The 57,671-nt window shown below is 64.2% G+C and carries 44 protein-coding genes and 5 tRNA genes (2 of these 49 only partly in view); 27 read left to right on the forward strand and 22 right to left on the reverse strand.

Going from position 1 to position 57,671, the window contains the following annotated elements:
• Positions 1-95, forward strand: partial view of a phosphoenolpyruvate synthase gene (gene ppsA / locus AC1DKY_RS11460; protein ID WP_441603226.1) — the end only. 2,278 nt of this gene lie to the left of the window's left edge; the window shows 95 of its 2,373 coding nt (coding positions 2,279-2,373); its start codon lies off the left edge, out of view; the stop codon is at positions 93-95.
• 63 nt (positions 96-158) lie between these two features.
• Here ppsA and AC1DKY_RS11465 read toward each other — a convergent pair whose 3' ends face one another.
• On the reverse strand, positions 159-584 hold the full coding sequence (locus AC1DKY_RS11465; RefSeq protein ID WP_441603225.1) for a nuclear transport factor 2 family protein: 426 nt from the start codon (positions 582-584) through the stop codon (positions 159-161).
• A 139-nt stretch (positions 585-723) separates the two neighbouring features.
• Here AC1DKY_RS11465 and lepB point away from each other — a divergent pair, with 139 nt between their 5' ends.
• From lepB to AC1DKY_RS11485, 4 genes are all read left to right on the forward strand, one after another.
• Entirely contained in the window at positions 724-1,398 is a 675-nt protein-coding gene (lepB, locus tag AC1DKY_RS11470; RefSeq protein WP_441603224.1) for a signal peptidase I, read from the forward strand.
• A gap of 100 nt (positions 1,399-1,498) precedes the next feature.
• Positions 1,499-1,588 (forward strand) — tRNA-Ser (locus AC1DKY_RS11475).
• A 336-nt stretch (positions 1,589-1,924) separates the two neighbouring features.
• Entirely contained in the window at positions 1,925-2,218 is a 294-nt protein-coding gene (locus AC1DKY_RS11480; protein WP_441603223.1) for an addiction module antidote protein, read from the forward strand.
• Between the two features lie 99 nt (positions 2,219-2,317).
• On the forward strand, positions 2,318-3,019 hold the full coding sequence (locus tag AC1DKY_RS11485; protein ID WP_441603222.1) for a PP2C family protein-serine/threonine phosphatase: 702 nt from the start codon (positions 2,318-2,320) through the stop codon (positions 3,017-3,019).
• Between the two features lie 15 nt (positions 3,020-3,034).
• Here AC1DKY_RS11485 and dnaQ read toward each other — a convergent pair whose 3' ends face one another.
• The 3 genes from dnaQ to AC1DKY_RS11500 are packed head-to-tail and all read right to left on the reverse strand — an operon-like array spanning position 3,035 to position 4,904.
• Positions 3,035-3,757: a DNA polymerase III subunit epsilon gene (gene dnaQ, locus AC1DKY_RS11490; RefSeq protein ID WP_441603221.1), complete on the reverse strand. Its 723-nt coding sequence runs from the start codon at positions 3,755-3,757 to the stop codon at positions 3,035-3,037.
• Complete coding sequence (gene rnhA, locus AC1DKY_RS11495; RefSeq protein ID WP_441603220.1) at positions 3,754-4,197, reverse strand: ribonuclease HI; 444 nt, start codon at positions 4,195-4,197, stop codon at positions 3,754-3,756. The genes dnaQ and rnhA overlap by 4 nt, the downstream gene beginning before the upstream one ends.
• A 23-nt stretch (positions 4,198-4,220) precedes the next feature.
• Positions 4,221-4,904, reverse strand: coding sequence for a class I SAM-dependent methyltransferase (locus AC1DKY_RS11500; protein WP_441603219.1), 684 nt, complete (start codon positions 4,902-4,904; stop codon positions 4,221-4,223).
• 222 nt (positions 4,905-5,126) lie between these two features.
• Here AC1DKY_RS11500 and gloB point away from each other — a divergent pair, with 222 nt between their 5' ends.
• On the forward strand, positions 5,127-5,891 hold the full coding sequence (gene gloB / locus AC1DKY_RS11505; protein WP_441603218.1) for a hydroxyacylglutathione hydrolase: 765 nt from the start codon (positions 5,127-5,129) through the stop codon (positions 5,889-5,891).
• Positions 5,888-7,144, forward strand: coding sequence for a LysM peptidoglycan-binding domain-containing protein (locus AC1DKY_RS11510; protein ID WP_441603217.1), 1,257 nt, complete (start codon positions 5,888-5,890; stop codon positions 7,142-7,144). The genes gloB and AC1DKY_RS11510 overlap by 4 nt, the downstream gene beginning before the upstream one ends.
• Before the next feature lie 95 nt (positions 7,145-7,239).
• Here AC1DKY_RS11510 and AC1DKY_RS11515 read toward each other — a convergent pair whose 3' ends face one another.
• From AC1DKY_RS11515 to AC1DKY_RS11560, 10 genes are all read right to left on the reverse strand, one after another.
• Entirely contained in the window at positions 7,240-9,144 is a 1,905-nt protein-coding gene (locus tag AC1DKY_RS11515) for a SurA N-terminal domain-containing protein (protein ID WP_441603216.1), read from the reverse strand.
• An 88-nt stretch (positions 9,145-9,232) separates the two neighbouring features.
• A tRNA-Asp gene (locus AC1DKY_RS11520) sits at positions 9,233-9,309 on the reverse strand.
• A 9-nt stretch (positions 9,310-9,318) separates the two neighbouring features.
• A tRNA-Val gene (locus AC1DKY_RS11525) sits at positions 9,319-9,393 on the reverse strand.
• Positions 9,394-9,413: 20 nt separating this feature from the next.
• Entirely contained in the window at positions 9,414-9,686 is a 273-nt protein-coding gene (locus tag AC1DKY_RS11530; RefSeq protein ID WP_019465590.1) for an HU family DNA-binding protein, read from the reverse strand.
• Positions 9,687-10,011: 325 nt separating this feature from the next.
• The gene (lon, locus tag AC1DKY_RS11535) at positions 10,012-12,528 is read right to left on the reverse strand and encodes an endopeptidase La (RefSeq protein ID WP_441603215.1); all 2,517 of its coding nucleotides are present in this window, start codon (positions 12,526-12,528) and stop codon (positions 10,012-10,014) included.
• Positions 12,529-12,698: 170 nt separating this feature from the next.
• Positions 12,699-13,994 (reverse strand): ATP-dependent Clp protease ATP-binding subunit ClpX, encoded by a 1,296-nt coding sequence (gene clpX / locus AC1DKY_RS11540; RefSeq protein WP_441603214.1) that lies wholly within the window; start codon positions 13,992-13,994, stop codon positions 12,699-12,701.
• Between the two features lie 106 nt (positions 13,995-14,100).
• Positions 14,101-14,730 (reverse strand): ATP-dependent Clp endopeptidase proteolytic subunit ClpP, encoded by a 630-nt coding sequence (gene clpP / locus AC1DKY_RS11545; RefSeq protein ID WP_441603213.1) that lies wholly within the window; start codon positions 14,728-14,730, stop codon positions 14,101-14,103.
• Between the two features lie 37 nt (positions 14,731-14,767).
• Positions 14,768-16,060: a trigger factor gene (tig, locus tag AC1DKY_RS11550; RefSeq protein WP_441603212.1), complete on the reverse strand. Its 1,293-nt coding sequence runs from the start codon at positions 16,058-16,060 to the stop codon at positions 14,768-14,770.
• Between the two features lie 84 nt (positions 16,061-16,144).
• Positions 16,145-16,229 (reverse strand) — tRNA-Leu (locus AC1DKY_RS11555).
• 221 nt (positions 16,230-16,450) lie between these two features.
• Positions 16,451-18,391, reverse strand: coding sequence for an SUMF1/EgtB/PvdO family nonheme iron enzyme (locus AC1DKY_RS11560; RefSeq protein ID WP_441603211.1), 1,941 nt, complete (start codon positions 18,389-18,391; stop codon positions 16,451-16,453).
• A 104-nt stretch (positions 18,392-18,495) separates the two neighbouring features.
• Here AC1DKY_RS11560 and rnd point away from each other — a divergent pair, with 104 nt between their 5' ends.
• Together rnd and AC1DKY_RS11570 are read left to right on the forward strand one after the other, a co-directional pair.
• Positions 18,496-19,614 carry a ribonuclease D gene (gene rnd, locus AC1DKY_RS11565; protein WP_441603210.1) on the forward strand — a complete coding sequence of 373 codons (1,119 nt, stop codon included), beginning with the start codon at positions 18,496-18,498 and terminating at the stop codon, positions 19,612-19,614.
• 58 nt (positions 19,615-19,672) lie between these two features.
• Positions 19,673-19,748: transfer RNA gene (locus AC1DKY_RS11570), tRNA-Ala, on the forward strand.
• Positions 19,749-19,940: 192 nt separating this feature from the next.
• Here the strand turns inward: AC1DKY_RS11570 and AC1DKY_RS11575 are convergent.
• Complete coding sequence (locus tag AC1DKY_RS11575; protein ID WP_441603209.1) at positions 19,941-20,129, reverse strand: hypothetical protein; 189 nt, start codon at positions 20,127-20,129, stop codon at positions 19,941-19,943.
• Positions 20,130-20,710: 581 nt separating this feature from the next.
• Between AC1DKY_RS11575 and AC1DKY_RS11580 the strand changes: the two genes are divergently transcribed.
• Both AC1DKY_RS11580 and AC1DKY_RS11585 read left to right on the forward strand, forming a co-directional pair.
• Complete coding sequence (locus tag AC1DKY_RS11580) at positions 20,711-20,932, forward strand: hypothetical protein (protein ID WP_441603208.1); 222 nt, start codon at positions 20,711-20,713, stop codon at positions 20,930-20,932.
• Between the two features lie 280 nt (positions 20,933-21,212).
• Positions 21,213-21,422 (forward strand): cold-shock protein, encoded by a 210-nt coding sequence (locus AC1DKY_RS11585; RefSeq protein ID WP_121879590.1) that lies wholly within the window; start codon positions 21,213-21,215, stop codon positions 21,420-21,422.
• Between the two features lie 142 nt (positions 21,423-21,564).
• Here AC1DKY_RS11585 and AC1DKY_RS11590 read toward each other — a convergent pair whose 3' ends face one another.
• The 3 genes from AC1DKY_RS11590 to AC1DKY_RS11600 all read right to left on the reverse strand — a co-directional run bounded on the left by AC1DKY_RS11590 (position 21,565) and on the right by AC1DKY_RS11600 (position 23,354).
• Positions 21,565-21,687, reverse strand: a complete 123-nt coding sequence (locus AC1DKY_RS11590; RefSeq protein WP_441603207.1) for a hypothetical protein — start codon at positions 21,685-21,687, stop codon at positions 21,565-21,567.
• Positions 21,688-21,796: 109 nt separating this feature from the next.
• Positions 21,797-22,141, reverse strand: coding sequence for a YkgJ family cysteine cluster protein (locus AC1DKY_RS11595; protein WP_441603206.1), 345 nt, complete (start codon positions 22,139-22,141; stop codon positions 21,797-21,799).
• A 325-nt stretch (positions 22,142-22,466) separates the two neighbouring features.
• On the reverse strand, positions 22,467-23,354 hold the full coding sequence (locus tag AC1DKY_RS11600; RefSeq protein WP_441603205.1) for an EamA family transporter: 888 nt from the start codon (positions 23,352-23,354) through the stop codon (positions 22,467-22,469).
• 287 nt (positions 23,355-23,641) lie between these two features.
• Between AC1DKY_RS11600 and AC1DKY_RS11605 the strand changes: the two genes are divergently transcribed.
• The gene (locus tag AC1DKY_RS11605) at positions 23,642-24,316 is read left to right on the forward strand and encodes a DUF2076 family protein (protein ID WP_441603204.1); all 675 of its coding nucleotides are present in this window, start codon (positions 23,642-23,644) and stop codon (positions 24,314-24,316) included.
• Between the two features lie 59 nt (positions 24,317-24,375).
• Here the strand turns inward: AC1DKY_RS11605 and AC1DKY_RS11610 are convergent, their stop codons facing one another.
• Both AC1DKY_RS11610 and AC1DKY_RS11615 read right to left on the reverse strand, forming a co-directional pair.
• Positions 24,376-25,095 (reverse strand): tetratricopeptide repeat protein, encoded by a 720-nt coding sequence (locus tag AC1DKY_RS11610; RefSeq protein ID WP_441603203.1) that lies wholly within the window; start codon positions 25,093-25,095, stop codon positions 24,376-24,378.
• A gap of 255 nt (positions 25,096-25,350) precedes the next feature.
• Positions 25,351-25,545 carry a hypothetical protein gene (locus AC1DKY_RS11615; protein WP_441603202.1) on the reverse strand — a complete coding sequence of 65 codons (195 nt, stop codon included), beginning with the start codon at positions 25,543-25,545 and terminating at the stop codon, positions 25,351-25,353.
• 484 nt (positions 25,546-26,029) lie between these two features.
• Between AC1DKY_RS11615 and tviB the strand changes: the two genes are divergently transcribed.
• The 5 genes from tviB (at position 26,030) to AC1DKY_RS11640 (ending at position 32,449) form a co-directional block, all read left to right on the forward strand.
• Positions 26,030-27,307 carry a Vi polysaccharide biosynthesis UDP-N-acetylglucosamine C-6 dehydrogenase TviB gene (gene tviB / locus AC1DKY_RS11620; RefSeq protein WP_441603201.1) on the forward strand — a complete coding sequence of 426 codons (1,278 nt, stop codon included), beginning with the start codon at positions 26,030-26,032 and terminating at the stop codon, positions 27,305-27,307.
• Positions 27,308-27,318: 11 nt separating this feature from the next.
• Complete coding sequence (locus AC1DKY_RS11625; protein ID WP_441603200.1) at positions 27,319-28,329, forward strand: NAD-dependent epimerase; 1,011 nt, start codon at positions 27,319-27,321, stop codon at positions 28,327-28,329.
• Positions 28,330-28,431: 102 nt separating this feature from the next.
• Entirely contained in the window at positions 28,432-30,090 is a 1,659-nt protein-coding gene (locus tag AC1DKY_RS11630) for a GMC oxidoreductase (protein ID WP_441603199.1), read from the forward strand.
• Between the two features lie 16 nt (positions 30,091-30,106).
• Positions 30,107-30,862 (forward strand): 4'-phosphopantetheinyl transferase family protein, encoded by a 756-nt coding sequence (locus AC1DKY_RS11635; RefSeq protein ID WP_441603198.1) that lies wholly within the window; start codon positions 30,107-30,109, stop codon positions 30,860-30,862.
• A 186-nt stretch (positions 30,863-31,048) separates the two neighbouring features.
• Entirely contained in the window at positions 31,049-32,449 is a 1,401-nt protein-coding gene (locus tag AC1DKY_RS11640) for a TIGR03013 family XrtA/PEP-CTERM system glycosyltransferase (protein WP_441603197.1), read from the forward strand.
• Between the two features lie 106 nt (positions 32,450-32,555).
• Here the strand turns inward: AC1DKY_RS11640 and AC1DKY_RS11645 are convergent, their stop codons facing one another.
• The gene (locus tag AC1DKY_RS11645; RefSeq protein ID WP_441603196.1) at positions 32,556-33,401 is read right to left on the reverse strand and encodes a J domain-containing protein; all 846 of its coding nucleotides are present in this window, start codon (positions 33,399-33,401) and stop codon (positions 32,556-32,558) included.
• Positions 33,402-33,451: 50 nt separating this feature from the next.
• Between AC1DKY_RS11645 and AC1DKY_RS11650 the strand changes: the two genes are divergently transcribed.
• The 10 genes from AC1DKY_RS11650 (at position 33,452) to AC1DKY_RS11695 (ending at position 56,536) form a co-directional block, all read left to right on the forward strand.
• Entirely contained in the window at positions 33,452-34,303 is an 852-nt protein-coding gene (locus AC1DKY_RS11650; RefSeq protein ID WP_441603195.1) for a hypothetical protein, read from the forward strand.
• A 380-nt stretch (positions 34,304-34,683) separates the two neighbouring features.
• Positions 34,684-35,601, forward strand: coding sequence for a cupin-like domain-containing protein (locus AC1DKY_RS11655; RefSeq protein WP_441603194.1), 918 nt, complete (start codon positions 34,684-34,686; stop codon positions 35,599-35,601).
• Between the two features lie 35 nt (positions 35,602-35,636).
• On the forward strand, positions 35,637-42,887 hold the full coding sequence (locus AC1DKY_RS11660; protein ID WP_441603193.1) for a hybrid non-ribosomal peptide synthetase/type I polyketide synthase: 7,251 nt from the start codon (positions 35,637-35,639) through the stop codon (positions 42,885-42,887).
• Positions 42,884-49,327 (forward strand): amino acid adenylation domain-containing protein, encoded by a 6,444-nt coding sequence (locus AC1DKY_RS11665; protein WP_441603192.1) that lies wholly within the window; start codon positions 42,884-42,886, stop codon positions 49,325-49,327. Before AC1DKY_RS11660 ends, AC1DKY_RS11665 begins: the two co-directional genes overlap by 4 nt.
• Before the next feature lie 30 nt (positions 49,328-49,357).
• On the forward strand, positions 49,358-50,488 hold the full coding sequence (locus AC1DKY_RS11670) for a glycosyltransferase family 2 protein (protein WP_441603191.1): 1,131 nt from the start codon (positions 49,358-49,360) through the stop codon (positions 50,486-50,488).
• Positions 50,482-51,588: a polysaccharide deacetylase family protein gene (locus AC1DKY_RS11675; RefSeq protein WP_441603190.1), complete on the forward strand. Its 1,107-nt coding sequence runs from the start codon at positions 50,482-50,484 to the stop codon at positions 51,586-51,588. The genes AC1DKY_RS11670 and AC1DKY_RS11675 overlap by 7 nt, the downstream gene beginning before the upstream one ends.
• On the forward strand, positions 51,576-52,841 hold the full coding sequence (locus AC1DKY_RS11680; RefSeq protein WP_441603189.1) for an O-antigen ligase family protein: 1,266 nt from the start codon (positions 51,576-51,578) through the stop codon (positions 52,839-52,841). The genes AC1DKY_RS11675 and AC1DKY_RS11680 overlap by 13 nt, the downstream gene beginning before the upstream one ends.
• 46 nt (positions 52,842-52,887) lie before the next feature.
• Positions 52,888-54,246 (forward strand): phenylacetate--CoA ligase family protein, encoded by a 1,359-nt coding sequence (locus AC1DKY_RS11685; protein ID WP_441603188.1) that lies wholly within the window; start codon positions 52,888-52,890, stop codon positions 54,244-54,246.
• The gene (gene pelF / locus AC1DKY_RS11690) at positions 54,243-55,358 is read left to right on the forward strand and encodes a GT4 family glycosyltransferase PelF (RefSeq protein ID WP_441603187.1); all 1,116 of its coding nucleotides are present in this window, start codon (positions 54,243-54,245) and stop codon (positions 55,356-55,358) included. Before AC1DKY_RS11685 ends, pelF begins: the two co-directional genes overlap by 4 nt.
• Positions 55,355-56,536, forward strand: coding sequence for a glycosyltransferase family 4 protein (locus AC1DKY_RS11695; RefSeq protein WP_441603186.1), 1,182 nt, complete (start codon positions 55,355-55,357; stop codon positions 56,534-56,536). The genes pelF and AC1DKY_RS11695 overlap by 4 nt, the downstream gene beginning before the upstream one ends.
• Positions 56,537-57,315: 779 nt before the next feature.
• On the opposite strand, the gene AC1DKY_RS11700 is transcribed toward AC1DKY_RS11695, so the two are convergent.
• Positions 57,316-57,671 carry the end of an NAD-dependent epimerase/dehydratase family protein gene (locus tag AC1DKY_RS11700; protein ID WP_441603185.1) on the reverse strand. 1,744 nt of this gene lie beyond the right edge of the window, so only the last 356 of its 2,100 coding nucleotides appear in the window; its start codon lies off the right edge, out of view; its stop codon occupies positions 57,316-57,318.

Raw genomic sequence — 57,671 nt, forward strand, 5'->3', positions numbered from 1 at the left:
AATGGCTGATGGACCAGGGCATCGAGTCGGTCTCGCTCAACCCGGACACGGTGGTGGATACCTGGCTACGCCTGGCCAAGCGCAAGGCCGCGTAATTCTGCCTAGGCATGGGTGACTCGAAGGGCGGTGGCGACACCGCCCTTCTTTTTTGCGCGGCATCAAGGCATACAGGCCCGCCCACCCGTATCGAACGTGCTCTCGTCGGATTGAATCAGCCCCTGCTGCACGGTGAGAAACGTGGCAATCGGCATGGCGAGTGCCGAACTTCCCTGCCCGCTCCTGGCGACGAAACGCACCGCCACATGATCTCCCTCCACCACCACCTGGTCGATCTCGTCGCGAATATCGGGAAACGCCGCAAACAACTCGCGATACGTGCGCAGCACTTCGGTCGGCCCGTTGCGAACGGCACAGAAATCGGAAGAGGCCAGCCTGGCATCGTTCGCATATAGCTGGGCCATCGCCGCTGCATCGTGTCGATTGAAGGCGTCGAACATCGCCTGCACAACGGCTCGCGGCGATGGCGCTGCGTGTGCCGAACCAACCAGGCCAGCCGCCAGAAGTACCAGGCTTGCTGAATTCATATCGCTCTCCCAAGTGTCCTCGTGGGAAAAGCTTCGCTCCCGGCGGCCGGGCGCGCATGTCTTTGCTTGCTCTCTTCAGGCATGAAACTAAAGGTACGCGGCGCGGTCCACACAGAAACGCGAGCGGAGGGGCACGTCCATGCAACGACTGACCAGGCTACTGGCAAGCAACAAGGGCTTCCTCACCTTCATGCTTTGCATGTTCATGTTCCGCAGCGCCGTCGCCGACTGGAACGTGGTGCCCACCGGCTCCATGCAGCCGACCATCGAAATCGGCGACCGCATCGTGGTCGACAAGGCAGCCTACGATCTGCGCGTACCGTTCACCCATGTGTCGCTGATCCACCGCGCCGACCCGCAACGCGGGGATATCGTGGTGCTGGACTCCAGCGCCGCTGGCGAGCGCCTGGTCAAACGCGTGATCGGCGTCCCTGGCGACCAGATCGCCTTGCTGCAGAACCACCTCTATGTGAACGGCAAGGCTGCGGACTACCGCTACACCCAGGTCACCGGCATCCGCGACGACCGCGAAGACCCCGCGCTGTACGCCATGGAAAACACCGGACAGCTCAGCCACGCCGTGCGCTGGTCGATCGCCGCCCAGGGGCACACCCACGATTTCGGCCCGGTAACCGTGCCACCAGGCCACTACCTGCTGCTTGGCGACAACCGCGACAACAGCGCCGACTCGCGCTATTTCGGTTTCTTCCCGCGCAATGAGATCACCGGCCGAGCCACCCGCGTCGCCCTCTCACTGGATCCGGGCAACCACTATTTGCCACGCGGCGACCGCTGGGGCACCGCACTGCGCTAGCCGATTGCGCTCATGCGAGTAGAAATCGCCCTACCCCCATTGCCAGCCATCCCCACACCACGTAAAATCGCCGGCTCGCGTGGACCACACGCACATCTTTGGAGAGGTGGCAGAGTGGTCGAATGTACCTGACTCGAAATCAGGCGTACGTGTAAGCGTACCGTGGGTTCGAATCCCACCCTCTCCGCCAGGCACAAAAAAACGCCCCCTTCGTGGGGCGTTTTTTTGTGCCTGGCGGAGAGGGTGGACTCGATGAGAACCCACCGGTTCGACAAATTTGCCAGGAGCAAATTTGGACAGCCGCAGGCTGGCCCCGTAGCGCGCAGCGCGGAGGGGTGGATGGACCCAACAATCCCACCCCTCCCGCGACCAAAAACGCGCAACGAAGCAGGCCCTGTTCTTACATCAGCTCAATCGCTCACCTGTAGCCCGCCGGCTACATTCAGCTCATCATGGTCTACAAAGACTCCGGCGATCGCACAGCCGCCGGCTCTCGCAAGCAACTTGCAAAACAGGCGACCCGACCATGAAGAAGACGGAAACCTTCCCCTATGACGTGGTTGACTACCTAACCACGTCCGAAGACTGCGCCGCTTATCTCGACGCCTGCATCGAAGAGAGCAACGGCGATGCCGCGTTTATTGCTGGTGCTCTAGGCAACATCGCCCGCGCCAAAGGCATGAGCCAGGTGGCCAGAGATGCTGGTCTATCTCGCGAAAGCCTGTACAAGGCGCTCTCGGGCGAGCGCAGCCCGGACTTCGCCACCATTTTGAAAGTGCTACGCGCCGTTGGCATCAAGCTCCATGCTGCGGTCGCCTGACACGAACACACCACACGAACTCGCTAGAACCCAGAAGCTTCTTTACGCATCCCTCCCCAATCCGTCATGCTCGCCTCGCACCGCCACACCAGGCACCTCATGATCGAATTCGGACACGGAACCCACGTCGGCCTGCGCCGCGCGCGGAACGAAGACACTTACTACGCCGACGCATCGCTCGGCCTTTTTCTCGTGGCCGACGGCATGGGCGGGCACCAGCACGGCGAAGTGGCTGCCGCTTTGGTGCGCGACGCCGTGGCCGACCTGGTCATGCGTGGCCACAATCTGGTCGAAGCCGTGCGCGCGGCGGACGAACGACTGATCCAGCACAGCCGAAGCTTTCGCGATCCGCTGCCGATGGGCACGACGATCGCTGCCATCCGCCTGCACGCGGACAGCTACGAAGTGGTGTGGGTGGGCGATAGCCGCGTGTATCTCTGGCAGAAAACGCTACGCCAGGTGAGCCACGATCATTCGCTGGTGCAGGAGCTGGTGGCCGCAGGCACGCTCGACGCCTCGCAGGCAGCGCGTCATCCCCATCGCAACGTGATTACCCAGGCACTGGGCATCACCGCGGCCGAGCAGCTGCACATCGGCATGGCGCGCGGAAAGCTGGAACACGGCATGTGCTTCCTGCTGTGCAGCGACGGGCTGACTGAAGAAGTGAGCGACGCCGTCATTGCGAACATCGTCTCGCGCCAGGATCTGTCTGCCCAGGAAAGCGCGGAGCATCTGCTGCTCGCCGCACTCGATGGCGGCGGCAGCGACAACGTCACCGTGATACTCGCCCGCGTCAACTGATCGCGGGCACGGCGCTCACTGGATGGTGATCGCGTCGACGCGACGCCATACCGAGGTTCCACCAGCACTCTTGTCCAGGGAATCGAGACGCTTTTCGTGCACGGCGATTTCGTCCGTACTGGCACGCAGCACGCGCGGACGACGATCCAGCACCACCGGCGTCAGAGTCACCGTCGTGCCCTGCTCCTGCGCGCCAACGAAGCCCAGATCCAGCACGACCTGGCCCGAGGTCATCGCCAGATAGACGTCCGCCAGCAGCTGGGCGTCGATCAGGCCGCCGTGCAGGTCACGTGCCGAATTGTCCACGCCCAGTCGTTTGCACAGCGCATCGAGGCTGTTGCGCTGCCCGGGATAGCGCTCGCGCGCCATCATCAGCGTATCGAGGATGCTGCTGCGGTCCTCGAGTCGTCCGAACGACGGCCCCAGGCGCGCCAGTTCGGCATTGATGAAGCCCACGTCGAAGGTGGCGTTGTGGATGATCAGCTCGGCGCCATCGATGAAGGCGAGGAATTCCTCCACCACGTCCGCGAAACGCGGCTTGTCGAGCAGGAACTCGTCCTCGATGCCGGTGACCTGCCGCGCGCCTTCGTCGATGGCGCGATCGGGATTGAGATAAGTCTGGTAGTACTTGCCGGTGGGACGACGCTCGATCATCTCCACGCAGGCGATTTCGATCAGGCGATGGCCCTGACGGACTTCAAGACCGGTGGTCTCGGTATCCAGAACGATCTGCCTCATGGCTTGCTCCTGTACTGTTCGGCCTGTTCGCGCGCAGCCACATCCACGCGCTCGTTTTCGACATGGCCGTTATGACCCTTGACCCAATGCCAACGCACCTGATGGATCTGCGTGGCGTTGGACAGGCGCTCCCACAAGTCCTGGTTCTTCACCGGTTTCTTGTCGGCGGTTTTCCAACCGTTCGCGCGCCACTTGGGCACCCATTCCTCGATGCCTTGCATCACGTAGCGCGAGTCGGTGGTCAAGGCGACCTTGCACGGTCGCGTCAACGCCTCGAGCGCCCCGATGGCCGCCATGAGTTCCATGCGATTATTGGTGGTGGCCGGATCACCACCTGAGACCATGCGTTCGGTGCCCTTGGCGCGCAGCAGCGCCGCCCAACCGCCAGGTCCGGGATTGCCGAGGCAGGCGCCATCGGTAAAAGCTTGCACTTCAGTCATTGTCACCATCAATTTGCGAATAGTCAGGATGCCGCATTGCGTCGGGCACCCGGTGCCAGTCCCACGTTGACCGTGGCCGGCAATGTTTTGGGTTTCAGTCGAATCGGCGTCGCCATGCGCCGACGCTTGCGCGCGATAAGCAGATAGCCACCGCCCAGCACATGGGTGGCATCGAGCCCCGCATGACTGCTCGGCCACAGTCGTCCGACGCGCTCGATACGTTCGATATCCAGCTCACGGCGACGCACCCAGCGCTCAAGCAACAAGGGCGAGTGCATGCTGGGCGCATGCCCGCGGGTACGCCACATCATCCAGGGCAGCCACGCGCTGAAAGGATGCAAGCCAGTCAGCGCAAGCACGCCGCCGGGCGCCAGCACGCGCGAGGCCTCTTCCAGCATGTCCTGCGGCGTGGTCGAGACCTCGAGCGCATGGCGCAGCAGTACCAGATGGAAGGCATCGTCGACAAACGGCAGCGGCTCGTCCGCGCGCGCCGTGAGGTCGCCAGCATATTGCCCACCTGCCACGCTGAGCCGCGTCCAGTTGCCCAGCAGCGGCAGCACCGGAGGCCTGTCGTCCGCCGAGACGCTGATCAGCAGCGCGTGGGTGCCGCTGCAGCGTTGCAGCCCGGGCGCCAGCGCCACGCTCTCCTCGGCCAGCAGGTTACGCAACGGGGCACTGCTGTAGATGTCTTGGTCACGCTGAGACATGGGTGGCCGGCCGGTCATATCGATGCGCACAGTGTACCGGCAGCCCGGCGACAACGTGTCCTGGTCGACAGAGATACCAGGGCTGAGGCCGCAAGTCTGAACCTCCCCACCAGCAGTTAACGTCTCACTAACGAGCGAGCCAAATCGGGGCTTTATAGTCGGCCACTCGCGCAAGCCAGGAGGGCCTGCGTCAGTCGATACGAAACCGCGGAGGACCACTCCTTGCACGTCGTACCGTTACCGGCGCTTGCCGATAATTACATTTGGGTGCTGCACGACGACGCCGGCCAGGCCATCGTCGTGGATCCAGGCGATGCCCTGCCGGTCGAGGCGGCGCTCATGCAGCGCGGCCTGAAGCTTTGCACCATCCTGCTGACGCATCATCACCATGATCATATCGGCGGCGTCGATGCGCTGCTTGCGCGGCACGATGTGCCGGTCTATGCACCGCGCGACGAACGCATCACCTGCGCCACGCATCGCGTGAACGACGGCGACGTGGTGACGCTGGCCACACCGTCAGCACGTTTTGAAGTGATCGCCGTACCCGGGCACACCACCACCCATGTCGCCTATACCGGCGAAGGCGTCCTGCTGTGCGGCGACACGCTTTTCAGCATGGGCTGCGGGCGATTGTTCGAGGGTACGCCCGAGCAGATGCTCGCGTCGCTGGATCGATTGGCGGCGCTGCCGGCCAACACGCTGGTGTGTTGCGCCCACGAATACACCGCCGCCAACGCGCGCTTTGCGCAAACCATCGAGCCGCACAACCCCGCACTTGCAGCGCGCCAGCAGGAAGTGGCCGCACTGCGAGCGCACGACCAACCCAGTCTGCCTGTCTTGCTTGCCACGGAGCATGCGACCAACCCCTTCCTCCGCACGGACCACGATGCCGTGATCGCATGGAGCCAACGCCATGGCGTGGCCGGCGATCGCGTGGCGCGTTTTGCGGCGTTGCGGGCCAACAAGGACGTGTTTACCGGATGAAGATCAGCCGCCGCCTGCGTCCCCTGCCCCTCGCCACGTCGGTCTTCCTGGCGGCGTGCGCTACCGGCCCCGCGCAGAAGGCGCCGCCGACTCCCGCTCCAACGCCGGCACCGCAAACCGGATCCTCGCACGGCACCACCATTCGCCCGGCGCCGGCGCCTGCCGCAGCGAACGTGGTGGATGATGGAAATATCTGGCAGAACCTGCGCAACAGTTTCGCCATGGCCGACTGCGATGCCGACCCGAACATCGTCGCGTGGGCTCGCCGTTACACCAGCAACCCGCAGCGCTTCGAAGATCAGATCGCGGCCGCCGCTCCGCGCCTGGCCTATGTGCAACAGGTGGCGGCGCGACACAACGTGGCCGGCGAATTTGCCCTGATTCCCTGGGTCGAAAGCCAATATCGCCCGATCTCCGGCGGCAAAGGCATGCCCTCGGGCATGTGGCAGATCATGCCGTCCACGGCCAATGCCATGGGCATACGCGTCGACCGGAACTTCGACGGCCGCCTCGATGTACCCGCAGCCACCGACGCCATCATGGCGCTGCTAAGCCGCTATCACGACGACCTCGGCGACTGGCGACTGGTGGACTATGCGTTCAATGCAGGCGAGTTCGGCATCAAGCGCGTAGTGAGCCAACATGGCGCGCCGCCTGACGAACCGGTGATCCCGAAGATGCCGGTGAAGCCGGTGACGCGCGAGCATCTGGTCAAGCTGCTCGCCATCGCCTGCGTCATCCGCGAACCCGATCGCTTCAACGTCAGCCTGCCGACGCTGCCCTCCGAGCAGCGGCTGGTCAAGGTAGACATCGACAACTCCATGCCGATCGCTCGCGCTGCCAGCCATGCCGGCATGTCGACCGATGATCTGAAAGACATGAATGCGGCGTTTCGCAATGGCGTGGTCGACACCAACGCCTCGCCCTATCTGATGCTGCCGAGCAACAAGGTGCAGCAGTTCCGCAATTCGCTGTCGGCACAGAGCAACGCAAATGCCCAGACCGTGCCGGGCACGGCGACGCTTCCGCCCCTGGGCGCGGCACTGAGCGCGGCCGATCAGGATGACGACAGCACCGCAGCATCGGGCAAGGCCAATTCAACCAAACGCACCCACACGGTGAAATCCGGCGAGAGCCTGTGGTCCATCGCGCGTCGCTACTCGGTGGACATCAAGCAGCTGGAACTGTGGAACCACTTGCAAGGCGCGGTGGTAAAGCCCGGACAGGTGCTGAAGATCAGCGCACCGGGTTGAAGCCGGGCTCGTTGACGGCGCCCGCATCACGCGCCGTCACCTCATAAAAAAAGGGCGACCATGGGTCGCCCTTGTTCTGTCTGCCGGCAACTCGCTTACATGCGATCGGCGGCAATCTTGATCTCGGTCTTCGCCTTCAGCGCGTCGATGTAGGCCTGCGTGGCGAGGATGCCGTAAGCCTGGCCCATCTGCTGACGCAGCGTGCTGCGCTGTTCGGCGGAGATCTTGCTCAGGTCGCCGTCCTGGATCTTGTCCACGCCCACCAGCGCATAGCTGCCATCGTGCAGCGCGACGCGGGCGAACTGCGCCTTGCCGGCGGCCGGATGCGGCAGCAGGAAGGCCTGCTCCAGCACTTCCGGAGCCACGCCCTGCTGCATGCGGATCGCCTCCGGTACTGTCTGTACGGTCGCACCGGCCGATGCCGCGACTGCCTGCATGTCTTCGCCCTTCTGCACGCGGGCCAGCAAGGCGTCGGCGCGCTTCTGCTCTTCAGCAGCCGTACGCTCGTCGAGGATCTTCTGGCGCACCTGGTCACGCACGTCGGCCAGCGGGCGGGCTGCGGCCGGCAGGTGCTTGTCCACGCGCACCACCACGGCGTGATCCGAGCCCAGATCGATCAGGCTCGAATTGTTGCCCTGGAGCAGCACGTCATCGGAGAACGCGGCCTGGACCAGCTTGGGATCGGCCGTGATGCCCTGGCCGCCCTTGCGGGAGAACAGCTCGGTGGTCTTCACCGGCATGTTCAGCGCCTGCGCGGCGGGGTCCAGCGTCGAGGGGTTCTGGTACGTCTGGTCGGTGAGCTTGCCGGCCAGTTCGTTGTACTGGCGGTCGCGCTCGGTGCTCAGGTAATCCTTGGCGATCTGATCGCGCACTTCGGCGAACGGCTTGGCATCGCCGCTGCGCACATCGCGCAGCCACAGCACGTGGTAACCCTCGTCGGACAACACCGGCTTGGAGATCTGGCCCTTTTGCAAGGCGAACAGCGCGGAGTCGAACGAGGCGTTGGTCACGCCCTTCTCCAGCCAGCCCAGGTCGCCGCCCGAGCGCTTGGAACCCAGGTCGTCGGAGTCCTGTTCGGCCAGCTTGGCGAAGTTGTCCGTGGTCGCTTCGGCGGCAATCTTTTCCGCCTTGGCCAACGCGGCCTTCTGCTGATCCGGCGTGGCGTTCTTGGGCACGTTCACCAGGATGTGCGAGACCAGGCGCTGCTCGGGCTGCACGAAGCGCTGCTTCTGATCTTCGTAACGCTTCTTGAGCTCGTCTTCGCTGGGCTGGGCATCGATCTTCAGATCGGCGCCATTGACCTCGATGTACTTCAGCGAGACCTGCTCCGGACTCATGAAGTCGGCCTGGTGCTCTTTGTAATAGGCATCGAGCTGGGCGTCAGTCACTTCCGTGTCGGTCAGCGTGGGACGCGGCAGCGCGAACCAGCGCAGGTCGCGACGCTGGTACAGCAGGCCCAGGTAACGGTCCATGTCGGCGTCGGTGACGATGGTGCTGGCGATGATGGCGCGCGGCAAGATGCCCGGCTCAAGCGATGCGCGCTGGCTGTTCTCGAACATCGCCGGCGTCATGTTCTGCGCAGCGAGAATGGCGCGATAGGTCGCCGGATCAAACTGGCCGTTGACCAGGAAAGCCTGCTGGCTGGAAATGCGGTCACGCAGCTCGACGGCAGAAACCCGCAGGCCGAGTGCGTCGTTGGTCTGGCGCAGCAGCTGTTCGTTGATCAGCTGATCGAGGATCAGGCGTTTGGTTTCGGGCTTTTCGAACTCGGCCGCATCGAACTGGTCGCCCGCGCGAGCCATGGCGTCCCGGCGCGCTTCGTTGACGCGGTCCTGGTAATCGCGCTGGCTGATTTCGTGCTTTCCGACCATCGCGACATACGTGTCGTTCCGCGATGAGAAATACGATTCGATGCCGAAGAACGAGATGGCGAAAACGCAAATACCCAGAATGACGATGGACGGCCATCCGTGAAGCTTGGTACGCAATGCCTGCAGCATGGAGATGTTCCCGGGCTCTCGTTGTTCGGCGCACAAAGTGCGGGGTACGCAAATGGCAAGGGCGCCACACGGGCGCCCTTGCGAACTGTGGCGGAGCGGACGGGACTCGAACCCGCGACCTCCGGCGTGACAGGCCAGCATTCTAACCGACTGAACTACCGCTCCACTTATTACTGGTGGGTGCTGTAGGGATCGAACCTACGACCCTCGCCTTGTAAGGGCGACGCTCTACCGCTGAGCTAAGCACCCGAAACTAAGCAAGTAGCCGCTTAGTTTAGGGCATCCTTGAGGGTCTTGCCAGCCTTGAATGCCGGAACCTTCGAGGCCTTGATCTTGATCGTCTCATTGGTGCGCGGGTTGCGACCGGTACGGGCAGCGCGCTTGCGCACGGTGAAGGTACCAAAGCCGACCACCGACACATCGTCACCCTTCTTCAGCGCCTTCTGCACGGTCTCGAAGAACGCTTCGAGAGCACGGCCGGCGTCAGCCTTGGTGAGTTCGGCCTTCTCGGCAATGGCATTGATCAGATCGGTTTTATTCATTGAGACACTCCCTTAAACGGTTATGCAGCCCGCATGGTCATTCTGGGACCAGGCGACGTCACCTCATGGCAGACACCGGGACATCACCAAGCAATCCCGCATCACTGCGCACCATGCTTGGCGTCAGGCTGCGGTGTCGCCTTTATACCAGTGGCCCCAAGGGTCCGCAATGACAAGCAATACCAAGGGTTCGCGCGGTTCAGCATGGTCCGCGAACGCTTGCAAAGTGTGTGCTGAAACGCTAAGCGACAGCGGCACAGCGGGCTGTGATCCAGGCACAAAAACGGGCGGTTTCCCGCCCGTCTTTGGTGATGCTTGTCACGGATCAATGAGGCCGCGTGTAAGCCTCCTGGTCCTGCGCCTCCTCGTGCGGCGTGTCCACCTTCGGCTTGTCACCGTCGGTGGCCTGACGCGGATGCAGAGGGCGCTCCAGCGCGATGTCCAGCACCTCGTCGATCCAGCGCACCGGATGGATGTCCAGCGAGGACGTGATGTTGTCCGGAATGTCGGCAAGATCTTTCTTGTTTTCTTCCGGAATGATCACGGTGGTGATGCCGCCGCGATGCGCCGCCAGCAGCTTCTCCTTGAGGCCACCGATCGGCAGCACGCGGCCGCGCAGGGTGATCTCGCCGGTCATCGCGACTTCGGAACGCACCGGCACCTTGGTCAATACCGAGACCAGCGCCGTGCACATGGCAATGCCAGCACTCGGGCCGTCCTTCGGCGTCGCACCCTCGGGCACATGGATATGGATGTCGTATTTCTCGTGGAAATCCGGCTCGATACCCAGGCGATCGGCGCGCGCGCGCACCACCGACAAGGCCGCCTGGATCGACTCTTTCATGACGTCGCCCAGCTGGCCCGTATGCACCAGACGGCCTTTGCCCGGCATCACCGAGGCCTCGATGCTGAGCAGGTCGCCGCCCACCTGGGTCCAGGCCAGACCGGTGACCAGGCCCACTTCGTTCTGCAATTCCTTGCGGCCGAAGTCGAAGCGACGCACACCCAGATACTGCTCGAGATTGGCCGACGTGACCGCGACCCGACCCGGCGCCTTGGCCTTGGTTTTGGCCGTCTTTACGGCCGCAACCGGCTTCACCGCGGCGCCCTTGGCGGCGGACTTCTTGAGCTGACCCAGCGTCAGCTCCTTCACCACCTTGCGGCAGATCTTGGAGATCTCGCGCTCGAGGTTGCGCACGCCCGATTCGCGCGTGTAGTAACGCACGATGTCGCGCACCGCTTCCTCGTCGATGCTCAACTCTTCGGCCTTCAGGCCGTTGGCCTTGAGCTGCTTGGGCAGCAGGTATTTCTGCGCGATGCCGAGCTTCTCATCCTCGGTGTACCCCGGGATGCGGATGACTTCCATGCGGTCCAGCAGCGGGCCGGGGATGTTGAGCGAGTTGGCCGTGGCGATCCACATCACCTCGGACAGGTCCAGATCGACCTCGAGGTAATGGTCGTTGAAGGCGTGGTTCTGCTCGGGATCGAGCACTTCCAGCAGCGCCGAGGACGGATCGCCGCGGAAGTCCATCGACATCTTGTCGATTTCGTCGAGCACGAACAGCGGGTTCTTCGAACTCACCTTGTTCAAATTTTGCACAATGCGGCCCGGCATCGAGCCGATGTAGGTGCGACGGTGGCCGCGGATCTCGGCCTCGTCGCGCACGCCACCCAGGCTCATGCGGACAAATTTGCGATTGGTCGCCTTGGCGATCGACTGACCCAGCGAGGTCTTGCCCACGCCCGGCGGACCGACCAGGCACAGGATCGGGCCCTTCATCGCGTTCACGCGCTGCTGCACGGCGAGGTACTCGAGGATGCGCTCCTTGACCTTCTCCAGGCCAAAGTGGTCGGCATCGAGCACTTCCTGCGCCAGCTGCAGATCCTTGCGGACCTTGCTGCGCTTTTTCCACGGCACGCCCACCAGCCAGTCGAGGTAGTTGCGCACCACGGTGGCTTCGGCCGACATCGGCGACATCTGGCGCAGCTTACCGAACTCCGCGCGCGCCTTGGCGAGCACCGGCTTGGGCATGCCGGCGGCTTCGATCTTCTTTTGCAGCTCTTCGATTTCGTTCGGGCCTTCCTCGCTCTCGCCGAGCTCCTTCTGGATGGCCTTCATTTGTTCGTTGAGGTAGTACTCGCGCTGGCTCTTTTCCATCTGCGACTTGACGCGGCCGCGGATGCGCTTTTCCACCTGCTGCAAGTCCATTTCGCCGTCGACCAGGCCGATCAGCAATTCAAGGCGCTGCCCCACGTCGGAGGTTTCCAGCACCTTCTGCTTGTCGGCCATGCGCACGGACAAGTGCGCCGCGATCGAGTCGGCGACGCGCGAGGGATCATCGATGCCCGACAGCGTCGCCAGCACTTCCGGCGGCAGCTTGCGGCTCTGCTTGACCAGCTGTTCGAACAGCGAGATCAGCGTGCGCGATACCACGTCGAGCTCGCGTTCCTTGGAGCTGTACACCGGCTCGATCACGCGCGACGTAGCGGTGAGCATGCCGCCGTCTTCGTTGTAGTTTTCGATCTCGACGCGCGACTGGCCCTCGACCAGCACCTTCACGGTGCCATCGGGGAGCTTGAGCAATTGCAGCACGCCGGCAAGTGTGCCGATCTGGTGCAGGTCGCTGATCTTGGGATCGTCGATGTCCGGGCTTTTTTGCGCCACCAGCAGGATCTGACGCTCGCCCTCCATCGCGCGCTCCAACGCACGCATGGATTTGTCACGTCCGACGAACAGCGGGATGACCATATGGGGATAAACCACCACGTCACGCAGCGGCAACACTGGAAGTGCATCCAGGGTGGCGCCGGTGGCTTGGGGGTTGGGGGCGGTCTTTGCCATCGAAGAGAATCTCTCGTGATGTGTCGTCTTTGCACCGACACTGCGCCGGGTGCATCTGTACGTCAAGTGGTGCCTTAGGGTCACTCACACAAGTGCATGAGCGGCGGCACAAACAAAATGGCCCCGGCAAATCTGCCGAGGCCATGGGATCACTCAAGCGCGTGAACTGCTCAGGCGGCGTCGCCACCCTCACCCGCTGCACGCGGCTGCTTGAGGTTGCCGCGATAGATCAGATACGGCTCGGCCTGGCCTTCGATCACGGCATCGTCCACGACCACTTTGCTGACGTGCTCCAGCGACGGCAGCTCGTACATGGTGTCCAGCAAGACCGACTCGAGAATGGTGCGCAGACCGCGTGCACCGGTCTTGCGCTTGAGCGCCTTGCGGGCAATCGCCTGCAGCGCTTCCGGGCGGAACTCCAGTTCCACGCCTTCCATTTCGAACAGCTTCTTGAACTGCTTGGTGACCGCGTTCTTCGGCTCGGTGAGGATCTTCACCAGCGCCGGCTCGTCGAGCTCGTCGAGCGTGGCGACCACCGGCAGGCGGCCGACAAACTCGGGGATCAGGCCGTAGCGCACCAGATCCGACGGCTCCACATCGGCGAGCACCTTGCCCAGGTTTTCCCTGCGCTCCTTGCTGCGCACTTCGGCCGAGAAGCCGATGCCGGTGGAATCCGAACGCTGCTGGATGACCTTCTCCAGACCGGCGAACGCACCGCCGCAAATAAACAGGATGTTCTTGGTGTCCACCTGCAGGAATTCCTGCTGCGGATGCTTGCGACCACCCTGCGGCGGCACCGAAGCCAGCGTGCCTTCGATGAGCTTCAACAGCGCCTGCTGCACGCCTTCGCCGGACACATCGCGGGTGATCGACGGGTTTTCGCTCTTGCGCGAAATCTTGTCGATTTCGTCGATGTACACGATGCCCGACTGCGCCTTGTCGACGTCGTAGTCGCACTTCTGCAGCAGCTTCTGGATGATGTTTTCCACATCCTCGCCCACGTAACCGGCTTCGGTCAGCGTGGTGGCGTCGGCGATGGTGAACGGCACGTTGAGCAGGCGCGCCAGCGTTTCGGCCAGCAGCGTCTTGCCCGAGCCGGTCGGCCCGATCAGCAGGATGTTGGACTTGCCCAGCTCGACATCGTCGCTCTTGGAACGCGACTCCATGCGCTTGTAGTGGTTGTACACAGCCACGGCCAGCGCTTTCTTGGCGCGGGTCTGGCCCACTACGTACTGGTCGAGGGTTTCCATGATCTCGCGGGGCTTGGGCAGCTGGCTGCGCCCGGAGGCGGCCTTTTCCTCAAGCTCTTCGCGGATGATGTCGTTGCACAGCTCTACGCACTCGTCGCAGATGAACACGGAGGGACCCGCGATCAGCTTGCGCACTTCATGCTGGCTCTTGCCGCAGAAGGAGCAGTAGAGAATCTTGCCGCTGTCGTTGGAACGGCCCTGCCGGTCGTCGCTCATGCCTGGATCCTGCTGATAAATCGATTGCGGTTTGAGAATAGCACAGGGTTCCGCGTCTGCAGCGAGACGCGGAACCGCTTGCAAACCTGGTACCAGGAACGTGAAATCAGCTGGATTTCACCGTCTCGACGGCGCGGCGATCGAGGACCTGATCAATAAGGCCATATTCCTTGGCCGCCTCGGCGCTCATGAAGCGGTCGCGCTCCATGTCCCGCTCGATCTTGTCCAGCGGCTGGCCGGTATGCTGAACGTAGATATCGTTCAGGCGGCGGCGCAGGTACAGGATTTCCTGGGCCTGGATCTCGATGTCGGTGGCCTGGCCGCGGGCGCCGCCCGACGGCTGGTGGATCATCACGCGCGAATTGGGCAGGGAATAACGCTTGCCCTTGGCGCCAGCCATCAGCAGCAGCGACGCGGCGCTGCAGGCCTGGCCGATGCACATGGTGCTGACATCGGGCTTGATGAACTGCATGGTGTCGTAGATCGCCAACCCGGCGGTGACGGCACCGCCCGGGCTGTTGATATAGAGATGGATGTCCTTGTCCGGATTTTCGGACTCAAGGAACAGCATCTGCGCGACCAGCAGGTTGGCCACCTGATCGTTCACCTCGCCGACAAGGAAGATCACGCGCTCCTTCAGGAGGCGCGAATAGATGTCGTACGAGCGCTCGCCGCGAGCGGTCTGCTCAACGACGATCGGTACCAGGTTGAGGTTTTGGATCGGGTCCATAGCCATGCGTGTCGCTCTCCGGTGTATTGGCCTGAAGAATGCCTCAGGCGTTGACCGGGCGCATCACCTCGTCGAAGCCAAGATTCTGCACAGTGGTGGAGGCGTGATCCGCCACCCATTCTGCGACCTGGTCTTCCATCACGCGATTCTGCAGCCCAGACATCAATTGGGGGTCGCGATTGTACAGTTCAATGACCTTTTCCGGCTCTTCGTAGGTCGAGGCGATGGCGGCCAGCTGCTCGGCCACGCGGCTGCGGTCGATGACCAGGGACTGCTTGCGGGCGATCTCACCCATCAGCAGACCGGCGATGACGCGCTTGCGGGCAACCGGGGTGGCGGCCTCGATCAGCTGCGGCGGAACCTGCTGGCCGCGCGGGATGCTGTTCTGGGCCAGGGCATGCGCCTCGGACTGCACCATCACGTTCGGCACGTCGATGTCCGGGTGGGCATCGGCAAGCTTTTCAGCCACTTCGGACTTCAGGCGGGCCATCAGGGTGGCCTTGAGCTCGCGCTCGAGATTGGCGCGGACTTCCTTGCGGAACTTCTCCAGGTCGCCATCGTCGATGCCGAACAGGGCAACGAATTCGCCGTTTACTTCCGGCAGCTTCGGCTCCTGCACCTTGATGATCTTGAAGTGGCACTGGGCGGTCTTGCCGGCCAGGTTCTCGTTGCGGAAATCCGCCGGGAAGGCCACTTCGGCGTCGAATTCCTCGTCGGCCTTGCGGCCCGTCAGCACTTCATCGAGCGCCTTGAACAGGGTGCCCGAACCCAGCACGCTGCCGGCGCGCTCCAGGCCTTCGGCCGGGAAGCGGTAGTCATCGGCCTGGGCCGAGTACTCGAACATCACGAAATCGCCTTCGGCCGAGGCGCGCTCGACATCGTCGAAGCTGCGGCGCTGCAGGCGCAGGGTCTCGATCATCTTTTCGATGTCGGCGTCGGTCACTTCGGCGACCGGACGGGTCACGGCGAGCGTGGCGACGTCGATTTCCGGGAATTCCGGCATGATTTCGAAGGTGGCCGTGTAGGCGATTTCACCTTCGACCGGACGACCGGTGGTGTCGATCGACGGGTTGGCGATCGGACGCAGGTTTTCCTGGGCGACGGCTTCGCGCAGCGTGCTGCCGATCAGGTCGGAGAGCACTTCACCGCGCACCTGGTCGCCAAAGCGCTGCTGGATCACTGCAGTGGGCACCTTGCCCGGACGGAAGCCCTTGAGGCGCACGGTGCGACCCATTTCGACGATGCGAGCATTCACCTGCGACTCGAAACGCTCCGCGGGGAATTTCACCGTGAGCTTGCGCTCCAGCTTGCCGACGTTTTCAACCGAAACCTGCATGACGTCTCCTGGTGTACCTGTAAGTGCGCCCGTCAAAGGCGCGTGGCGGCCCGGGGCCGCCTGCAAAAAGAAAAACTCAAGGGATGGTGCGAAAGGAGGGACTCGAACCCTCACGGGGTTACCCGCTGGAACCTAAATCCAGTGCGTCTACCAATTCCGCCACTTTCGCATCAGAACTACTAAGAGGAAGTTTCCGTAAGCATCGGATTTCCAAGGGAATAGACGGGCAAAATGCCCGTACGCCCCGCCCCGCCAGCCTCCGGGCGCTCCGCCCCTAAGTCGATGATTCCCTTACACGAAAGCAGGCCATTTTACGGGTCGCGTGGGGCGCAGCACAAGCGGGCAAGCGCCCTTGCAGAAAGCTCTGATGTGCCGCGTCCCGCGCTGCCTCTAGAGCTCGCGCAGGACGCGGAAGCCGACTCTCCCGCTGCGCACGCTGGCATCGACACCCTGCCGGTAGGCCGAGCGCACCTGTTCGGGCGAGCTGCCCCAGGAACCGCCGCGGACCACACGGGAGCCGCAGCCCGGATTTACCCAGGCGCCACCATCACGCGGCGCGCGAAGATAGCTGTCGTGCCAGCAGTCCTGCACCCACTCCGATACGTTGCCGTCGATGTCATACAGACCAAAGGCGTTGGGCGCGAAACTCATCACCGGGGCCGGGCCCCAGTAGCCGTCCCGATAACCCTGGAACGCATTGCTCCAGCGTCGGCCGCTGGGCGAACGATCTCCCGAGCCGGTGAGATTCTCGACCTTGCCGCTGGGCGTCCCGTCTCCCCACCAGTAACGGGAGGTGGTCCCGGCACGCAGGGCGTATTCGAATTCCGCCTCGCTGGGCAGACGATAGGTTTTGCCGCTGCGCTGGCTCAACCAGTCCACGTAGGCCTTGGCGTCGCTCCACGACACATTGACCACGGGAAGCCGGCTATCGGCATTGCGGCCGGCGTAGTCGTCCTGCCAGCTGGCGCTGGTGTCGTCGCGCATCGCGCCGGTGCCCTCGTCATAGACGCTCGCCCCGCCGAGCTTGATCGAGTCGGGCTGATAACCGCTGGCGCGGACGAATTCGCGGAACTGTCCCACGGTGATCGACGTGCGCGACAGCGCAAAGCCCTTGCCGATGCTGACTTCGTGCTGCGGCGTCTCGGCATCTTCCCGGCCAGCCTCGTTGTCGGGCGCGCCCATCTGGAAGCTGCCGGTGGGAATGACCACCATCGAGGGCGTCTGGCCAGGCATGTCGGCAAACCGGTCGGTGAAGACCTGTCCCGGTTTGTAGCTGGCATACAGGCGCACATTGGTAATGCGCTCGCCAAATTCGTCGAGCCCGGCCAGATCGGGACTGATCGCCTTGGCCTGGTCGGCCAGTTGCTGAGCCATGGTCAGGTTGCCCGAGTCCAGCGCGGACCGCGCCTGCCCAAGCAATCCATTGGCCCGGGCCACGCGCATGGTATCGACGCGCGTATGCACATCGCGCATGGCGGGAGAGTCCGGTGCGATTTGCGCCGCCTCTGTCAGTGCCTGGTCGGCCGCCTTGAAGTCGTTTTGCGCCACCGCCGCCAGGGCGCGGTCGAGTACGGCGCGCTGCACCTGCAGGGTGCCCTGGGCGGCCACGGCGTTGTCCGGATCCAGCTGTTGCACCTGCCGATAGAGCTCCAATGCATTGTTGCCGGGCGGCTGGTCCGCATTGCCTTGCTGCAGCAGCGTGGCCGCCTTGGCCAACAGCGGGCGAACCTGGCTCAGGGTCTTCAGCTTTGCCTGCAGCTGGTTCACGTCGTCGGTGGCGTCGGGAATGAGCTTGAGCGTGTCGAGCAGATCGCTGGCCGCATCCGCATCGCCCACCGCCACGCTCTGGTTGATTTCTGCCACCAGCCGCTCGCGCACTTCAAACAAACCCTGCGCGGCACGGCGGCTGTCGGGCTTGAGCTTGAGCGCCTGCTCATACAAGGCCACGGCACTGTTTTCGTTGCCCGCCAGCTGCCCGGCCTTGAGGGCCTTGTCGGCCTTCGTCATCAACGCCTCCACCTCGGGCGTATCGGCACTGAGCTGTTCGGGCAGGTTGGTGTTCTTCTTGCTGAGTCGCGCCACCACCACATCGGTGGGCGCCAGCGTCAGCGGCGGACCGGCATCCACTTCGGACGGCTCAGGCCGCGTGCTCGTCGCCGGCGCCACAGCCGCCGCCGGGCCCAGGTTCATGGCGCGATGCGTTGCGGTCGCCGACGGCTCAACGTGGAGCACGCGCGGGAAAAAGTGATAGACCAGCGCGAGCGCCAGCACGACGACACCCAGGGCTCCGCCTAGGGCTCGCTGTCGTCGTACGGTTTCCTTGCTCGGCATGTTTGGGCGTCCCTGGGCGGCCTGCTATGGTGGGCGATCTAAACCATAGGCACAAACCGATGTCAGGACAATGCACAGACGCACGTCCCGACTCAGGATCACGCATGCATCAAGAATCTTCCCTGGCGCCCGACGCCGCATGGATCGAGCGTCGCGACGATCTGCAGGCCTGGCTCGCGGATCTGCCAGGCGATGCCGCGCTGGGTTTCGATACCGAGTTCATGCGCCGCAATACCTTTTATCCGCAGCTGGCCCTGGTCCAGCTGGGCTGGAATGGGCGCTACGCGCTGGTCGACCCGGTGGCCTTTGACATGGGCGATGCGCTGCAGCCGCAGATCGGCGGCGGCGATGTGGTGACCGTGATGCACAGCGCCAGCGAAGACCTGGAGGCCTTGTCGCCGTTCCTGCCGCATGGTCCGCGCCAGCTGTTCGATACCCAGATTGCGGCAGCCTTCGTCGGCATGGGCCTGGGCATCAGCTATCGCGCCCTGGTGGCCGAGTTGACCGGCGCCGAGCTCGACAAGGGCGAAACGCGTTCGGACTGGCTGCAGCGTCCGCTGACCCAATCGCAACGCGCCTATGCCACCCTGGACGTGGTCTATCTCAAGCCAGTGCACGAACAGCTGGCCGAGCGACTCATCCAGCGCGACCGAACGGCATGGCATGCCGAAGACTGCGAGCGACTCAAGCAACGCGCCTGCTATCGCGAAGGCGATCCCCAGCCGCAGCGTGGTTTTCGCAGTGCCTCGGACTGGCGCCCCGACCAGCGCGCCCTGCTCCGCCGCATCCTGTTGTGGCGCGACCAGTCCGCGCGCACGCTCGATCGCCCGCGCCCCTGGCTGCTTGAGGACGCCGCCGCCATGAGCCTGGTGCAACAACTACCGCACTCTGCTGCCGAACTCGACAGCCGCACGCGCGGCCAGCGCGCGCTGCGCTCGCCGCAACGCACCGAACTGCTGGAGCTGCTGCTGCGCCCGGTGGACGAGAACGAAATCGCGGCGACCGCAACCATTCCCGAATCGCCGCAGGGGGAAGCAAAACGTGCCCTGCCCGCCATGAAGGACTGCGTGGACAAGGCCGCCAGCGAGCTGGACCTGCCCCCGGGCCTGCTGTGTCCGCGCAAGGTGCTCGAGGAATACGTGGTGACTGCGCAGTGGCCCGAATTCCTCGAGGGCTGGCGTCGCCAGATCCTTCTCGAACCGCTCAGCGCCCTGCTCCCGTAAGGTCCTGGCAGGGGCTTGGCGAACCCCAAACGGCGCTGCTACTATCTTCCGCTCGTGTGGGGCCATAGCTCAGCTGGGAGAGCGCGTCGTTCGCAATGACGAGGTCGGGAGTTCGATCCTCCCTGGCTCCACCAATCTCTACAAAACAACAGCGCTTTATGCCACTCGGCGTAAAGCGCTGTTTTGTTTTGGGACGCCGTGAAGTCGCCAGGCGCCGGACAAGGCCGCTCGACCAAGGCGATTTGCGCATAAACGAAGGGGTATGCAGCCGTCGTGATCTGCACGACAGCCCATACCCCAATCGTCACGCTATGCAACCAGCGCGGTTAGCGCCGATGACGCGTGTTCGGTGCGAGAGGACGACCCGGCGCCAGGCCGGGATGACTGGCTTCGCGCGCAAACCGCTGCGTGGTTTGATAGCTGAGCTTCTTGTCACTCGATTCCCGCTTGACTGAAGTTCCACTGTAGACGTCGTGGATACGGGCCAGAGAGAGCGGCTCAGTAGGTTGCTTCATGAGAATTCCTTGGAAGGTGACGGATGCATGCCCACCAGCCGAGGCTGGGCACAACGATGACTGCATAAGGAACCAATCAGCGACGACTTAGTGCAGGCAGTGATACCAAAGAGCCTCAATTCCCGTCCGTGTTGCACATACTCTGGCGTCCCTGACGGAGACAAAGCCTTCTTTAAGCAGGCAGCGGAGATCGCAAAGACCACCGGTAGCCCTCAATGGCAACGGACAGGCCGTCGCCACATGACGCAACAACGTCCATTGCCCGGAGGTCAGGATCTTGCGGGGGTTCATCATGCGAATCCCTCACCCGGAGTGGCCTAGGAACACATCGCACCCGCGGTGCGCTTCGGATGTTCCATGACCCCTCCGACCATACTCTCTGTTGGGCGATCGATTGTTAGGTTTTCCGGCACCCTGCAGGCGAGGCGCTAGACGCCGGCCCTGCATGCCCCGCTGTTCGTAACCCTCAACTAACGGCGATGCGCGCAGATTCGAACGGCAGAAGAGCGACACAGGGTGCGCTCGGCGCCGCCGAGAGAGACGTTTCTCTGCCTCCCATGCCCGATGGCGGAGGCCAGGCCATGAACCAGTCACGTCAACAATTGCGTCAAACGATGAGTCGGCTCGACGCATCGATCACCATGCTGCATGCGTCGCACCCCACCGACGCGGACTTCTTTCAATCGACGGAATGCATTTTTTCCGACGTGCTTGCACATTCCTGTGCCGAGGATACGGACTGGCTGCTGGGCACCATCGACTGGATTTGCACCCAACATGGCATGCCTTATCCGGCGAGCTGACGAGCGCGGCAAACATTGAGTGCGCATGGCCAAGAACGGTGCGCAGGCTCGCTTCCCGCCGCAAAACGGCGCATTTACAAGCGATGCAAGTGAACGCGCAGTCATTATTCATTTGCTTTTTCAAGCCCTGCCCCCTACTGTGAGCGGGCTGAGTTTCAAGGGTCACCATAAATGTGGCCCGATGCTGTAGATTGAAGTTACCTACACCGTTGTACCCGTTTCCGCCTTGTGACCAGCTTTTTCGCCGCTCTGCGGCTTCATTCGTTTCAAGGAAAAAATCATGTCTCAGGTAGAAACCGGTACGGTCAAGTGGTTCAACGATGCCAAGGGCTTCGGCTTCATCAGCCGTTCGAGCGGTGAGGACGTGTTCGTCCACTTCCGCGCGATCCAGTCGCAGGGCTTCAAGAGCCTGCAGGAAGGCCAGAACGTGTCGTTCATCGTGACCCAGGGCCAGCGTGGCCTGCAGGCCGAGAACGTGCAGATCGTCTGATCTAGCCGTCCGACCAAGAAAAAGCCCGGCCTTGAGCCGGGTTTTTTTTGGCCTTTTTTCGGATGACTCAGCTGGGCAAGGCTGTGGCGAGTCATCGGCTGCATCTGTCAAATGCAGCCGCCAGCAAACCAACTCAAGCGAGTTAACGCTTCTCGGGCACCGCGACGTCTTTCGCTGCCTTTTTCTTGGCCAGCTTTTCGTCCTGCAGCTTCTTCTTTGCAATTTCGCGCTGACGCTTTTCGAAGGAATAGTTCGGCTTTGGCAAGGGAGTCCTCGTGTGTATCAAGTGGGAAGGATGACGAGCGCACAAACTGCACCGTCGACTCGTACGTACTACTGAAGCGCCAGATCGACGCTCGCGACCGGCAGCAAAGTCAGGCGACTTTGCCTACGATGGAAGCTTGCGCCTGCTCGGCAGCCAAAGCACGCTCTTCGGCATACTCGGTGCGAACGGCCTTGCAATAAGGTCCATTCATCACGAAGCGGCGACAGATGGACGGACGGCTCTCGTAAATGCCGCAATTCATCTTCGTGCTGTTGATCGCGACGCACCAGCCGTCCTCATCGTGCTTCATCACATGCAAGCCGCTGGGCAATTGCGTGGTGAGATGCGAGGGAATCTTGTCTTCGGGTTGCAGCACGACGGTGAGTCGGCAGCACACCGCGTCGCAGGTCGAGCAACCGGATGCCTTCCTGGGAGGGAGTTGCGATGCGGTCATGCGCGCACCACCTGGTTGGCGCTGGTGTCGCCGACAGCGTGCGATCGATAGCCCTGCTCCCTGACGGGAACATGGTCGTGAAGCGTGCAATTGCCTGGCATGGATGCTCCCAGGGGCGTCCCCGCAACAACGGGGCACAAGTGAAAGGGAGCGAAGCGTGCGGTCTTGAGAACGCCGCACATCACTCGCGAAGCGAGGAAGTACTTGCGGCGCCATGTTACACCATGGTGGCGAGGCAAATGTGATGGCGCGGAAGGCATCCGTGCGTGAGACGACGTTGCGTGCTCCAGCGCGCCGTCGCTGCAACCGCGATCGCTCGCGTCGATCAATTCACCAGGGGCGGATCGCTCACTTCGACACGACGCACACTCAACGCCGTGCCTGCGGCCGCCACGATGATCGCAACGATGGCGAGCCATTGCAGGATGGTGAGTCGCTCACCCAGCAGCGCGACACCGGCCACCGCCGCGATGGCCGGCTCCAGACTCAGCAAGGTGCTGAAGGTGCGCGCGGGCAATCGCGTCAACGCGATCATCTCCAGCGAATACGGCAGCGCCGAACTGAGCAAGGCCACGCCCAGCGCGTAAGGCAACAAGGCGGGCGACAACAGTGCGCTGCCGGCATGGGCAACGCCAAATGGAATGGCCAGCAAGGCGCCCATCGAGGTACCCCACGTGACCGCGTCGGCGCCGTGCGCATCACCTGCCCTCTTGCCGAACACGATGTACAGCGCCCAGCCCAGGCCCGCGGCGAGCGCGTACATCACGCCGATGGGATCCAGCGCTTTCGACGTGGCCTGCAATGGCAGCAGCAAGGCCAGGCCGACGACGACCAGTGCAATCCACAGGAAATCGATCAGGCGGCGCGAATGAAACAACGCCAGTGCCAGCGGACCGGTGAACTCCAGCGCTACGGCAATGCCGAGCGGGATCGTGCGCAGCGACATGTAGAAGACCAGGTTCATGGCGCCCATCGAGAGCCCATAGGCCCACAAGGCGCCCCAGTTCGGCCGATGCCCCAGCCGACGCCACGGACGGCGCCACAGCAGTAGGATCAGCGCACTCAGGCCCAGTCGGTACGCGGTCGCGCCCTGTGCTCCCACTACGGGAAACAGATGCTTGGCCAGCGAGGCACCGCATTGGTACGAGACCATGCTGATCATCAACACGCCGATCGCCAGGGCGAGCGGGCCAACTGCGGAACGTGGGGACATGGGGCCGTTGCCATCAAACGATGTCGACATGATGCCTGCAGGCTCCTGCGATGCCCACCATGCACATCGGCCCATCGATCTCATTGCTGACAGCAGGCGTCAGCAATCTCGGGGACGATGGTTCGGGCGCGATATCGAAAGAGCTTGCGCATTCACTGACTGCAAGGAAAACGACAGCGAGATAGCCCTTGATGTCACGCGTGGAGAGCACACTTTCGGCACTGCACGCCGAAGAAAATCGTCGCCACAGTGTTCGCCATTCGCCGTCCCCTGGAGATTTGTTTGTCATGACACCGCAGGAACAACAGCTACTCGATGATTTCCTTCAGCGCCTTGCCGCCGCCGGCAGCGTGGCGAAGGACCCGCAGGCCGATGCGCTGATTCGCCAGCGCCTGGCGTCCCAGCCTGATGCGCTGTATCTGCTGGTGCAGCGCAGTCTGTTGCAGCAACAGGCGCTCGATGCCGCCAAGGCGCAGATCTCCCAGCTTCAGGCCCAACTCGCCTCGCAGCAGGGCGGCGGCAGTTTCCTGGGCGGCCAGCCGTCGTCGGCCTGGGGCGCCGTGCCTCCGCCGGTGCCGCCGCAACAGCCGATGCCGCCGCAGGCTGCTCCGAGCTGGCGCGATCGTCTCTTCGGCGGCGCACCGGCCCAGCCCGCGCCCGCCGCGCCCAGTTTCCTGTCGCAGGCAGCGACCACTGCTGCCGGTGTTGCTGGCGGCATGTTCCTTTTCGACGGTATCGAAAGCCTGCTGGGCGGCCACCACGGCGGTGGCGGCTTCTTCGGTGGCGGCGGTCAGCCGACCGTGATCGAGAACATCACCGAGAACAACACCTATAACGACGGCAACAACGATCGCCTGAGCGACAACCGTGATCGCGACGACTTTGCGTCGAACGACTTCACGCCGTCCAACGATTTCGATGACGGCAACGACGGTGGCTTCGACGACAACGGCTGGGCCTGAGCCTCGGCGTTGACGTCCATGAACGTAGGGAGCGCAGCCGGTCGTCGACTGGCTGCGCTCTACACCGCGTCTGTCTGGCTCAGTTTGCGCAGTTCCACGTGGCGTGACTGGCTCAACTCTTCACGCAATGCTTCGACGAAGTACCCCGGCGCCGTGGCAAGCACGCGCTGCAGCAGATCGCAGGCCTCGTCAATGCGCCCCTGTTCGGCCAGCACGGATGCCCAGCTGCACTGTCCTCTGTAGTCGCCCTTTTCGGCAGAGCGACGATACAACTCGCGGGCGCGCTCTGCGTCGGGCGCGGTCTCCCAGCCGTGTTCGTGATACTGACCGAGAAAATGCATGGCGCGACCGTGCCCGGCCTCGGCAGCCCGCGTAAACCACTCGAAGGCAGCGGCACGATCCGCGCGAATACCGCGACCGTTCGCCAGTAGGTGGGCGTAGTTGTACATGCCCCAGTCCAAGCCGTGTTCCGCCGATTCGCGGTACCACACGGCAGCCAATTCATAATCGGCACCGCCGCCCCAGCCGTTTTCCAGGCAGCGGCCCAGCATGTTCATCGCCATCGCTTCGCCTTGATGGGCGGCATGCTGGAACCAGTAACGCGCTTCGGCACCATTGCGTTCGCAGCCGATGCCTTCCAGATACATCTGCCCGAGCGCCAGTTGCGATGCGCGGTCGCCTGCGAGCGCCTGCACGCGCAGCATGGCGAAAGCGCGCGCGGGGTCGCACCTCAGCAGCTGTGGAAATTCATCGGTGGCACCGCCCTGTCGGTGACTCATTGGTGTGACCACGTACGCAGCAGATTGTTGTAGATGCTTTGGGCGAGCGCACCGGCATTGAGCATTTCGGGGAGGTGAAGCTGCATCGTGTTTCCCTGATCTCAACTTGCCGGACGCGCCCGATCACGATCAGCATGACCGTATCAGAAACTGGCATTTGCTGTGCGCAGGCCGACCCGTGCCGCAGCCACCGACGCGCAGAGTGCGCGTCGCAAGCCTTTTCGTTGTCGTCATGGTTCGCAAGGACCTGCGCGCTCAATGGATGAAGCGGTCGAAGCACTCGAACTCGCCGCGGAGAGTTTCCCTCGATGTCGCATGGCTGCATCCGGGAATGATCGTCTCGAGATCGCGGGTGTTGCAGCCATCGCCGACGTCGTGCTTCAGCGGCGCCAACGCCATGCCCCGGGAGCTGGCCATAAGGTGGATGGACGGCCTGGCCGGGAAGGCCACCAGACTCCTGGAGGTCGTGCCCGGTCCTTCGCACAGTCGAACGCCGGCTCCCAGAGGCCAGCCGGCCGTACCACCGACGGGTCGAGGACAACGAGCGACGCACCCCGTTTGGCGTCAGGCACGATCGTGCCTTCACGTTAACAAGACTGTGAATCATTCGCAATATCCTGCAAGAGTCTGCCGCATCACCCTCCGGTCACCCGCCTTGGCGGCCTTCCTTCCCTCGTGGCATCAGTCAGCACAAACGCATCGAGTGCGCCGGTTCACATCGGCACATACGCCATCCGATAAGCATCCTCTGGCCTAGCGGAAAACCACAGCGACCCTGTTAGCCTTTCGCCGCCTGCAGCGGTTCGTGCAACCACACCTGCCGCTGAGCGCATGCATCAACACAGGGGGCTGCACGTTCGTTCTCTAACGGGTGATCCATCGGATAACCTGCGGGTCGAATCAACGCCTCGCCAACGGACAGCGGAACAACGGCATGCAAAATCTGGAAGACACCAAGCTCGCCATTATTGGACTCGGCTATGTGGGCCTGCCGCTGGCAGTGGAATTTGGCAAGCATTACGACACCGTAGGCTTTGACATCAACCAACGCCGCATCGATGAGCTGAGCGCCGGCATCGACCACACGCTGGAAGTGAACCGCGAGGAGCTGGCGCAGTCGCCACGACTTCGCTTCAGCTCGCAGCTGGCGGACCTCGCCCACTGCAATGTCTACATTGTCACGGTGCCCACGCCGATCGATTCGGCCAAGCGACCGGATCTGACGCCGCTGATCCGCGCCAGCGAGACCCTGGCCAAGGTGCTCAAACGCGGCGACATCGTGGTGTACGAATCCACCGTGTATCCGGGCTGCACCGAGGAAGTCTGCGTGCCGCTGCTGGCCAAAGGCTCCGGCCTGGTGTTCAACCAGGACTTCTTTGCGGGCTACAGCCCGGAGCGCATCAATCCGGGCGACAAGCAGCACCGCGTGACCAGCATCCTCAAGGTCACCTCCGGTTCCACGCCGGAAACCGCTGATTTCGTCGATCGCCTGTACGGTTCGATCATCACCGCCGGCACCCACAAGGCCAGCTCGCTCAAGGTGGCCGAGGCGGCCAAGGTAATCGAGAACACGCAGCGCGACCTCAACATCGCGCTGGTCAACGACTTGTCGATCCTGTTCAACAAGCTGGGCATCGACACGTTGGAAGTGCTGCAGGCCGCTGGCACCAAGTGGAACTTCCTGCCGTTCCGCCCGGGCCTGGTGGGCGGCCACTGCATCAGCGTCGATCCCTACTACCTCACGCACAAGGCACAGGAAGTCGGCCATCATCCGGACGTGATCCTGGCCGGCCGCCGCACCAACGACAGCATGGGCCCCTATGTGGCCAGCGAAGTGATACGCCTGATGGTGCGCAAAGGCATCAATCCGGTGCGCGCGCGCATCCTGGTGCTCGGCCTCGCCTTCAAGGAGAACTGCCCTGACCTGCGCAACACGCGCGTGGTCGATATCGTGCATGCCTTGCGCGGCTATAACGCCGATGTCGACGTGCACGATCCCTGGGTCAATGTGGCTGAGGCAGAACACGAATACGCGCTCAAACCTATCGAAGCACCGAATAACGGCGACTACGACGCGGTAATCATTGCTGTGGGCCATCGTCAGTTCACGGCCCTGGGCGCCACCGGCATCCGCGCATTCGGCAAGTCGTCGTCGGTGGTGTATGACGTGAAGTACGTGCTGCCGCGTGAAGCGGTCGACGGCCGTCTCTAAGGAACTGCATCATGAAAGTGCTGGTTACAGGTACAGCGGGCTTTATCGGATCCCATGTCGCACAGCGTCTGCTGGAGCGCGGCGACGAGGTGGTGGGCCTGGACAACCTCAACGACTACTACGACGTCACGCTGAAGAAGGCGCGACTCGCCCGCTTTGCCGATCATCCAGGCTATACCCATATCCAGGCCGATCTGGCCGATCGCGCGGCGATGGAGCAGGCCTTCGCCGTGCACCGGCCGCAACGCGTGGTCCATCTGGCCGCGCAGGCCGGCGTGCGCTATGCGGCGGAGAATCCGCACGTCTACATCAGCAGCAACGTCACCGGTTTTCTGCACGTTCTGGAAGGCTGCCGCCATCACGGCGTGGAGCATCTGGTATTCGCTTCCACCAGTTCGGTGTACGGCGCCAATACGGCCATGCCGTTCTCCGAGCACAAGTCGGCCGAGCATCCGTTGACGCTCTATGCCGCCAGCAAGAAAGCGAACGAGCAGATGGCGCACAGTTATGCGCATCTGTATGGCATACCAAGCACCGGACTGCGCTTTTTCACGGTGTACGGGCCGTGGGGCCGACCGGACATGGCGTTGTTTCTCTTCACGCGCGCCATCCTTGCCGGCGAGCCGATCCGCGTGTTCAACCACGGCAGGCACAAGCGCAGCTTCACCTATGTGGACGACATCGTCGAAGGCGTGATCCGTACGCTGGACAAGGTGCCGCCGATCGACGAGCACTGGGACAGCAACCAGCCCGATCCGGCCACCAGCGGCGTCGCGCCGTATCGCCTGTTCAACATCGGCAACGAACGTCCGGTCGAACTGCTGCAGTACATCGAAGTGCTCGAATCATGCCTCGGCCGCAAGGCCATCATGGAGATGCTTCCGCTGCAGCCGGGCGACGTTCCTGACACCGAAGCCGATGTAACGGACCTGATACAGACCGTTGGCTATAGGCCGCAGGTGTCGGTAGAAACTGGGGTCGCCAACTTTGTACGCTGGTACCGCGAGTACTATCGCGTGTGATCGACTAAGGCCGCCAACAGTCCGGAGCGACTGCGCGTTGCGCCACGGACCAGATCCACGAATAACACTGTTGTGAAGAACGTGGATTCCTAGGGGGTTGGTGTGATCATCGACTACTTGAGCGACGTGCATCCCGAGGATGTCGAAGCCGACCTGTGCATCGTCGGCGCCGGCGCTGCGGGCATCGCCATTGCTCACAGTTTCATTGGGACGTCCGTACGGGTCTGCCTGCTCGAGAGTGGCGGCATGGGCGCGGAACAGCGCAACCAGGCCTTGTACGAGGGCAGCTCGGCCGGCCATGTCGACTTCGATCCCAGCACCTCGCGCATGCGGGTATTCGGTGGAAGTTGCAATCTGTGGGGCGGCGGCTGCATCACGCTGAGCAGCGATGATCTCAAGCCACGCGACTGGGTGCCCGATAGCGGCTGGCCGATCGGCTACGACGAACTCGAACCGTATTACGCACGCGCCCTCTCCTTCTGCCAGCTTGGCGACATCGGCTTTACCGAGGGCACATTCACAGCACCCACCGCGCGGCCGGTGCTGCCTTTCGACGACGACAAGCTGGTCAACCAGCTGTTTGCGCGCAGCGGCATCCTGTTTGGCGATGCCTACCGCGACGTGCTCGACGACGCGCCGAACATCCTGGTGCTGCTGCACGCCAACCTGATGGAGCTCCTGCCATCGCAGGATGGCGCGCGTGTGCGGGAAGCGGCCATCGGTTCGCTAGGGGGGCATCGCAGCAAAGTGCGGGCCCGCCACTACGTGCTCGCCTCCGGCGGTATTGAGAACGCGCGCCTGCTGTTGCTTTCCAACTCGGTGGTGCCCGAAGGCCTGGGCAACCAGCGCGACGTGGTCGGCCGCTATTTCATGGATCATCCCAGCGGCACGCTGGGCACGCTCACGGCCAAGCAGTCGCACCGCGTCACCGCACCCTACGAACGCCTGCACGGCAAGAACGCTCCCATGGCATTTCCGGAGATCGCGCTGTCGCCCGACTACCAACGATCTCAACGCGTACTCAATGGCCGCGTGCATCCGTTCGGTGTGGAAGGCCCGCTGCCGCGAGGTATCCGCGCCCTGCGGGAGCTGCGTTCCATCAAGCGCAAGCCGATGCAGGACGAAAACGCGCAACTGGAGGCCCTGCTGTCCTCGGCGCTGCGCAATGCGCCGGCATCGGAAGTGGTCGCCGCGCCAAACAACATCGGCCTTACGGCCTTGAAGCTGGGCCTGGGCATCGGCGACATCGCCAAGGCGGTGGTCCACAAGCTGACCGACCGTCCGGCGGTGCGCAACAGCCACGTCGAACTGGTCGGCTATTTCGAGCAGGCCCCCAATCGCGACAGCCGCATCACGCTGGGCGAGGAGACCGACGCCCTGGGACAGCGCAAAGTCTGCGTGGATTGGCGACTTACGCCGCTGGACCTCCATACCTATCGCACGTCGGCCAGCTTGTTCGGCAACGAACTGGCACGTCTGTGCAACGGCCATTTCGAACTGGCGCCCTGGCTCGCCGACCAGCACACCACGCCCGAAGTGCATGGGACGGCGCATCACATCGGCAGCACGCGGATGTCCGACGACCCAGGCAAGGGTGTAGTCAATCGGGACTGCAAAGTGCATGGCATGGACAACCTGCACATCGCGGGAAGCTCGGTCTTCCCCACCGGGGGCTGGGCCTTTCCCACCTTCACCATCGTGGCCCTCAGCCTCAGGCTTGCGGACGAGCTGCGAGCACTGCTGATGGCCGGCATCCTCTAAGGAAAGAGACAACGGAATGCACGCGACCATGCTTCGCCAGGCCACCTTTTCGCGCTTCACGCACCGCGTCGCGGCCTCGCTGCGCGCCTGCCGCTTCGCGCCGCCGAGTGCGGACGAGGCACGCGTCATCGTGTTCGACAGCGCCCCGTGGTGGCAGCTGCGCAACGAGGCAGCCAGTCTGCTGTCGCCTCCGGAAGCTGCGCGCGCCGTGCGCTTTCGCCACGCGCTGGACCAGGACACCTACACCATCGCGCATGCCTACTGGCGGGTGGCGCTAGGCATCACGCTGAACATCGATCCCGCGCTGGTGGAGCTGTCGCGCTCACCCAACGGGCAGCCCTTGCTGCCCGGCACCGGCCTGGTGACCAGCCTCAGTCACAGCGGCACCATGGTGGCGGTGGCGATCGCGCAAGGCGCAGCGGTCGGGGTGGATATCGAAGGATTCCCGCCGCGCACCAACCTCCATGACATCGCCGGCGTGCTGTGCACCCCGGCGGAAGCGGCGGCGATCGCCACACTGGACGGTGAGGCGCGCACGCGGGCACTGCTCGAACTGTGGACGCGCAAGGAAGCTCTGCTCAAGGCATTTGGGGTAGGTCTGCGCGTGCCACCGTCCTCGATCGACGCCGCCATCGGCGTCGGCATCGCGCCGCCCATCGGCATGACGGACGTGCCGCCCTGCCGTCTCTCTCCCTTGGCTATGCCGGTTGGCTGGGTGGGTGCACTCGCGCTCGCCGACGACATTGCACGCCATTCGTTGCACCAGGTCTGACTGCAGTTTTCGTCTGGTTTTGTGCGCTTTGCCGTGAGCGGACGGGTGGATGTAACAGCGCTGAGACAGCCGAACAGGCTGTGCCTTCGCTCCTCCGTAAGTTGCATCGACACCTATGAACGCGCCGCGATAGCCTCCTCATTGCGCCACGGGACGTGGCCATACTCGGGGACGTAGGGGGATCGGATGCTTCGTTTTCTGCGCCGGCAATCGATGCGTTGGCTAGCCTTGCTCGGCATCTGCGAGCTGATGTTGCTGGCCATGTCGCTGACGCTTGCCACTTACATCCGTTACGCGCACAACGCCGATGAACTGGCCGAGTTCACCGTGCACCTGCCCGAGCGCTCGCTGGTGTTCGCCGGCATCCTGGTGATCGGCATGATTGCGCTGGGCCAGTACCAGGCGCATATCCGCATGACGCGCTTCGGCCTGCTCGCACGCCAGTTCGTGGCCTTCGTGCTGGGTGGCATCCTGCTGGTCGTCGGTTACTACGTGGTACCGCAGGCCTATGTCGGCCGCGGCGTGTTGGCCATCGCACTGCTGCTGGGATTCATCCTGGTGCTCGGCATCCGCCTGCTGTTTCTCCAGCTGGTGGAAGTGGAGGCGCTGAAGCGCCGCGTGCTGATTCTTGGCGCCGGCCATCGTGCGGCGCAGATCCACAACCAGATGCGTCGCCGCACCGATCGCCGCGGGTTCTGCGTGGTGGGCTATGTGCCGCGCATCGACGAGACGGTGGCCGTGCCCGAAGACCACCTGATCCGCACCAACCTGCCGCTGCATGTACTGGTGCTGCGCCAGCAGATCGACGAAGTGGTGGTGGGCGTCGACGACCGTCGCGGCCATATGCCCATGGACGACTTGCTGGAATGCCGCCAGATGGGCATCACGATCACCGATCTCACCTCATTCTTCGAGCGCGAATCCGGTCGGCTGCAGCTCACCATCCTCGATCCGTCGTGGCTGGTGTTTTCCGGCGGGTTCAATGCCACGCCGCTGCGGCAGCTGAGCAAGCGTTGCTTCGATCTTGGTGCGGCGGCGCTGCTGTTGCTGCTGTGCTGGCCGTTGATGCTGCTGGAGGCGCTGGCCATCACCATCGAATCCGGTGCGGGCCAGCCCATCCTCTATCGCCAGGAGCGTGTGGGTGCGCACGGGCGCACTTTCCTCCTGCTGAAATTCCGCAGCATGCGCACCGATGCCGAACGCGATGGCATTGCACGCTGGGCCGCGAAGAACGATGACCGCGTGACCCGCGTCGGCCGCATCAGCCGCAAGCTTCGCATCGACGAACTACCGCAGCTCTGGAACGTGTTCAAGGGCGACATGAGCATCGTCGGCCCGCGTCCAGAGCGACCGCAGTTCGTGGCCGATCTGGCCACGCAGATCCGCTATTACAGCCTGCGCCACTGCCTCAAGCCCGGCCTGGCCGGTTGGGCGCAGCTCAGTTACCCCTACGGTGCGACCGTCGAGGAAGCCGCCGAAAAGCTCAAATACGACCTGTTCTACGTGAAGAATCACAACCTGCTGCTGGACCTGTTGATTCTTATCCAGACGGTGGAAGTGGTGCTGTTTGGTCGCGGAGCGCGTTGAATCAACATCGACCGCACGGGCCGCCGGGTGGTGGAGGCACACGATGAGATCTGACCTACCATCAGATCGCGTGTGGCAGCCGCCTGGCGACCCGTGCGGTCCTGCGTCAGCGGGTGAGCGAGGTGGCGTGCGCTTCGGTGTGCAAGGGATGCAATGGCGAGCTATGCCATTCCACCACTTCGTCATGATCGAAGCGGATCCACGACGGACCGTATTCCCACAGCTCGCCATGCACGGCGAGCGGCTCGCCTTCGACCGAACGCACATCGGCGGCGGACATGCCCACGTGCAGGACGACACCCTCGGCCGCGGCCTCGTGCGACACGCTGCCGGTGCCAGCCTGCACGCTGGTGTCGTCGTCGTTGCCATCGGACGTAGACAACGAGGCCTCATGCATCGCCCAGCCCAAGGTGCCGAGCGCCACGATCACCAACAACATGGCGAGTCGGGCGTGCGAGCGCCGGCCGCCGGCGGCCGGCTCGCTGTGCCGCGTGGCATCGGCGGCCGCCGCGGTTCGACGCGCGGCAAACGGATCGGGCATCTCGCGCACCGTGCCGGACAGGTCGCGGTTGCCGGACATGGTGGTAAACGCCGAGCTTTGCGGTGCGCCGGGCAGGCGCCCGTAGCGGCGATGAAAATCCATGGCCGCGCCGTACTGCGCATTGAGCCGCTGCAGGCGCGACGCCATGCGCGCGTCGGCAGGGCGCCCGGCGTGGCGGTCGGGATGCATCGCCCCGACATGCCGCCGGTACGCCTGCTTCAACTCGTCCAGCCCGCAACCGGGGTTCAAACCCAGCCGTCGGTACAGGTCGAGAAAATCGGTCTCGTGCGTCACCACTGTCCCCAACCATGGCGCCTGACTATCGTTGCGCGAGGACTGCGTGTGGCTCGCGCCGGTCACCTTGTCGCGTCGTTTGGCCGTCCATTCGACAGGTGACCCCGAGCTTGACACGACCTATCACGAATCACAATATCAATCCAATGCGACAGGAGAATGCACCCATGCACGCAGGTTTCTCCTTGTTATCTGCGCGTGCGCGCCCCGCGCGCGCGGCTCTGCTGGCGATGCTGCTGGTTGTCGCCCTGCCCGCCTGGGCCACCCTCGACGATGTGGTGTCGACCATGCAGCACCCGCCCGCGCTTGGCGCACACACCATGCTCAACCAGTCCGAAGGTGACGGCAGCTCGCCGGCTGTTACTTCGGCGATACACACGCAGGATGCCGGCAGCTCGCTGCTGGTACTGGTGGCCGGCCACGCGGACAACGACGCCGAACCCACCGACAGCTATGCCAATACCTGGAAACGGGTGGGCGACGCGGTCACGTACAACGGCTACGACGGCCGCTTCAATGCGCGCGCCTATATCGCCATCGGCGCCCATGGCGGCAAACGCCATACCGTTCAGGTGCTCAAAGCCGGTTCGCCGAACGGCGAAATCACCATTCCGTTCATCGAAATCGTCCAGGCCGGCAAGCTGCAGGACGTGGCACAGAATTACCCCACGCCCGGCGTAACGGCCCGCGCCGCCAACAAGCTCACGCGTGCGTGGCAAGGCATGACCGGCGGTCCCGACACCACCAACACGACGCTCACCAGCGGCACGGTCACCACCACCGGGCCTGCCACGCTGGTGGCCGTGTGGCTGGGCGAGGCCTACATCTACAACATGAGCGCCGTCCCCGGCGACGGCTTCAAGGTGATCGACAGCTACCTGCACCTGCCGCCCAACAGCGGTGTGCAATGCGCGGTGGCGATCAAGCAGGTGGACAAGGCCGGCACCTACTCGGTGACCTGGAACGACTCGCCGGCACAGGGCGCCATCCTCTGGCTATTCGCCTTCCAGGCACCCTGAAACCGCCGCGACGGATCGCACCTGTAACAGGCGTGTATCACTTTTACGGTGCAAGCATCGCCGTGCGTTTTTATGACCTCGCGTCATCGCTGCATGGCTACCCCTAACAGCCTATTCCGTCGGGGCTGTGCGGCGTAATTGATTGCGTCCGCCCTGCTGCTTAGGGCGTATTCACACAAAAACGCCTGCGACGGAGACTAGCCCTGTTCCGATGTATCAGCGCGGTTGCATGACAAGGCAACGGAACAAGGCTCCGGGGGATTGCCATCACGACGTGAACGGATCGGCTTTCGATCCTCGCTGCATAAAGCGACCGTCGACCACCGGATGGGTTGAGACCTCGCAGTCACGCGAACCACGCTTGTTCAGGGGGAAACAACATGAGCGCCGATGCCGACCGGCTGATTGAGGTGGACTGGGATGGTTTTGATCCGTGGCGTATCCAGCCGATACGCCATCGCCTGATGGACCACCCGCTGCTGCAGTTGCCTTCGCTGGTGGAGCTGAGCAAGCGCCTCGAATCGCGCGGCCGCGTACGTACGCATAGCAGCGACGCCACCCCTGGCACGCCGTTCAATACGGCGCCCAAGCTCCATCCCAACCGCATGACGGCCGCCAGCACGCTGCAACAGATCGAGCAGGCCAAGGCCTGGATGTCGCTGCTCAATGTGCAGACGGACGATACCTATCGCTCGCTGGTGGACGAAGTACTCGACGACGTGAAGCCCGGCGTGGATCGTCTCGATCCTGGCATGTGCTATCGCGGCGGCTGGATCTTCATCACCTCGCCGAACACGGTGACGCCGTTCCATTTCGACAAGGAACACAATTTCATCCTGCAGGTGAGCGGACGCAAGACGCTCTACGTGTGGGATCACCGCGACACGGTCGCCGCCAGTGAGGAAGCCCGGGATCGCTTCCACGCCTGCCACGAGCGCGACCGCCTGCACTGGGACGACAGCCTGCGCGAGCGCGCCACGGTCTTTCATCTAGAGCCTGGCCAGGGCGCGTACATGCCCTCGACCAGCCCGCATATGGTGGAGAACGGCGACAACGCCTCGGTCACCATCAGCTTCACCTACTACACCCACGCCACCCGCCGCGACAGCCTGCTGCATGCGGCGCACGAACGCCTGCGCGGCTGGGGCATCGCTCCGCCGGCCGTGGGGCAGAACGCAGCGCTCGACTTCCTGTTGCACGCGGGTTTCCGCTCGGCCATCGATACACGCGAATGGCTGCGGCGCTCGCTCGGCAAGCAGCCTTATACGGACGGCGCGGACTACGCCATCGCCGGTTGATCGATCGCGCCACAAGCGCGCGCAGGTGAACGCCCATGAATCAGCACCACATCGCAGCAACCTCGTCGGCCAGCAGCGAACTGTCGCTGCTCGACGTACTGGTGCGCCAGACGCCGGTCCCGGTCACGGGTTCGGTGCAGCGGCTGAGCATGGCGATCGACGCCGATGTACTGCACAGCCTCGATGCACGGGCAGCGCGCCTGGGCGCCGCACCCGCGCTGCTGCGGCGCGCTGCACTGGCCTTGCTGGAGTCGCGCTTCACGGGACAGGCGGAAATCGTGCTGGGCACGGCGCAAGGCAATATCTTCCACAAGGTGCCCAGTGAGGGCACGGTGGATGCGTGGCTGCTCACGCATGCCACGCCCGCAGCGGCTGAGGACGCCGCGGCCAGCGCCATTGGCGCATGGAGCGACGACGCTCCCGCACACACGTCGTTGCCGCTGCGCTGGAGTCTGTCGCCCGGCGGCGACCATATCGAACTGGACTACGACACAGCCGTATTCGACGAGTCGATGCTGCTCACGCTTGCTCACGCGCTGTCGCAACTGCTGCATGCGCTGGCCCACGAGGATGCGCTCCAATCCATTCACGCGCTCGACCAGGAAACCTTCGAGCGCGTGATTGCCGGCTGGAACGACACGGCCATGCCGCGCCGGATGCAAGACACCGTGCACGGGCTGTTTGCCGATGTCGCCCTTGCCCATCCGAACTCGATCGCACTGGATGGTCCGCCAGGCGCGCTGAGCTATGCGCAATTGCACGCGTCCAGCCATCGCGTTGCGGCCGGCCTCATCCATGCGGGTGTCACACCGGGAGCCGCGGTCGGCCTGCTGCTGGACCGTTCACCGGCCGCGATCGTGGCGATCCTCGGCATCCTCAAGGCTGGCGCCGCCTATCTGCCGCTCGACCGCACCTATCCTGCGGAGCGCCTGACGTTTGTGTTGCAGGACGCGCAAGCCGCGGCCGTCATCGTCGCCGATGGCATCGACGTGCCCGACGGCATGGCCGCGACCGTGCTGGATATCGCGGCCCTGATGCAATCCGGCGACGATGTGGCCTTGCCCGCCATCGACGGCAATGCGCTCGCCTATGTGATGTACACCTCCGGCTCGACCGGCACGCCCAAGGGTGTGGAGATCCGTCATCGCTCGATCATCCGCCTGGTGCGCGACGTACGCTATGTGGACTTCGGTGAAAGTCCCCGCGTGCTGCATGCGGCGCCGTTGGGCTTCGATGCCGCCACGTTCGAGATCTGGGGTGCGCTGCTCCATGCCGGCACGTGCATCGTGCATGGCGAACGCGTGCCCAGCGGTGCGGGTCTGGCCGCCACCATCCGCCATCACGAGGCGCGCATCGCCTGGCTCACTGCCGCACTGTTCAACGCCATCATCGATGAGGATGGCAGCCACCTGCACGGCCTGGAACAGTTGCTCACCGGTGGCGAAGCACTCTCCGTCGCCCATATGCGCAAGGCGCAGTCGCTGTTGCCGGGCACCACGCTGATCAACGGCTACGGCCCCACCGAATGCACTACGTTTGCCACCACGTTCCGGCTTCCCAATCCGCTGGATGCCTCGCTGCGCGCCATTCCCATCGGCCGCCCCATCGCCGACACCACCTTGTACGTGGTCAATGCACGTGGCGAGCCGGTACCGCCGGGCGTGATCGGCGAGCTCTACATCGGTGGCGAAGGAGTTGCACGCGGCTATATGGCGCGCGAGGAACTGACCGCGGCGCGCTTTGTTGCCGATCCGTTCGCGGGTGGCGACCACCGCCTGTATCGCACGGGCGATCTGGTGCGCTGGCTGCCCGAAGGCGTCATCGATTTCATCGGGCGCATCGACGGCCAAGTGAAGATCCGCGGCTACCGCATCGAGATCGGCGAGATCGAAGCCGCGCTGCAGAACCTGCCCGGCGTGCGCGCCAGCGCCGTGCTCGCGCGCGAGGACCAGCCGGGCCAGAAGCGGCTCGTCGCGTATTTCGTGGCCGAGGATGCCGCCGTGACCGCGCGTGCGCTGCGGGCGCAGCTTGCGCAAACGCTGCCCGACTACATGGTGCCCGTGGCCTATGTGCGCATGGACAGCCTGCCGGTCACTACCAATGGCAAGCTCGATCGCCGCGCCTTGCCCGCGCCCGGACGTGGCCGTCCTGAGCTCGCCGACCGTTACACGCCGCCGCTGGGTGAGCGGGAGCAGCAGCTTTGCGCGCTGTTTTCCGAGGTGCTGGAGATCGACCAGGTCGGCCGGCTGGACCATTTCTTCGACCTCGGCGGCAATTCGTTGCTGGCCGTTCGCCTGATGGAACGCGTGCACGCCACTGTTTCCAAGGCGCCGACCATCCCTGCCTTCTTCGCCGATCCCACGCCCGTCGCATTGGCATCGCTGATCGATGGGCGCGCGAACAAGTCGGCGCTCGCTTCGCGCCTGTCACGCGGCCGCCAGGGCGATGCCGGTGAACCGGTGGCCATCATCGCGGCAGCGGGTCGGTTTCCCGGTGCAGCCGATGTGGAAGCGTTCTGGGCCAATCTTTGTGCGGGGCGCGAATCGATCACGCACTTCAGCCGCGAGGAACTGGACGCATCCATTCCTGCCGAGATGCGCAACGACCCGGCCTACGTCGCGGCGCGCGGCATCATCGATGGCGTCGAGGACTTTGACGCCGCCTTCTTCGGCATCTCCCCGCGCGAAGCCGAATTGATGGACCCGCAGCAGCGCATCTTCCTGGAGCTGTGCTGGGAGTGCCTGGAGCGCGGCGGCTACACGCCCGATCGCCACGACGCGCCGGTGGGCGTGTTTGGCGGCATGTATCACGCCACATACTTCCAGCATCACCTGACGCATCGCCCGGACCTGATCGAGAAGCTGGGCGCATTCCTGGTATCGCTGGCCAACGAGAAGGATTTCTTCGCCACCCGCGTGGCGCACAAGCTCAACCTCACTGGTCCGGCGGTCAATGTAAGCACCGCTTGCTCGACCTCGCTGGTCGCGATCTGCCAGGCGGTAGCGGCCCTGCGCGCCGGACAGTGCGAGATGGCGATTGCCGGCGGCGTGTCGGTCACCTGCCCGCCTCGCAGCGGCTATGTCGCCCAGGAAGGCTCGATGCTGTCGCCGGATGGGCACACGCGCACCTTCGACGCCGACGCGCAGGGTACGGTGTTCAGCGATGGCGCCGCCGTGGTGTTGCTCAAGCGCTGGTCGGACGCACAGCGCGATGGCGACCAGGTACTCGCGCTGATCCGCGGCATGGGCATCAATAACGATGGCGGCGGCAAGGCGAGCTTTACCGCGCCCAGCAGCGAAGGTCAGGCAGCCGTGATCGCCATGGCGCTGGCCGATGCCGACGTCGATGCGCGCAGCATTTCCTATGTCGAGGCCCACGGTACCGCGACGCCGCTCGGCGATCCGATCGAGATCGAAGGCCTTACCACGGCGTATCGCCAGCACACCGACGACTGCGGCTACTGCGCCATTGGTTCGGTCAAGAGCAATATCGGCCACACCGTGATTGCCGCCGGCGCCACCGGCGTGATCAAGACCGCGCTATCGCTGCGCGACCGCGTGCTGCCTCCGTCGCTGCATGTGCAGGCGACCAATCCGAAGATCGACTTTGCCAACTCGCCCTTTGTCGTCAACGATGCGCTGCGCGCGTGGCCGACCGGCGAGCAGCCCCTGCGCGCCGGCGTCAGTTCGTTTGGCGTGGGCGGCACCAATGCCCATGTGATCCTGGAGCAGGCGCCGGCGATGACGCCATCGGATGCGGCCGAGGGTCCGCAGCTGTTGTTCCTTTCCGGTCGCACGCAAGCTGCCGTCACTGCCGCTTCCGCCAAGTTGGCCGGACATCTGGCCGCGAACCCGGATATCAACCTCGGCGACGTCAGCAGCACCTTGCTGCACGGTCGCAAGGCATTTGCCCACCGCGCTTGTGTGGTTGCCAGCAACGCCGAAGAGGCTGCCGCACGTCTGCGCGAGCTGTCCGCATCCAACGTACGTGAATCAGCCAAGCCCGCGCCGGAAGTCGTGTTCCTGTTTCCGGGCCAGGGCTCGCAGTACGCCGGCATGGGCAAAGCGCTGTACGAGAGCGAACCCACTTTCCGTGCCGCCATCGATGATTGTGCGGAAGCGCTGCGCGGCGAACTCGGCTTTGATCTGCGTGAGCGGATGTTCGATAGCGATGCGGCCGCCCTGCGTGAAACCTCGCTGACGCAACCGGCTACCTTCGCGATCGAATACGCGCTGGCCAAGCTTTGGCTGTCGATGGATATCGTGCCGGCGGCGATGATCGGCCATAGCGTAGGCGAGTTTGTCGCCGCCGTGATCGCCGGCGTGATGAGCCTGGCCGATGGCGCACGCCTGATCGCTCGCCGCGGCCGCCTGATGCAGGCCATGCCGTCGGGCGCGATGCTGTCGGTGCGCCTCGGTGCCGATGCGCTGCGCACCCGTCTGCCTGATGCACTGCAACTGGCGGCAGAAAACAGTCCCAACGCCAGCGTCGTCAGCGGCGATGCCGCGCAAGTCGACGCGTTCCGCCTGCAGCTGGAAGCCGACGGCGTGGCCTGCCGCGTGCTGCAAACCTCGCATGCCTTCCACTCCGCCATGATGGATCCGGTGCTCGAACCATTCCGCACTGAAGTGGAGCGCATCGCCTTAGCCGCACCTTCGATCACCATCATTTCGACCTTGACTGGCGAGCCGCTCAGCGCCGCCGAGGCCATGTCGCCGGATTATTGGACCAGCCATCTGCGCGGCACCGTGCGCTTCTCGCCTGCACTGCTGAGTCAGCTGGGCGACCAGCCGCGTGTCTTCATCGAAGCGGGCCCGCGCAACGCATTGAGCACGCTCGCACGCCAGCACGCACCGAGCCGCAAGCATCAGATCGTATCCAGCCTCGCCGACAGCGAATCGGTGGAGCGCGCGGCCTGGGTGGCCGCCATGGGCGAGCTGTGGTGCGCCGGCCTGCCTGTGGCGGTGTGCTCCCTGGATCGCCGCGCGAATCGTCGCCGCGTGCTGCTGCCGACCTATCCGTTCGAACGCAAACGCTACTGGGTCGAGGCCGCAGCTGCGGCTGCCGTCGCCCCGCCCGCTATCCCCGACAACGTCGTTTCGTTGTTTGCCCCTACGCCTGCACCCGTTGTGGAGCTCACCATGGATGTCAACGTTTCCGGCGCCAACGCCGGCTCGGCCCGTCACACCCGCCTGCTCGGACAGCTCACCGAGCTGTTCGAGGATGTCTCCGGCAGCGAGCTGGAAGGCGTCGATCCCAGTGCGGGTTTCGTGGAACTGGGCCTGGACTCGCTCTCGCTGACCCAGGTCGCGCTGCAACTGCAGAAGACCTTCGCGTTGAAGATCACCTTCCGCGAATTGATGGAGTCGTTTTCCTCCTTCGAGCGCCTCGCCATGCATATCGACCAGATGCTGCCGCCGGATGCCTCCGCTCCGGCCACACCCGCCCTTCCCGCTGCAGCCGGCGCGACCGTGGCTCCCGCCGCCATCGTCGCGCCGGTCATGCAGGTTGCCGCCACCGGCAATATCGTGCAGGACCTGATCCAGCAACAGATGCAGATCATGCAGCAGCAACTGGCGCTGCTCGCCGGTGCAAGCATCGCAGCTGTGCCGGCGGCTGCCGCACCCGTGCACGCCGTTGCTGCGGCGCCCGTGCAGAGCGCTCCCGTGGCAGCCACGGCGCAGGCCGCGCAGGCCCAGGCGCCGGCGCAGGACGAGGAGGCCGCGCTCGCCCACACCACCTACGATGTGAAGAAGGCCTTCGGCGCGATTGCGCGCATCCACTCCAATCAAACGGATTTGAGCGACCGCCAGCGCGCCCGCCTCGAAGCCTTCATGCGCCGCTATATCGATCGTACGCGCGCCTCGAAGGAATACACCCAGCGTCACCGCGATCACCTGGCCGATCCGCGCGTGGTGAACGGCTTCCGTCCGCTGCTCAAGGAAATGATCTACCAGATCGTGGTGAACCGCTCGAAGGGTTCCAAGGTGTGGGACCTGGACGGCAACGAATACATCGATGCACTCAACGGCTTCGGCATGAACCTGTTCGGCTGGCAGCCGGATTTCGTGCTCGATGCCGTGCGTCGCCAGCTCGATGCTGGCTACGAGATCGGCCCGCAGCATCCACTGGCCGGCGAAGTGGCCGAGCAGGTATGCGAGCTGACCGGATTCGATCGCGCCGCGCTGTGCAATACCGGCTCGGAAGCCGTGATGGGCACGATCCGCATCGCCCGCACCGTGACCGGTCGCGACACGCTGGTGATCTTCACCGGCTCGTACCACGGCATCTTCGATGAAGTGATCGTGCGCGGCAGCAAGAAGCTGCGCTCCGTGCCGGCCGCGCCGGGCATCCTGCGCAATACCTCCGAAAACGTGCTGGTGCTGGAATACGGCACGCCGGAAACCTTGCAGATCATCCGCGAGCGCGCGTCGAGCATCGCCGCCGTACTGGTGGAGCCGGTGCAGAGCCGTCGTCCTGATTTCCAGCCGCGCGACTTCCTCAAGGAGCTGCGTGCGATCACTGCCGATGCCGGCGCCTTGCTGATCTTCGACGAAGTGGTCACCGGCTTCCGCTCGCATCCGCGCGGCGCGCAGCACGTGCTGGGCATCGATGCGGACCTGGCCTCTTACGGCAAGGTGGTCGGCGGCGGCTTCCCGATCGGCGTGATCGCCGGCAAGCGTCGCTACTTGGATGCGCTGGACGGCGGCGGCTGGCAGTACGGCGATGCCTCCATTCCCACCGTGGGCGTCACCTATTTCGCCGGCACCTTCGTGCGCCATCCGTTGGCGCTGGCGGCCGCGCATGCCGTGCTCAACCATCTCAAGCAGAACGGCGCCGCCCTGCAGGAGCGCCTCAACGCGCGCACCAGCCTGCTGATGGACGAGCTCAATGCGTTCTGCGCCAGCGTCGGTGCGCCGCTGCAACTGGTGCACTTCGCCTCGGTGTGGAAGACCAACTTCACCGAAGACCATCCGCTGCAGGACCTGCTGTTCGCCATGATCCGCAGTCGCGGCATCCACATGCTGGACAACTTCCCCTGCTTCTTTACCACCGCTCACACCGAACACGATTTCCAGGCCATCGCCAAGGCGTACAAGGAATCGGTGCTGGAAATGCAGGAAGCGGAATTCCTGCCGCGCAACAAGCGCGTGGAAGCGCTGGCCATCGACGCCAACCGCCCACCGGTGGTCGGCGCGCGGCTGGGCAAGGATCAGGACGGCAACCCCGCGTGGTTCGTGCCCAATCCCGACGTGCCGGGCAAGTTCATGAGGGTCAATGCATGAACCCGAACGAGCCTGCCCAACTGCCCGATGCCGACGCGATCGCGGTTGACTACGATCCGTTTGCGGGTGCCACGCTGGCGCGAGTTGCGCCGGCTACCGCGCCGCAGCGCGAGGTGTGGCTTGCTTCCACGCTGGAGCCGGAAGCTTCGCTGGCCTATAACGAGTCGGTGTCCTTGCGGTTGCACGGCGATCTCAACGTCGAGGCGTTGCAGACTGCCTTGCAGCAATTGGTGGAACGCCATGAGGCACTGCGCGCCGCCTTTGCCAATGACGGCAGCGAACTATGCATCGCCACGCAACAGGATCTACCCTGCCCGCTGCGCGAACTGTCGTGGCTGGGGCCGGACGAACAGCAGGCCGAGATCGATGCCACACTGATCCGCGTGGTCAGCGAACCGTTCGACCTGGACAACGGCCCGCTGGTACGCGCCGAGCTGCTGGAACTCTCCTCGCAGGAACACCTGCTGGTGTTCACTGCGCACCACATCGTCTGCGATGGCTGGTCGTTCGGCGTGATCGTGCGCGATCTTGCCGCGCTGTATGCGCAGCAAGTGGGCATGGGACAGGAGCTGGGGCCAGCTGATCCGTTTACCGACTATGCGTTGGCCGAAGCCGAACACACGCAGAGCGCGGAAGGCAAAGCTGCCGAGGCGTACTGGATCTCCCGCTTCGCCAACGCAACGCCCTCACTGGACTTGCCGACCGATCATCCGCGTCCGCGCCAGCGCAGTTTCCATTCGCTGCGCGAAGACCTGCTGTTGGACGCCTCGCTGGTGGCCGACGTCAAGCGCATGGGTGCACAACGTGGCGCCAGTCTGTACGCCACATTGCTCGCGGCGTTCGGTCTGTTGCTGCAGCGCCTCAGTGGGCAGGACGACGTAGTCATCGGCATTCCTTCCGCCGGCCAGGCGGCCGGTGGTCAGCATCAGCTGGTGGGCCACTGCGTGAACGTGCTGCCGTTGCGCGTGATGATGGATACCTCCGCACCGTTCGCCGATAGCCTCAAGCAGGTGCGCGGCGATCTGCTCGACGCGTTTGACCATCAGCAATACACGCTAGGCAGCCTGCTCGCACGACTGGCTCTGCCGCGCGATCCGGGCCGGCTGCCGCTGGCCAGCGTGTTGTTCAATCTGGATCAGGCGCTCGACGAGCGCACCGTGAGCTTCCCGGGGCTGTCGTTCGAATTTGCGGGCAATCCGCGCGTCTTCGAGAACTTCGAGCTCTTCGTCAATGCCGTGCAGCTGCCCGCCGGCATACGCCTGGAATGCCAGTACAACCGGGATCTTTTCGAACCGGCCACGATCCAGTCGTGGCTGGATGCCTATGCCACGCTGCTGCGCCAGGCCATCGGCACACCCGACGCCGCCGGCAATGCATTGGGCCTGGTGTCGCCGTCGGCTCAAGCCGCGCTGATGGCGTTGCAACCGATGCGCTCGGCCTATCCCGCCGAGCAGCTCGCGCACGAATACTTCGAGAAGCAGGTGGATCGTGCCCCGGCACGCGTTGCCATCCCCGGCGACACCTCACTGAGCTATGCGCAGCTGGACGCTCGAGCCAACCGCATTGCGCGCGTCCTGCGCGAGCGCGGCGTGGGCCAGGGCCAGCTGGTCGGCCTGTCGGTGGCGCGCAGCAGCGACATGATCGCTGCACTGCTGGGCGTGCTGAAATCGGGCGCGGGTTATGTACCGCTGGACCCGGGCTTCCCTGCCGAACGCCTCGCCTTCATGGCTCAGGACGCCGCGTTGGCTGCCCTGGTCGTCGACGACGAAGCTTCCGCCATCTTCGACTTCCCAGCGGCCAACGTGCTGTCGCTGCAACGCGACGCCGCGCTTATCGATGCCATGAGCGCCGAGCGCCTGGTGCGCGACGAGCGCTCGGCCACGAGCGAATCCGTCGCCTATGTGATCTACACCTCCGGTTCCACCGGCAAGCCCAAGGGCGTGCGCGTACCTCATCGCGCCACCGCCAATTTCATCAGCAGCATGCAGCGCGAGCCGGGCATCCATGAGAACGACCGGCTGGTTGCGGTCACCACGCTGTCCTTCGATATCGCCTTCCTCGAACTGATGCTCCCGCTCAGCGTGGGCGCAGCGGTGGTTCTGGCTGGACACGACGATGTGCGCGACGGCTCCGCGTTGCGCCAGCTGGTGGAACGCAGCGGCGCCACCATGATGCAGGCCACGCCCGCGGGCTGGCGCGTGCTGCTGGAATCGGGCTGGGAAGGCCACGCCGGCTTCAAGGCGATCGCAGGCGGCGAACCGCTGCCGCTGGATCTGGCCGAAGCCCTGCTGGCCCGTTGCGGCGAGCTGTGGAACGCCTATGGCCCCACCGAAACGACGGTGTGGTCCACGTTGTGGCGCGCGCAACATCCGCGTTCGGGCATCACCATCGGCCGTCCGATCGCCAACACCACGGTGCACGTGCTCGACGAAACGGGCGCGCCCTGCCCGCTGGGCATGCCCGGTGAAATCTATATCGGCGGCGACGGCGTCACTTTGGGCTATCTCAACCGTCCCGAGCTCAACAGCGAACGCTTCATCCCCGATCCCTTCACCGGCGACGCACAGGCGAACATGTATCGCACCGGCGACCGTGGCCGCTGGCTGGCCAAGGGCGAGCTGGAACACTTGGGACGCCTCGACTTCCAGGTGAAAATCCGCGGCTACCGCATCGAACTGGGCGAAATCGAAACCGCACTCACTGATTTGCCTGAAGTCGCACGCGCGGTGGTGATGGCGCGCGAGGATCGCCCCGGCGATGTGCGCCTGGTGGCCTATGTGGTGCCTGCAGAAGGCGTGGATCTTGAGACGGTGGATCTATGCCCTCCCCTGCGCCAGCGCCTGCCCGACTACATGATCCCGCAGCACTTCGTGGCGATGAGCGCGATACCGCTGCTGCCCAATGGCAAGATCGATCGCAAATCATTGCCCGCGCCCACGCAACCCGTCGCCGAAGCGCGCCGGGACCGTCGTGCGCCACAAACCGAAACTGAGCGTCGCGTCGCCTGCGCCATGGAAGCGGTGCTTGCGCTGCCCGAGCTGGATGTGCGCGACAATTTCTTTGCGCTGGGCGGCCATTCGCTGCTCGCGGCTCAATTGACCGCGAGGCTCAATCGCGAGTTTGGCATCGCGCTCTCTTTCCGCACGCTCTTCGATGCGCCGACCATCGAGGGCCTGGCCGACACCATCGATAGCCATCGCGCGCCTGCCAGCGCTGCGGCTGCCGTGGATATCCCGCGCCTTGCCGATCGTCAGGTCGCGCCGCTGTCGTCCATGCAGCAGCGCCTGTGGTATCTCGAACAACTGCATCCCGGGCGCGTGGTCTACAACACACCTTCGGCGCATCGTCTGCGCGGGCCGATGAACGTGGATGCCTTCCGCCAGGCGCTGCGCGACGTGGTGCAGCGCCAGCCGGCGCTGCGCACCTCCATTGAAGCCGGCGAGAACGGTGGCGTCCAGCGTATTCACGCCGGGCTGCTGCCGGAGCTGCCGCTGGAGGATCTGACCCACCTGCCCGCCGATGCGCGTCTGGACGCCATTCGCCAGGCGCTGGAGCAGGACATCGCCGTACCCTTCGATCTCACCCGGCCGCCACTGTATCGCGCGCGCTTGTTCCGTATCGATGAACACGACCACGTGTTCTATTTCATGGCCCACCACATCGTGTGGGACGGCTGGTCGTTCGATCTGCTGTACGAAGATCTCTCGCGCGCCTATGTGTCCCGCTGTGCTGGCGAGAGCCAAGGCCTGCCTGCGCTGACAGTCGAGTACAGCGATTTCGCCGCCTGGCACCGCGACTGGATGCGCAGCGACAACGTGCAACAGCAACTCGCGCACTGGCTGAAGACGCTGGACGGCGCACTGGAACCACTGGAACTTCCCGCCGACCGCCCGCGCCCGGCGCGCATGTCCGGCGCCGGCGCCACCGAATGGGTGCGCATTCCTGCCGAACGCGCGGCCGCCGTACACACGCTTGCCCAACGCGAGGAAGCCACGCCCTTCATGGTGCTGCTGGCCACCTACTACGTGCTGCTCCATCGCCTTGGCGGACAGCGCGACCTGATCGTCGGCACGCCGGTCCGCGGCCGTGATCGGGTAGAGACTGAAGGCATCATGGGACTGTTCGTCAACGCGCTGCCGCTGCGGGTGAAAGTGGATCCCCAAGCGCCGTTCCGCGACGTGCTGCGCCAGGTGCGCCAGGTGGTGCTGGATGCCTTTGCGCATCCGGATGTGCCATTCGAGCAGCTGGTGTTCTCGCTGGGTCTGGCACGCGACGAGAGCCGCCCGCCGATCTCGCAGGCGATGTTCTCTTTCCAGGACGCGCGCCGTCGCATCGTGTCGTGGGGCGAGCTGGCCCATGAGCACCTGCCGGTGTTCCAGCGCGGCGCCGCCGACGATATCGGCCTGTGGTTCCTCGAGCAGGAACACGGCCTGCTCGGCGGCATCACCTATAACAGCGATATTTTCGATGCGCGCACGGCAGCACGTTTCCGCGACTGCTACGAGACGCTGCTGGCTTCCGCGCTGGCCGATCCGGCGCGCACCGTGGCACGCCTCGACCTGCTGCCATCGCATGAAAGCGCCTTGCTGGCCGAGTGGAATCAAACCCGGCTGGACGTTCCCGATGTCGCGCTGCACAGCTTGTTTGAGCAGCAATGCGATCTGGCCCCGGAGCGCAACGCCATCCGTTGCGACGGTGAGTTGCTCAGCTACCGTCAGCTCGATCAACGCGCCAACCGCATCGCGCACGCCCTGCGCGCGCGCGGCGCGCGCCACGGCGCCCTGGTGGGCGTGTCGCTCACCCGTGGCATCGACATGCTCGCCACCGTGCTTGCCGTGCTCAAGACCGGTGCAGGCTATGTGCCGCTGGACCCGGAGTTCCCGGCCGACCGCCTCTCGTACATGGCGCAGGATGCGAATCTCAGCGTGCTAGTGACCGAAACGGCGATGACCAGCCGCATCGACAGCGAAGGCACCTCTCGCCTGCTGCTCGACGAGGCGGCCGACGAACTCGATGCGCTGCCCACCACACGCCTGCCCGCCGATCCCGCGCACAATGGCCGCTCTGTCGCCTATGTGATCTACACCTCCGGCTCCACCGGACGTCCCAAGGGCGTGGCGATTGCGCACCACGCGGTGGTGAATTTCCTGGCTGGGATGACGCAACGCCCGGGCCTGTGCGCGGACGACCGTTTGCTCGCCGTGACCACGCTGTCGTTCGATATCGCCGTGCTGGAACTGTTTGGTCCACTGAGCGTGGGCGCCGAAATCCTGCTGGCCACACGCGAGGAAGCCACCGACGGCGACGCGCTCGAACAGCTGCTGCGCACCCACGCCGCCACCATGATGCAGGCCACCCCGGTGACCTGGCGCCTGTTGCTGCAAACGCCCTGGCAGCCGCCGCATGGCTTCCATGCGCTGTGCGGCGGCGAGCCGCTCTCGGCCGATCTGGCCGAGTCCTTGCTCGCGCGCGGCTGCGAACTGTGGAACATGTACGGCCCCACCGAAACCACGGTGTGGTCCACCTGCTGGCGCGTGGAACATCCCGAGCGCGGCATTTCGATTGGCACACCGATTGCCAACACCACCATTCATATCCTGGACGAGCATGGCCAGCATTGCCCGATCGGCGTGCCGGGCGAGCTGTGCATCGGTGGCGATGGCGTTGCGCTGGGTTACCTGCATCGCGATGAGTTGACCGCCGAACGTTTCCCGGCCGATCCCTACGCCCCCGGCGCCCGCTTTTATCGCACGGGCGACCGCGCACGCTGGCTCGCCAATGGCACGCTGGAACATCTGGGCCGCATCGACTTCCAGGTGAAACTGCGCGGCTACCGCATCGAGCCCGGCGAAATCGAAGCCGTGGCTCGCACCGAGCCGGGCGTACTTGACTGCGTGGTGGTCGTGCGCGACATCGCGCCGAACGATGAGCGCCTCGTGCTCTATGCCGTGTGCAACGAGGACGAGGAGCAGCTGTGGCCCAAGTTGCGAGCCCAACTGGCTGCACGCCTGCCCAGCTACATGCAGCCGCAGCACCTGGTGCGCCTGTCGGCACTGCCACGCACACCCAATGGCAAAACCGATCGCAAGGCACTGCCGCCGCCACTGCTGCACAGCGCCTCGCCAGTGGACGCCGAGCCCGGTGTCAGTGCCAGCGACGATCCGCGCGAGCGCTACCTCGGCGAGCTTTGGTGCCGCCTGGTCGGCGCCGACGACGTGCGTGCCAGCGACAACTTCTTCGATATCGGCGGCCACTCGCTGCTGGCCATCGAAATGGTTACGCAGGTGCGCAAGGAAACCGGCGTGAAACTCAATCTACTGGACGTGGCCACCAGTCCGCTTGCCACGTTGGCGGCTGCGTTGCCTGAAGGCGATCTCACGGAACCGGGCAAGGCGGCGTCGCTGGGCGGACGCCTGCGGCAATTGTTCGGGCGGCGGTGACAGCAGCATATCGGTGACAGGGGAACCGAGGTGACGACGATCGCAATCTTCATCTGTACAGCCAGTTTCTGGCTGCTGCTCTACATCTTCGCCGGCTACCCGCTGATCATGTGGCTGTGGGGCAAGCTGGCCCAACGCCCCGTGCGCAAGCAACCCATCCTGCCCACGGTATCCATCGTGATCGTGGTGCGCGACGGCGTGCGGCATATCCGGGCCAAGCTGAAGAACCTGCGCGCGCTCGACTATCCGCCGGAATACATCGAGATCATCGTGGCCTGCGACGGCTGCAAGGACCGCACCGCTGCACTCGTCCGCCATGCCCATGATGCCCGCGTGCGAGTCCTGGAATTCCCCGTGTCGCGGGGCAAGGCCCTATGCCTCAACGATGCCGTGTCCACGGCACGCGGCGAAGTGCTGCTGATGACCGACGTGCAGCACAAGCTCTCGCCACTCGCCCTGCGCGAACTGGTGAGCAATCTCGGCGATCCCAGGGTGGGCGCGGTCAGCGGCAGCCTGGAGCTGGAGAACGTCAGTAGCACCTTTGCGCGAGGGGTGAGCGCCTATTGGCACTACGAGAAATTCATCCGCCACGCGGAAAGCCGTTGCGGATCGTCCATCGGCGTATGCGCGGCGCTGTATGCCGTGCGCAGCGAGCTGTTCAAGCCGCTGCCGCCGGACACCCTGCTGGACGACGTGCTGATACCGATGGATGTCGCCGCCTCCGGCCGCCGGGTGGTGTTCGAACCGCGTGCCGTGGTCTGGGGCGAAACCGCTCAACTGCCGTTGGACGAGCAGCCACGCCGGATGCGCGCCATGGTGGGCTGCTTCCAGCTCGCCGATGTCGCGCCATGGCTGCTTTCACCGGCACGCAATCCGCTGTGGTTCCAGTTCGTAAGCCACAAGCTGCTGCGCCTGCTGGCGCCGTGGCTGCTCCTCTCGCTCCTGCTTTCGACGGCCTATCTCGCACGTCACCACATGGCGTATGGCGCTCTGCTGGTGGTTCTGCTGTTGTGTATGGGCCTGGTGCCGATTGAGCGGGCCCGTCCGCATGCCGGACGCTGGCTGCCCGTGCAACTGGTGGTCGCCTTCTTCTATCTCAATCTATACGCCGCGCAGGCCTCCATCGCCTACGCGCGGAGCCGGGGGGAACATTTATGGTGAGCCCAACTTCGAACGAAGCGCGCACCGTCGGCATCCGCGAGCGCCTCGGTGAGCTCTGCTACAACACTGGCCTGCTGAGTCCGCTGCAGAAGATGCGCGCCTTGTGGCAGAAGGACCTGCGCATTCTCGCCTATCACCGCGTGATGCCGGTGCCCGATCCGGATCAGTACGAGTTCGACATGGAGCTGATCAGCACCACGCCGGAGGAATTCCGCGAGCAGATGCAGCTGGTCAAGGAACGCTATCGGCCCATGCGCCTAACCGATGTGGCCGCCGCGATCCAGGCCGGTGATGCGCTGCCGCCGGACGCCGTGGTGATCACCTTCGACGACGGCTACGACGACAACTACCGCATCGTCTACCCCATCCTCAAGGAGTTGGGCGTCCCCGCGACCTTCTTCATCTCGACCGGCCACATCGACAGCGGCCGGCCGTACGCCTATGACTGGCTCGTCCACATGATCCTGTTGGCGAAGACAGATCGGTTGACCTTGCCGGAACTGGGCATGGACGTACCCATGCCGGCGACGCGCGCCGAACGCCGCGAACTCGCCGGCAACGTGCTCGACCATATGAAAGAGATCAGCGCGATCGAACAGGCGGCCATGATCCGTCGCCTCGAACGCGAGTGGCAGATGCCGTCCGACCATGCCTATCCCGCCGACTGCCGCCCGATGAACTGGGACCAGCTGCGTGAAATGCGCGCGGCAGGTCTGGAAATCGGCTCGCATGGCGTCAATCACTGGATGCTGTCCAAGCTTCCGCGCGAGGAGCTCGAACGCGAAGTGTTCGACTCGCGCAACGCGCTGCTGCGCGAACTGGGGCCGATGTCTTTGCTGATGTCCTACCCGGTGGGCAGCAACCGCGCGTTCGACCAGCAGGTGATCGAAGTGACCCGCGACGCGGGTTTCGACCTGGCCTGCAGCTATATCAGCGGCACCAACCTGCAGCCGGCGGCCAATCGTTACTCGCTCAATCGCATCGCGGTGGAGCGCTACTACGGCAAGGCGTGGTTCGCCGCGTTGCTCACCTTGCCCGGCCTTATCGGCTACCCGACACCCGCTCATCTGGCCACGACCGACGAATCATGTTCCCACTGATCCTCTTCTACGTCGTACTCACCATCGTCCGACCGCAGGAATACATTCCCGCGTTGATCGGCCTGCCGGTGCTGCCGGTGGTGTTGGTGTTGGCGTTTGCCGCGTGGCTGGCGTCCGGACTGCGCACGGCGCGTGCACCGCAGTACGGGATTCTGCTGGCCTTCTTCGTGGTGTTGATGGTATCGGAGGTCGCCAACGGCTGGCTCGGCGGGGTGAAGGAAGAGATGGGCAAGTTCGGCCCCATCGTGCTGACTTTTTTCATGATTGCAGCGGCATGCACTACCCAGCGTCGCATCCTTATCCTGATGGCGGTGATGGTGTTGTGCTCTACCTTGCTCGCGCTGCACAGCATCGGCCAGGCCCACAGCGGCGTCGGCTGGACCGGCATCCCCATCGGCGAGGATGGGCGCGTCCAGTACGTGGGCATTTTCAACGACCCCAATGACCTGGGCATGCTGTTCGTTTCCGTGTTCCCCATGGCCAGCCTGCTGTACAAGCGCGCCGGCTTCATCGGCAAACTGTGCTGGCTGGCCTGCATTCTCACGCTGCTGTACGGCGTCTACCTGACCAATTCCCGCGGCGCCATGCTTGGCGTGCTGGTCGTGATCGGTGCGTATATCTGGTATCGCCGCGGCCTCGTGGTTGCCGGGGTCCTCGGCGCGCTGGGCCTGGCGGCGATGAAGATGTTGTCCTCGCGCATGCAGGAACTCGATGCCGGCGAAGAATCCGCCAACGGCCGCGTGGACGCGTGGTACGAAGGTCTGCAGATGTTCAAGGACCACCCGATCTTCGGCGTGGGTCCGGGCAATTTCACCGACTACAACCATCTCACCGCGCACAACTCGTTCGTGCTGGTGCTGGCGGAAACCGGGTTCGTGGGCTACCTGCTGTGGCTGGCCTTGATCGGCTACAGCTTCTGGATGATGGCGGCCGTACTGCGCCTGAAGCCGGACGCCGCCGCCGAGCCCGAGCGATACGCGGCATGGAGCGCTGAACGGCCGATGGCGCTGACCCTGCTGCTTTCGCTGTGCGGCATGTTCGTATGCGCGTTCTTCCTCAGCCGCAGCTACATGATCGTGCTGTACGTGGTGCTGGCCATCGTCACCGGTTTCTATCTCGGCGCCCGTCAACGCGTCGAAGGCCTGCCCGCCTTCAGCATGAGCGAAAGCGGCGTGCGCTGGATTCCAGCCGCGGTCGGCAGCATCGCTGGCCTGTTCGTCCTGGTGAGCATCCTGCTGAGGACGACGGGATGACTACTACACGTTCGATGTCCAAGCACGGATCGATGGAGTGTTCGCCATGAGTGGTTGGTACGAGCAGGCTTTCCGCCGCGTGCTCTATCCTGCGTATGAGAGCGGCCTTCGCCGCCGCAGCACGCTGTCCTGGCTGGCGTCTTACGAACGCGATCAGTGGTACTCGCCCGAGGCGATTGCCGAACTGCAGTTCCGGCGACTGAAGACGCTGATCGAACATTGCCATCGCGAGGTTCCCTACTACCGGCAGCGTTGGCGCGAACTCGGCATCCAGCCGGACGACATCCGCAATCTGCAGGACTATGCGCGCCTGCCGGTACTGACCAAGGCCGATATCCGCGAGAATTTCAAAGACCTGCAGGCCTCTTCCTGGAGTGGCCGGCTGCTGTTCAAGCGCACTGGCGGCTCCACCGGCGAACCGCTGGAGCTGGGCTACACACGCGAGAGCTACGACAGGCGCATCGCCGTCATGTGGCGCGGCTACGGTTGGGCCGGTTCGCGACCGGGACGTCGCACCATGTATTTGTGGGCGGGCGCGGTCGGTACGCCGGGGCGCGCGCATCAGCTCAAGGACAATATCTACAACGCGGTGTTTGCCCGGCGCGTACTCAACAGTTTCGAGATGACGGAATCCAATCTGGCCTCCTATGCCGATGCGATCGACCAATACCGGCCGTCAATCCTGGTGGGCTATGTCAATCCGCTGGCACAGCTGGCCCAATGGATGGTCGAGACGGGGCGCAAGGTGCATCGTCCCGACGCGGTGATCGGCGCTGCCGAAGCGCTGCATCCGCACCAGCGCGAGACGATACGGCAGGCCTTTGGCAGCCCTGTCTTCAACACTTACGGCTGCCGCGAATTCATGCTGATCGCCTCCGAATGCGGCCATCACCATGGCCTGCACGTGAATGCCGATCACCTGGTGGTGGAGCTGCTTGATGGCGACGGCCAGCCAGCCGCGCACGGCCCGGGCGAAGTGGCCATCACCGACCTTTCCAACTACGGCATGCCGTTCATTCGTTACGTCAACGGCGATCTGGCCACGGCGTCGGGTGTGCGCAGTTGCCCCTGCGGTCGCGGGCTGCCGCTGCTTGAGCGCGTCGACGGACGGGTGCTGGACGCGATTCGCACGCCGGACGGGCGCATCCTTCCCGGCGAGTTCTTTCCGCATATGCTCAAGGACGTGCCGGGCCTGTCGCGCTTCCAGCTGGTGCAGCGGCAACTGGACCGGCTGGAACTTTCCATTGTGCGCAGCGGGGAGTTCAACGATGCCTCGCTCGCCTATATCCAGCGCGAGACTGCCAAGGTGCTGGGCGACAGCGTGGTGCTGGATTACCGTTTCGTCGATGACATTCCTTTGACCCGCAGTGGCAAGCGTCGCGTGACATTGTCGGAACTGGCATGAATATCACGCACGTGGTTGAAAACCTCAATCGCGGCGGCCTCGAGCGCATGGTGCTCGACCTGGTCCAGTTGCAGCAGCGGCAAGGCCATCAGTGCCAGGTGGTATGCCTGTACGACACCGGAGCGCTCGCGCACGAGCTCGATGCGGCGGGCATACCCGTGGTGGCCTGCCGCAAGGGACGCGGCATTGATCTGCGCGCGCTTGCCCGCGCCCGCTGGGCGATCGATCGCCACGATACCGATGTTTTGCACACGCATAACGCGGTGGCGCACTACCAGGCCGTTCTCGCCTCTTGCGGTCTCGATGTGCTGCGCATACTCAATACGCGCCACGGCATGGGCGCGGGCCAGCGTACCGGCCGCAAGGAGTGGCTTTATCGCCGGGCGCTCGCGCGCACCGACGTGGTGGTCACCGTCTGCGAAGCCGCGCGACGCAGCGGCGTCTCGCGCGGCATGTTGCCCAAGGCGATGACGCGCGTGGTGCCCAATGGCATCGCTGTTGATCGCTTCACTCCCGCATCGCGCGCCATGCGGCAGCACGTGCTTCACCTTCTTGGCCTGGACGACAGCGCCTTTCTTATCGGCAACGTCGGCCGGCTGAACTGGACCAAGGACCAGACCGGGCTGATACGCGCCTTCCGGCAGGTGCACGAGCAGTATCCGCACGCCGCGCTGCTGCTGATCGGCGACGGCGAACTGCGCGCCCAGCTCCAGGCGTGCGCAGCGGCGGAAGGCGTTCGCGACGCCGTGCATTTTCTCGGCGATCGCAACGACGTGCGCGACCTGTTGCAGGGGCTGGACCTGTTCGTGCTGTCCTCGGCCAGCGAAGGTTATTCCATGGCGCTGCTGGAGGCCTGCGCAGTAGCGCTGCCCATCGTTGCCACCGATGTCGGCGGCAACGGCGAGATCATCCAGAGCGGTCGCACGGGCCAACTGGTGCCTCCCGGTGACGCCGACGCACTGTCCGAGGCCATCCTGCTGCTGTTGCGCGAGCCGCATCGCGCCGCCGCGTACGGACGGGCGGCACGCAGCTGGGTCGAGCAGTACGGATCGCTGGAAGCCATGTCCGAGCGCTACGAGCGCCTGTACCAGGCCGTGGAGTACACGGCGTGAGCCTGAAGATACTCGTACTGACCAACTTGTTTCCCTCGCCGTGGGACCCGTTGCGCAGTCCGTTCAACCGGCAACAGTTCGAACGGCTTGGCCAACATCATGACGTGGACGTGATCACGGCCGTGGACTTTCGCGAGCGCTTCGGCCGCAAACGCCAGCCGTTTCGCGTGAACCACGTCAACAGTGAGCAGTTCGTGTTCTTCTATCCGCCGGTGATCGGCCGCCCGCTGCATGCCGCATGCTGGCTGGCCTCGCTGCTGGCGCAGAAATGGCGACGCCTGCGTCGCGTCCCTTACGACTGCATGTTGCTGAGCTGGGCCTATCCGGATGCGGCGGCGGCGAGCTGGGTGGCTCGGCATCTGGGCATTCCCTATGTGGTCAAGGTGCACGGCACGGATCTCAACGTGAAGGCCGAGCAAGGCTTGATCCGCCCGCAGATCCGCCAGGCCTTGCGCGGTGCGCAGGCCGTCGTGGCAGTAAGCCAGGCGCTGGCGGACAAGGCGATTGCGCTGGGTGTGGATCCGTCCCGGGTGCACGTGCTGTACAACGGCGTCGAACCCAATCTGTTTACGCCCGGCTCACTCAGTGATGCGCGCAGCAGGTTGTCGCTGCCGCAGGACGAACGCATTTTGCTCTACGTGGGCAACCTCAAGGACAGCAAGGGCTGCCTCGACTTGCTCGAGGCATTTCCACGCGTACTGGCCATGCATCCGGACGCGAACCTGATGTTCGTCGGCTCCGGCCCGAGTCGCGAGCCGCTACTGCAGCGCGCCGCCGCCCTGGGTTGCCAGGAGCGCGTGCGCCTCGTCGGCGCTGTCGAGCACGACGCACTCGGCGACTGGTTCCGCGCCGCCGACCTGCTGTGCCTGCCCAGCCATAACGAAGGCGTGCCCAACGTCGTGCTCGAAGCGATGGCCTGCGGCACACCCGTGGTCGCCACCCGCGTCGGCGGCATCCCCGAAGTATTGCCGGAGCACGCGGGCATGCTGGTGGATGTGCATGATCGGATTGGTCTGGAGGGAGCGCTGGTGGATGCGCTTGGAAAAGCCTGGGACACGCCTCTTATCGCTGCCCATGCGAGTCGATTTCGCTGGGATGAGAACGTCCAGCAATTGGGTGGCATTCTTGAAGCGGCGGCGATGAGTCGTACGGGAGAGGTGAAGTATTCGGCGTCGTGAGTGCCTCGGTGTTTTACCGCCGCGCTTTCGCCAGCTCGCTCGCCTGTCTTGGGCATCCGTCATCTCGCCGGATGCCGGGTCACCTTCCCTCGCTTCAACGCCCAGCCTTGCCGAGCTGATGTTTTTGTAGGAGCGCACTTGTGCGCGACCAGCCTACGGAGCGGTACACCCAAGCGCTGCGGTCGCGCACAAGGTGCGCTCCTACAAGGATCTCGCAGGCCCGTACCGGTCGGCTCTTTGTGGGAGCGCACCCTGTGCGCGACAAACCTACGGAGCGATACACCGCAGCGTGGCTGTCGCGCACAGGGTGCGCTCCCACAGACAAGCGGGCGTGGCAGAAGGAAGGAACGATGCCTAAGCCGATGCGCAGCGAGGCCCGGCTTTAAGTCCTCAGCGATTCGGGCGCGTTGCGCAGCGCTTTGAAGTACCCGCTGTGTACCCTCGGAGGTTGTCCCATCAGACGCACCTCGAGCGTTCGGGCTTATCCCAACACGATGCTGCGGGCGTTATCAGGCCATTCTCTTTGGGTTACTTTCGACGCGAAGCTAGTCCCGAGGGATCTCTTGGGCCAGCAAGAGAAAAGTGACTCGAGCGGCGGCAGCCGTTCGAAACGCCCGCCGCGTCCCACTGGGACTAGCTTCGCGTCGCAGGCGGCACCCTGGCGATATCCCTGCAACCCAGAACCGAAGCTCTCGATGATCAGCCCCGCTGTTGAAGAGCGCTTCCCGCCTGCACTGGAATAACAGGCGAATGTTGAATGCGCCACACGCCCCCAGCCGCTACTTATCCGACACCTGCGCCAACTCCTCCCCCACCACCTCATCCCCAAACATCACATCCAGCCCTCTGCGCAAACCCACCCGCGGCTCCCAACCCAACACCTCCCGCGCCGCCCGCTGATCAAAATTTGCCAATGGTCGCAACGACCTCACCCGATAGCGCGTGAGCGGCACATTCCGATGCAACAATTTACCGAGGCCTTCCACACCCACCGCCAGCATGAGCAACAAACCGGTCGGCCAGCGCATAAGCCGCAGTCCCTTGCCGCGCTTGCGACGCACGCGATCGAGATATTCGCCCTGTGTCACGTTCGCCGGATCGACCACATGAATCACCTGCCCCTGCGCCGCCGTCA

This window comes from Dyella sp. 01N448, from assembly GCF_056399225.1.

Bases quoted from the DNA above. Each gene is read 5' to 3' on its own strand.
- AC1DKY_RS11480 (WP_441603223.1), top strand. From the start codon at position 1,925: ATGAAGAAGACGGAAACCTTCCCCTATGACGTGGTTGACTACCTAACC.
- rnd (WP_441603210.1), top strand. From the start codon at position 18,496: ATGCATCAAGAATCTTCCCTGGCGCCCGACGCCGCATGGATCGAGCGT.
- AC1DKY_RS11650 (WP_441603195.1), top strand. From the start codon at position 33,452: ATGCACGCAGGTTTCTCCTTGTTATCTGCGCGTGCGCGCCCCGCGCGC.
- AC1DKY_RS11610 (WP_441603203.1), bottom strand. From the start codon at position 25,095: ATGAGTCACCGACAGGGCGGTGCCACCGATGAATTTCCACAGCTGCTG.
- AC1DKY_RS11465 (WP_441603225.1), bottom strand. From the start codon at position 584: ATGAATTCAGCAAGCCTGGTACTTCTGGCGGCTGGCCTGGTTGGTTCG.
- AC1DKY_RS11685 (WP_441603188.1), top strand. From the start codon at position 52,888: ATGAGTGGTTGGTACGAGCAGGCTTTCCGCCGCGTGCTCTATCCTGCG.
- AC1DKY_RS11500 (WP_441603219.1), bottom strand. From the start codon at position 4,904: ATGTCTCAGCGTGACCAAGACATCTACAGCAGTGCCCCGTTGCGTAAC.
- AC1DKY_RS11640 (WP_441603197.1), top strand. From the start codon at position 31,049: ATGCTTCGTTTTCTGCGCCGGCAATCGATGCGTTGGCTAGCCTTGCTC.
- AC1DKY_RS11605 (WP_441603204.1), top strand. From the start codon at position 23,642: ATGACACCGCAGGAACAACAGCTACTCGATGATTTCCTTCAGCGCCTT.
- AC1DKY_RS11575 (WP_441603209.1), bottom strand. From the start codon at position 20,129: ATGAAGCAACCTACTGAGCCGCTCTCTCTGGCCCGTATCCACGACGTC.
- AC1DKY_RS11595 (WP_441603206.1), bottom strand. From the start codon at position 22,141: ATGACCGCATCGCAACTCCCTCCCAGGAAGGCATCCGGTTGCTCGACC.
- tig (WP_441603212.1), bottom strand. From the start codon at position 16,060: ATGCAGGTTTCGGTTGAAAACGTCGGCAAGCTGGAGCGCAAGCTCACG.
- AC1DKY_RS11675 (WP_441603190.1), top strand. From the start codon at position 50,482: ATGGTGAGCCCAACTTCGAACGAAGCGCGCACCGTCGGCATCCGCGAG.
- rnhA (WP_441603220.1), bottom strand. From the start codon at position 4,197: ATGACTGAAGTGCAAGCTTTTACCGATGGCGCCTGCCTCGGCAATCCC.
- lon (WP_441603215.1), bottom strand. From the start codon at position 12,528: ATGGCAAAGACCGCCCCCAACCCCCAAGCCACCGGCGCCACCCTGGAT.
- AC1DKY_RS11485 (WP_441603222.1), top strand. From the start codon at position 2,318: ATGATCGAATTCGGACACGGAACCCACGTCGGCCTGCGCCGCGCGCGG.
- AC1DKY_RS11530 (WP_019465590.1), bottom strand. From the start codon at position 9,686: ATGAATAAAACCGATCTGATCAATGCCATTGCCGAGAAGGCCGAACTC.
- AC1DKY_RS11580 (WP_441603208.1), top strand. From the start codon at position 20,711: ATGAACCAGTCACGTCAACAATTGCGTCAAACGATGAGTCGGCTCGAC.
- AC1DKY_RS11680 (WP_441603189.1), top strand. From the start codon at position 51,576: ATGTTCCCACTGATCCTCTTCTACGTCGTACTCACCATCGTCCGACCG.
- AC1DKY_RS11665 (WP_441603192.1), top strand. From the start codon at position 42,884: ATGAACCCGAACGAGCCTGCCCAACTGCCCGATGCCGACGCGATCGCG.
- AC1DKY_RS11510 (WP_441603217.1), top strand. From the start codon at position 5,888: ATGAAGATCAGCCGCCGCCTGCGTCCCCTGCCCCTCGCCACGTCGGTC.
- dnaQ (WP_441603221.1), bottom strand. From the start codon at position 3,757: ATGAGGCAGATCGTTCTGGATACCGAGACCACCGGTCTTGAAGTCCGT.
- clpX (WP_441603214.1), bottom strand. From the start codon at position 13,994: ATGAGCGACGACCGGCAGGGCCGTTCCAACGACAGCGGCAAGATTCTC.
- AC1DKY_RS11625 (WP_441603200.1), top strand. From the start codon at position 27,319: ATGAAAGTGCTGGTTACAGGTACAGCGGGCTTTATCGGATCCCATGTC.
- AC1DKY_RS11600 (WP_441603205.1), bottom strand. From the start codon at position 23,354: ATGTCCCCACGTTCCGCAGTTGGCCCGCTCGCCCTGGCGATCGGCGTG.
- AC1DKY_RS11585 (WP_121879590.1), top strand. From the start codon at position 21,213: ATGTCTCAGGTAGAAACCGGTACGGTCAAGTGGTTCAACGATGCCAAG.
- AC1DKY_RS11655 (WP_441603194.1), top strand. From the start codon at position 34,684: ATGAGCGCCGATGCCGACCGGCTGATTGAGGTGGACTGGGATGGTTTT.
- AC1DKY_RS11515 (WP_441603216.1), bottom strand. From the start codon at position 9,144: ATGCTGCAGGCATTGCGTACCAAGCTTCACGGATGGCCGTCCATCGTC.
- clpP (WP_441603213.1), bottom strand. From the start codon at position 14,730: ATGGCTATGGACCCGATCCAAAACCTCAACCTGGTACCGATCGTCGTT.
- AC1DKY_RS11560 (WP_441603211.1), bottom strand. From the start codon at position 18,391: ATGCCGAGCAAGGAAACCGTACGACGACAGCGAGCCCTAGGCGGAGCC.
- tviB (WP_441603201.1), top strand. From the start codon at position 26,030: ATGCAAAATCTGGAAGACACCAAGCTCGCCATTATTGGACTCGGCTAT.
- AC1DKY_RS11635 (WP_441603198.1), top strand. From the start codon at position 30,107: ATGCACGCGACCATGCTTCGCCAGGCCACCTTTTCGCGCTTCACGCAC.
- lepB (WP_441603224.1), top strand. From the start codon at position 724: ATGCAACGACTGACCAGGCTACTGGCAAGCAACAAGGGCTTCCTCACC.
- AC1DKY_RS11660 (WP_441603193.1), top strand. From the start codon at position 35,637: ATGAATCAGCACCACATCGCAGCAACCTCGTCGGCCAGCAGCGAACTG.
- pelF (WP_441603187.1), top strand. From the start codon at position 54,243: ATGAATATCACGCACGTGGTTGAAAACCTCAATCGCGGCGGCCTCGAG.